This window comes from Halomonas sp. MCCC 1A11062 (assembly GCF_021404355.1).
In the GTDB taxonomy this organism is placed as follows: domain Bacteria; phylum Pseudomonadota; class Gammaproteobacteria; order Pseudomonadales; family Halomonadaceae; genus Halomonas; species Halomonas aerodenitrificans.
Map to the genome: position 1 here is coordinate 1 of NZ_JABFTW010000024.1, position 54,097 is coordinate 54,097.

A 54,097-nucleotide genomic window follows, 5' to 3' on the forward strand; every position below is an offset into this window, starting at 1 on the left:
GCACTTCCAGAAGCTGGAACTGGTCGTCAGCAACGTCAAGTTCCAGGACGGGGAGCAAGTGGTTGATCAATCAGACAGGAATGCGGCCTGATCGCCATCCACCAGATTTGACGATAACTCAATGCGCACCTCTTCCGTATGCAGCAGCATTACCGGCAGTTCTGCAGGCACTGCAGCATTGAAGCGCAGCTGATAGCTTTCAGCAATCGGGTCGGGGCGGGGTTGATTGCGAGCAGTACCCCAAAATGATGGAGATGGGTAGCGCTTGGTGCTCCAGCCTCGATGAGCCGGAAGCTCGGCAGCAGCAAACTGCCAGTGCTGTTGACCCGAGTTGGCTATCTCGATCCACCATTCCCCAGGCAGGGCGCCGGGTTTGGCGGTCATTGAACTGCTACCAGCTTGCAGTTTTCTCGGTGCGGCGGTGAGCTCCAACTGGTGCGGCTCCGTTGATGTCGTCTGCCGCTGTACGACGTCAGCCAGAACCGACGCCGGCTGCTCGTAGGGACAGCCCCGGAAGCGCCGATCCCATCGCACCTCCAGCCGATACCCTGCAACAGAGGGCATCCAGTATCTGGTGCTCTGCTGTGACAGGTCGAGGTCGGCCTTGACGCCTACGCTGCTGGGATCAGCGGATAGCTTCAACTGTACTTCGGGAGCGCACAGCAGGCTGCCATCCTGCGCCAACAGGCGAATGTTTTCCAAGCCGACAGGTGCATCCACGGTCAGTCCGGGCACATTGTTGGCGGGCAATAAAAGGTTGAACCAATAGCGCCCATCACTGCGCGTGTATGGGTAGCCTTCAAAGCCGGCGGCAGACTCCAGCGTACCGCCAAGCTCGGTGGGCAGAATCACCTGAGCGTCTAGCGCTGTGGGTAGTTGAAAGGGCTCAAAATTCTGTTCGGATAGAGTATTTTGGCGCCCGTCAGAGATGGATAGACCGAAACCAAACAAGACACTCAGCCAAACCAGTGCACCTGCCGTGGCACCAATGAAGCGCAGTGTGCGAATCTCGGCGCACAGCCTTGTTACGGTTTGCCTGAACGCGTTCGCCACGCAGGTGCGAATGTTCGCCAAACGGGTGCGAGTGGTTGTGCGAGGCTCTTTTGCGGTGTTGCGCGCACCCTGCATGCTGGAACTTTCCTTGGCTGACTTGCCGCGCCGGTAGAATACAAGGTCGGCTTTGTTGCCACAAGCCAACGCGGCACCTTGGAGCCTCTAAGCCGCTGCTGGATGGGGCAGAAGCAGACTCTGAGTGCAACACACTCATTGGAGTGTTGGTGGGTTTCATGGTGCTTATCCATCAGTTCGCTCAACACTTCTATCGGTCATTTAAGTCGAAGCGTTTTCTAGACCGCACACTCAGCCCCATGACAATCTCGCCTAGTTTTTCTTGGCTGTGCACGAAGAGATTCGTGCCCTTTCGGTAAATATTGACGAATAAGGCCATTGATATTCTCGTCGTCTCCCAGTTGTCAGGGGCTAGCTTCCAACAATCCCGTGATCCAATTACGCACGGCATCGATAGCCGGCTCTTCGAGTCGCTAGAGAGCATCAACTACGAAGGAGGAGCAGGCCGCCTCCTAGCGCAGCACGGCTTCCTCTCTCAGCCGCCCGGCCAGCAGATCGATGAAGGCTCGCACCTTGGCCGCCGGGCGGCGCCCCTCTCGATGCACGATATGCACGGGTAGCGGCGGCGCCTCGAACTCCTCGAGTACCGTGACCAGTTCGCCGCGCTCGAGCTGCGGCGCGATCTGATACGACAGCAGACGCGTCACGCCCCAGCCAGCGGTCGCTGCCTGCGCGGCACCGTCATTGACGTTGATCACCAGGCGCGGCTTGACCCGGTACGACACCCCCTTCTCTCCAGCCTTGGGAAAAAACGTCCACTCCGGCTGCAGTGAAATACCGCTGGCCATGACGATGCGATGCTGGCCGAGGTCATCCGGATGCTGCGGCCAACCATGACGCTCGAAGTAACCGGGAGCACCGCAAACCACGCGCCTCACCTGCCCGACACGCACGGCACGCAGCGATGAGTCGGGCAGCTCGCCGATCCGCACCGCCACGTCGAAACCCTCGTCGACCAGATTCACTACCCGGTCCAGGAACACCGCATTCGCGTTGACCTCGGGATACTCCGCCAGGTAATCGAGCAGGGTCGGCAGCACGAAAAGCCTGCCGAACAGCACCGGTGCGGTCACGTTGAGCTGTCCGCGCGGCATAGCGGCAAGCCCCGCCGCCGATTCGTCGGCCTCCTTGACGTCTTGCAAAATGCGGCGGCAGTCGTCGAGATAGCTCGCCCCCGCTTCGGTCACCCTCACTACTCGAGTCGTGCGCGTCAGCAGACGCACGCCCAGACGCTCCTCCAGCTCGGCAACGGCGCGCGTCACGGCGGGCGGCGAGAGCCCCAGACGGCGGGCTGCCCCGGCAAAGCTCTCCTCCTCCGCCACGGCGAGGAATACCGTCATCAGGTGAAAGCGATCCATTTATTGTTCCGAAAAAAGAAATAGCCAATTGCATTCTATAGCGATTCTTCAAGGTTTCGAAATTCGTCAAGCTTGCCGTGTCCCCCTTGAGGAACTTCGCCATGACACCTGCCTTCAAGATACTCACCTACACCCCTTCGGTTCGCGCCGCCCAGGCTCGCTACGGCAGTCGGGAAGCCACCAAGCCCGTCGACCCGGCCGAAGTCGAACGTGACGTTCTCAGCGCGCCGATTCGCGAATTCATTGCCGCCCAGGACCACTTCTTCATGGTCAGCGTCGGCGAAAATGGCTGGCCCTATGTGCAGCACCGTGGTGGGCCGCCCGGCTTCCTGCAGTGCCTTGACGATCACACCCTCGGTTTCGCCGATTTCATCGGCAACCGGCAGTACATCAGTGCGGGCAACATTGCCCATGACGACAGGACGATGCTGTTCCTGATCGACTACGCCAACCGGCGGCGGCTGAAGATCTGGGGCCGGGCACGCATCGTCCACGAAGAGGACGACGCTGCCCTGCTGGCTCGGCTGGAGTTGCCCACCTACCGCGCCCGGGTAGAGAGAGGCTTGGCGATCGACATCGAGGCGTTCGATTTCAACTGCCCGCAGCACATCACGCCGCGTTTCACCGTGGCGGAAATCAGCGAACGCTTCCCCGCTAACAGCCCCGGTTCGGCCTTTTGAAGGCAATGAACGGAGTGATTCCCATGATGGGAATCGGCAAGTTGCAGGGATATACCGCCTAGGGAGGCAACATGAAACTGCCCAAGCTCAAGTCTTGGTTCAAACAAGGCCGCTACCGCTCTGCCAACCATCGTCATCATGTCGCATTGAAAGAGTGCGATGCCCGTATGCTGCGCGACATCGGGCTCTATCGTGAACGTGGCCGACTGATGCCGCTCCATCCGGAGCGAGAGTAGTGCCTGTCTGGCTCACCTGATAATTCGAACGAAAGGCGGGCAGGCGCATGTCACATTACGCCCACCTGAATCGTCATGACAGTGACGGCCACTCGGCCTTCATCTCTCCACCTCAGCGATTCAGGAGCGACACATGAGCCAGAGCACTCTGTTCATCACCCACAAGGCACTGCCCGGCAAGCGCGACGAGGTACGCCGCGCCTGGGAGACCCACCTGATGCCGAGCATCCAGGCGCGCCAGGCCCACGATGCGTACTTCTATTGCTACGATGACAGCGATCCCGACGCCATTCGCGTCTTCCAGCGCTACACCGCTGGCACGGATCCCCAGACCTTCATGCAGGGGGCAGCCTACGATGCCTACATCGCCGCGGTGTCGCCCCTGCTTGCCCACCCGCCCGTGATCCATGCTGCCACGGTGGCCTGGGCCAAGGACAGCTCAGCGACGATAGCCGAGACAGCCTGATGCCTTCTGCCGATTTTCTGCGCTTCGAAGAGGCCCGCCCCATGCTGCTGGGGCTGGCCTATCGCATCCTCGGCTCGCGCGCCGACGCCGAGGACGCGGTGCAGGACACCTTTCTCAAGTGGCAGGCAGCGGATCGTGAGGCTATCGATACGCCTCACGCCTGGCTGACTACGGCCTGCACGCGACGCTGCCTCGATCTGTTGGGCAATGCCCACCGGGCCAGGGTCGACTACGTCGGCGCCTGGCTGCCCGAGCCCATCCCGACTGCTGTCATATCCGATGCGGAACGCAGCATGCAGCTGGCCGACTCGCTCTCCACCGCCTTCCTGCTGCTGCTGGAACGCCTGTCGCCCAAGGAGCGAGCGGCCTATCTGCTGCACGAGATCTTCGACACGCCCTACACCGAGATCGCCGCCATGCTCGAGATCAAGGAGCCGGCCTGCCGCAAGCTGGTGTCGCGGGCGCGGGCCAGCCTGCAGTCGAGCGAGCAGAGGTTCGTTCCACCGCGGGAACGCCAGCAGGCGCTGCTGGAAGCGTTCAGACTCGCCACCACCGAAGGCACCACGGCGCGGCTTGCTAACCTGCTCTCCGCCGAGGTGCGCCTCAGCGCCGATGGTGGCGGCAAGGTGCCCACTCTGCTCGAACCATTGCATGGCATAGAGGGGGTGCTGGACTTCCTGGTGAGCCGGTTGCGCGGCTACTGGTTCGACTACCAGTGGCGCGAGGCCGACATCAACGGGGGCTGCGGCTTCGTGATGCACAGAGAGGGAAGCGTCGTCGCGACGGTGACCTTCGGCTACGACCGCTCAGGCCAGGCCACGGATATCTTCATCGTGCGCAATCCCGACAAGCTGGCACGGCTGATGTCATGACTGGCGCTCGACTATCGCACGACAGCCGCTCTCTCTGGCTTGGGGATCCAGCAACCCCATGATCCACTCGCGCACGGCAGCAATGGCCGGCTCATCGAGCCGCTCAGGCGGGTAGACGAGCTGGAAGGGAGCGGCCTTAACCTCGGGGCCGAATGGCTGTACCAGGCGCCCTTGGCGCAGCTCCTCCTCGATCAGATACCGGCTCATCAGGGCTATGCCCTGGCCATCTAACGCGGCGGCGATGCCATGGGTTTCGTCGGAGAACATCAGTCCGGCGCTGACGTCGAGCCCCGGTACCTGGACCTGGCGCTGCCAGGCCGCCCAGTCCAACGGCGCGGGCGAAGAGAAGTGCAGCAGCGTATGGCGCACCAGTTCGGCCGGTTCACGCAGCTTCAGCATGGGGCTGCAAACGGGGACGAAAACATTGTCGAACAGCTTCTCCGCGACCAGCCCGGGCCAGGGGCCCTCGCCATAGCGAATCGCCATATCAGCGACGACACCATCCAGGGCAACCGCTTGGTGGGAAACCTGAATGCTCAGGTCGATCTGCGGGTGGGCATCGCGCAGCAGGCAGACCCAGGGCAGTAGCCAGCGTGCTGCCACGGCCGGAGTGGTGGAGAGCGTTACCGCCTGCCGCGTCGGCGGACGGCGCAGCTTGGTCACCGTCTCGTCGATGGCGTCGAAGGAGTCGCTCAGCACGGTGAGCAGCGCCTGGCCCTGAGTCGTCAGCACCAGTTGCCGCGGCCGCCGCACGAACAGGGCAACGCCCAGACTCTCTTCGAGCTGGCGGATCTGATGGCTGATCGCCGTCGGCGTGACCGACAGCTCCTCGGCAGCGCGCTTGGCGCTGAGGTGGCGCGCCGCCGCCTCGAAGGCGCGCAGGGCGGAGAGCGAAGGGAGTCGTCGCGGCATCATGGATGAGTTTAATTTTCCGATATCAAAAAAGAATCGTCGTTTGTTGCCAATCAATGCTTGGCACAAGCTATCAAACACGCCTGAAACAGATTCACCCAAAAGGACCTATGTCCAATTAAAGGAGAAATCCCATGACACGTCTACTCCATCTCGATGCCAGCCCACGCCCCGGCCGTGCCGGCACCCACGATCACGGCTCACATACCCGCCGGCTGAGCCACCACTTCGTTTCCCGCTGGCGGGCTCTGGAGCCGGATGCCGAGGTCGTCTATCGGGATATCGGCGCCAACCCGCCTCCATTGACCAGCGTCGAGTGGATCGAGGCGGAATTCACGCCGGCTGAGCAAAAGACAGAGGCAATGAAAGCCGTGCTTGCCGAGAGCGATGCCTTGGTGGATGAGGTTATACGGGCCGACATCCTGGTGCTTGGAGCTCCCCTGTACAACTTCGGCCCCCCGGCAGCGTTCAAGGCCTGGATCGACAACATCGTCCGCATCGGTCGTACGGTCGATTTCGACATGCAGTACGGTGCTCACCCCTACGTTCCGCTGGAGCACTACGTGCCACTGCTGTCCGACCGCCCCCGCCATGCGGTGCTGCTCTCGTCGCGGGGTGGGTTCGGCTTCGATCCGCAAGGCCCCTTGGCAGCTTTCAATCATTTTGAGCCGGGCGCACGCACCGCCCTGCAGTTCATCGGCATCGGCGGCTTTCACAGCATCGCCATCGAGCATCAGGAGGAAGGCGGCGAGGCGCTGGCCGCCTCGACCCAAAGCGCCCTGGAGCGCATCGACCGGCTGGTCGAGCAACTACACAGCGAAGTTACGGCCAAGCGCCAACTGCAGCCGGCCTGAGAAAAGACAATGGCCGAACACCGGGGCGCTTGGCGCCCCGTTCTGCGTTTCACCGCTATGAGGCCTGGCTGATCACCGCCTTGTCGGTCACAGGATCGGCTTTGGCACCGGCCGCTTCGCGGCGCTCCGAGTAGCGGTCCACCAGCGTCTCATTGTGGGGTCGCAGCAGCAGGGTGAAGCGCACCAGCTCCTCCATCACGTCGGCGATGCGGTCGTAGAGCGGCGAGGGTCGCATGCGCCCGGCCTCGTCGAACTCCTGGTACGCCTTGGGCACGCTGGACTGGTTGGGGATGGTGAACATGCGCATCCAGCGCCCCAGCAGCCGCAGCGTGTTCACCGCATTGAACGACTGCGAGCCGCCGCTGACCTGCATCACCGCCAGGGTGCGCCCCTGGGTGGGCCGCACCGCCCCCATGCTCAGCGGCAGATGGTCAATCTGGGTCTTCATCACGCCAGTGATCTGGCCGTGGCGCTCGGGGCTGCACCACACCTGGCCCTCGGACCACAGCGCCAGCTCGCGCAGCTCCCGCACCGCCGGGTGATCGTCGCCCGGCACCTGGTCCGGCAGCGGCAGATCGGACGGATCGAAGATCCGCGTCTCGGCGCCGAAATAGCGCAGCAGCCGCGCGGCCTCCTCTACCGCCAGGCGCGAATAGGAGCGTTCGCGCAGCGAGCCGTAGAGCAGCAGGATGCGCGGCGGATGGCCCAGCGGATCGGGCAGGCCCTGGCCGGGTTGGCAGAGAGCGAAGCGCTCGTCGAGGGCTGGAAGATAGTCGGGGTCGTTGAGCGTGCGAAGCCTCATGTCGCCTCCTTCATGGCGTGGGTTTGCAGGACGAGCAGCGCCACCAGGGCGGCAAGCCCCAGGGCTGAGGAGAACAGCAGCGCCTGGGTGCCGAAGCGCTCGATCAACAGGGCGAAGGCCAGCGGTGCCAGCGCCTGGCCGAAGCGTGCCGGTACCATCAGCACGCCCTGGCGCAGGCCATAGCCGTGGGGGCCGAAAATGGCCAGCGGCAACGTGCCCTTGGCGATGGTGAGAATGCCGTTGCCGGCGCCGTGCAGCAGCACGAACAGCGTGGCCAGCGGTGCCCCCAGCGTCATCACGCCAAGCGCGCCAATGGGATGCGCCACCACCGCCAACTTGGCCGAGAGCAAGGGATGAAAGCGCTGCAGCAGCGAGAACTCGAGCATTCGCGCCGCCACCTGGGCCGGCCCCACCAGCGCCGCGGCGGCAATGGCAGCGGCGGGCGAGAGGCCGGCGATCTGCAGCAGCCACGGCAGGTGCGCTGCCATGGCCGTGCTGACGAACCAGGTCACGGCAAAGACGAAAGCCAGCAGCGCCATGGGCAGCCAGGTCGAATTCACCTCGGCGACATCCGTCTCGGCATGAGGCGCGGGTGGCTGGATACCGAACGGAATCAGCAGCCGGTTAAGCGGCAGACCCAGCAGCAGGTGTACCGCCGCCCAGGTAAAGCAGGCGTTCTGCCAGCCGAATTCGGCGTTGAGCCAGCCGGTGATCGGCCAGCACACCGTGCTGGCAAAGCCCGCCAGTAGCGTAATACCGGTAATGGCGCCGCGCGCCTCGCGGCCATAGAGCCCGGCCAGGGTCGAGAAGGCCGATTCGTACAGTCCCATGCCCATGCCGACACCGATCACCAGCCAACCTGCCCATAGCAGCACGGGCCCATCCGCCAGACCCAGCAGTACCAGACCCAGGGCGAATACCAGGCTGGAAACCGCCAGTACGTCGCGCCCGCCAAAGCGGTCGATTCGCCGCCCCACCGCCGGGCCCAGCACCGCCGAGACCACCAGCGCCGAGGAGAACGCCGCGAATACCGTACCCGTGGTAAGGCCGAGGTCTTGCGCCATGGGCACGGCCAGGATGGCCGGCAAATAGTAGGTCGAGCCCCAGGCAAGCGTCTGGGAAACGCCCAGGGCGACGATCACCCCGGTGCGCGAGCTCATCGACTACCTCGATCATCGAGGTATCTAGACCTGAAAAAACGCGCCGCGCTCATCCTTCCCGCTCCTCCCGTTTCACTGCCCCAGCGGCCATACGGCGGCTCTCGACGATGCAGTCCGTGGCCTCGAGCCAGGCGTCCACCGCCACCTGAAAGGCATCTCGCCCCTTTTCCGTCAGTGCGTAGACCTTACGCGAGCGCCCCTGCACCACCTCGTTCGTCGAGCAGAGATACCCCCCCGCTTCGAACTCGTTGAGCACCGGATAGACCGTACCCTCCGAAGGACTGCAGCAGCCGTTGGTGCTCTTCTCCACCGCCTGCACAACCTCGTAGCCATGCATCGGCTTGCGGTGCAGCACGCTGAGCACGAAGAACTTCGACAGCGACATCTTGATCGTGCCGCGCCAGTAGGAAGGGTCGCTGTAGTCGGGGATCCGGCGGCCGGCGGCCGCTTCGGATTTCGCTTTGGTCATGGGGGAAACCTATACCTCGATGGTCGAGGCGTCAAGTGCGATCGGTTCTCTCACGCCCCGTGCCGGCGGCCTGCTCACGCACTCCTGCCAGCATCAGGGATAGGCCGAATTCGAAGCGACCGTCGAAATCGAAGAAGCGTCGCCCCATCAGTTCCGTATCGAGATGGCGAAAGTCAGGACTTGCCAGCACCTCGCCGAGGGAAGCGGTAATGGTCGCCGTGGCCTCGCCGGGTTCGTCGGGCAGCCCCTGCTGCTCCAGCGTTTCGCCGAGAATGAAAGAGAGCAGCGTGGTCATCGCCCAGAGCGCTCGATCGCGGTCGAGGCCGGCTTTCACCAGCAATTCCATCAGCGTTTCGGCGCCGCGCAAGGTGCTGTGCTTGGCGGAGTAGCTGCCACCCACGATACGCGCACCGTCACGATACCTCAGCAAGGTACGCCGCAGGCGCCGGACGAACTCGGCGAGATTGACATAGGCATCCTCGTCATCGAGCCCGCCCAGCGGAACGGCAGCCACGATGGCATCGGCCATTTCATCGAGCAATTGCCGCTTGTCGGCCACGTGGCGGTAGATCACCGGCGCCTGCACGTCCATGGCATCGGCCAAGGCTCGCATCGTCAGTCCATCCAGGCCATCCCGGTTCACCAGCAACAGCGCCGCCTCGGCGATCTGCCGTACGTTCAGCTTCTCCTTCTTTCGCCGCCTACGCTTCGGCGTACTGTCGTTTTCCGTCACGCGGATTCTCGCTTCGTGTCATTTGTCGCTTGACATATTAACAGCGTTAACAATACATTCAAACCAGATCTATTAACGGCGTTAACAAAATGCTCCCGATGGCGTTTCCACTCGCACGCACACTGTCCAGATGGCCGCGTATTCTGCTCTTCCTGTCGGTCGCGCTGGGGCTTACCGCCTGCGCCGAAGGCGGCGCCAGCACCGATAGCGAGGAGGTGATACGCCCGGTGCGGGTGGAAAACGCCATGTCGCTCCCGGCCCCGAGCCACCGCTTCGTTGCTCGCCTGGAAGCCGCCAGCACTGTCGATCTGGCCTTCCAGGTGGGCGGCCAACTCCTCGCGCAGGGCCCACGTGAAGGCGCCTTCGTACCACGCGGCGAAACCTTGGCGATGCTTGATACCACCGACTTCGAACTGGCGCTGCGCCAGGTGGAGACGCGGCATGAGCAGGCCCGGCGGGAGTACGAGCGCCTGCGCCGGCTGCATACCCAGAACGCCGCCTCGACGGCGAGTTTCGAGCAGGCAGAGGCCGAATTTCATACCCAGACCGTGGCGCTCGAGCAGGCTCGCCGACAGCTCGCCTACGCCCGTCTCGAAGCCCCCTTCGACACTCTGGTGACCCACAGGCTGGCCGAACCCTTCGCCACCGTAGCCGCGAACACGCCGATATTGCGGGTGCAGGACATGAGCGAGCTTCGCCTGCGCTTTCATGTGCCCGAGCGGCTCAGCGCCCTCCTCGAGCATCCCGATACGTACCGAATGGAGGCCATCTTCGAGGCTGCTCCAGAACGGCGCTTCCCGGTCCGCTATCGGGAGCACCGCCCCCAGGCCGACCCGGTAGGACAAAGCTATCCGGTCAGCGTAGCCCTGCCTCGTCCAGACTCGCTCGAGCTGTTGCCCGGCATGACCGCGAGCCTCGTCGTCACTCGGCTCGACTCCGAGCCATCCGGTGTCACGGTGCCGATTTCAGCGCTGGACCCCGGCAACGACGGCGAGATGCGCATCTGGAGGTTCGATCCCGAGTCGCAAACGGTAACGCCGCGCCCCGTCACCCTCGGCGCTGCACTACCTGACCGTGTGACGGTGCTCGACGGCCTGGCGGAAGGCGAGCCGATCGTCACTTCCGCTACCCACCTGCTGCGCGACGGCATGCGGGTCAGGCCCCAAGCGCGCCTCGACTAGGACACGTTCATGGACATCGCCCGCACCGCCATCGACCGCCCCGTCCAGACCTGGCTGATCATTCTGGCCTGCCTGTTGGGCGGCCTGTGGGCAATGCTGACCCTGGGACGGCTGGAAGATCCCTCGTTCACCCTCAAGACCGCCATCATCACCACGCCCTACCCCGGCGCGAATGCCGAACAGGTCGAGCAGGAAGTCACCGAGAGGCTGGAATCGGCCGTCCAGCAACTGCCGGCCGTCGACTACGTGCGCTCGCGCTCACGCCCCGGCATCTCCGAGGTCGAGGTCGAAATCAAGCGCGCCTATCCCAGCCGCAACATGCCGCAACTCTGGGACGAGCTGCGCCGCAAGATCGGCGATGCCCAGGCCAGCCTGCCCCCGGGCGCCGGCCCTTCCCTGGTCAACGACGACTTCGGCGACGTCTACGGTATCTACTACGCAATCACCGCGCCGGAACTGAGCGATGCGGAAATTCGCGACCTGGCGAGGTTCCTGCGCCGGGAGCTGCTGACGGTGAGCGGCGTCGCCAAGGTCACTACCGCCGGCGAGCGCAGCGAGGCCTTGTACGTGGATCTCGACAGCGAGCGCCTGGCCAGCCTCGGCGTACCGCTGGAGCAGGTGATCGAAACCCTGCGTGCCGCCAGCGCCATTGCCGAGAGCGGTGCCATCACCCTGGATGAGCGCCGCCTGCGCATCGCCTTCTCCCAACAGTTGGCGAGCCCCGCTCACCTGGAGGAGCTGCGCATCGGTCGCCCCGGCACTACTGAGCAGATCCGCCTGGGCGATATCGCCACGATCCGGCGCAGCGCAACGGAGATGCCCGATCATCTGATTCGCTTCAATGGGATGCCCGCCTTCACGCTTGCCGTGGCCGGAGTGGCCGACGTCAACATCGTCGAGGTTGGGCAGGCAGTGGAGGCCCGGCTGCACGAGCTACAGGAGCGAATACCGCTAGGCGTCGAGCTCCATCCGCTCTACGAGCAGCACCGGGTGGTCGACGATGCCATCGGCAGCTTTCTCATCAGCCTGGCGTTGGCCGTGGCGATCGTCATCGGTGTGCTGTGTCTGTTCATGGGCTGGCGGGCCGGCCTGGTGGTCGGTGCCACTCTGCTGCTGACGGTGCTCGGTACGCTGCTGTTCATGCGCGTGCTCGGCCTCGAGATGGAGCGCATCTCGCTGGGCGCACTGATCATCGCCATGGGCATGCTGGTCGACAACGCCATCGTGGTGACCGAAGGCATGCTGATCGGCATGCAGCGAGGAGCCAATGCCCGCGACGCCGCCAGCACCGCCGCCAAACGCACCCAGATACCACTGCTCGGCGCCACGGTCATCGGCATCATGGCCTTCGCCGGCATCGGCCTCTCGCCCGACACCACCGGCGACCTGCTCTTCTCCCTGTTCGCGGTGATCGCCGTTTCGCTGCTGCTGAGCTGGGTACTGGCCATCACCGTCACGCCTCTACTGGGGCACTATCTGCTGAGAACGGCACACGAGGCCAAGACGCCTTATACGGGCAGGCTCTATCGAGGCTATCGTCGGCTGCTCGAGGGCGTGCTGCGCTGGCGCCTGCTTACGCTGCTGAGCCTCATTCTGTTCACCGCCGGCTGCATCTTCGCCTTCGGTTTCGTCAAGCAGGCCTTCTTCCCTGCCTCGAATACGCCCATCTTCTTCCTGCACTACCAGCTGCCCCAAGGTACCGACATTCGCGCGACGGACCGTCACATGCAGGGTCTCGACGAATTTCTTCGCGCGCAGCCGGAAGTGCTCTCGGTAACGCAGTTCGTGGGGCGCGGCGCCAGTCGCTTCGTGCTCACCTATACACCGGAACGGCCCAGCTCCAGCTACGGTCTGTTCATGATCCGCACGGCCGAACGCGACCAGATAGAACCGCTGGCAGCTCGGCTGCGGCAGCGGCTAGACGCACATCACCCCGATGCGCAGGCCAGGATCGAGCGCCTCATGTTCGGGCCCAACGTCGTCAGTATCGAAGCACGCTTCTCAGGGCCCGATCCGGTCATGCTGCGCTACCTGGGCGACCAGGCCAAGGCGATCATGGAACGCGACGCTCTGTTGACCGACATCATCGACGACTGGCGCCAGCGCGAACTGGTGCTCGAGCCGGTATTCGACGAGGAGCGCGCTCGCATGGCGGGCGTTCAGCGCGACGCGGCCATGCGCGCGCTGCAGTTCGCCACCACCGGTATTCAGGCCGCCCTCTATCGAGAAAACGATCGCCTGCTTCCCATCGTGCTGCGCCCACCCCAGCACGAGCGCCTGGACGTGACACGCCTGCACGAGAGGCAGCTGGAAAGCAACAATGGCAACGTACCTATCCCGCTACGGCAGATCATCGAGCGTTTCGACACCACCAGTGAGGAGAGTGTCATCCGCCGCCGCGACCGGATGCGCACCTTGACGGTTCAGGCCGGTACGGTGAGTGGCGTTACCGCCAGCGAGGGACTTTCAAGCATTCGCGGACCCATCGAAGCGCTTCCCCTGCCCCTCGGTTATCGCCTGGAGTGGGGCGGCGAGTACGAGGCCTCCGGCCGCTCGCGGGCCTCACTGCGCGCCCAGCTACCGTTGGGTTTTCTCGCCATGTTGGTGATCAGCGTGCTGTTGTTCGGCAAATGGCGCCAGCCGCTGATCCTGTGGCTGGTGGTACCCATGTCGATCTGCGGCGTAGTGATCGGGCTTCTGGCCAGCGGCATGCCGTTCACCTTCACGGCGCTGCTCGGGCTGCTCAGCCTCTCCGGCATGCTGATGAAGAACGGTATCGTGCTGCTCGACGAGATCGACGCCCAGATCCGCGAGGGCAAGCCCGGCGGCCCGGCCGTGGTGGAAGCCAGCGTCAGCCGCCTGCGGCCGGTGGTACTGGCTGCCGGCACCACCATCCTCGGCATGCTGCCCCTGCTCGGCGACGCCTTCTTCGCCAGCATGGCGGCGACGATCATGGGCGGGCTAGCCTTCGCCACGCTGCTTACCCTGGTCGCGGTGCCGGTGCTCTACGCCCTGCTGTTCGGCATTCGGCCATCGCCAAAGCGCGTCCGTGCCGGGCCAAAGCATTCCCGCGCCGGGCAGCCAAGCTAGATGCCCAGCGACCGGGCTATGAGCATTTTCTGAACCTCGATGGTGCCTCCCGCGTAGAGGCAGAACGGGGCTTCGCGATAAAGTCGCGATACGGGCTCGAAGTCGAAATAGGCGCGCCCGCCCATGACCCGCGCCGCCATCTCGACGACTTTTTGCAGCTGATCGGAGCAAAAATACTTGGCCATGGAGATGGCCTGCGTTGCGTCCTGACACTCTGCGTGCTGACGAATGGCATCCTCAAGAAAGAGCCGCATGCCGCTGGCGAGGGTGCACATTTCGACGACGGTATGTTGAATGGCCTGAAAATCGCGCAACGGTCGGCCGAACTGATGACGCTCCTGAACGAATTGCAGGGCACGATTCGACGCCGCATCGGCAAACCCGCATGCCATGGCAGCGACGATCAAGCGCTCGAGGGTTCCCGTCTTGCGCAGCTGAGGCCATGCCGAGGTTACCCCAGCCTCCCCGCCGAGCACTCCGCTTTCCGCCACGAGGACTTCCTCAAACACGACACGACACGAGGGATAGGAATTACCCGAGAGCTTGCTCAACGGCTCTACGCTCAGTCCCTCCGCGCTCCCAGGCACAAGCAGGATACCGTAGGATTTGGCGCCACCCTCGGTGGTTCGGGCAACCGTCAGAATCAGGTCGGCGGTCGCCGCCCCGGTGATATAGATTTTCTCTCCGCGCACCACATAGTGATCGTCCCATCGTGTGGCCTGAGTCTTGATGCCGGCCGCATCCGATCCTGCTCCCGGCTCGGTCAGCGCAAAAGCGAGCTGCAACTCGCCTGCGGCAACACGCGGCAGCAAAGCTTTTTTTTGCGCAACCGTTCCGGCATAGGAAAGACATAGCGGCCCGAGCAAGCCAGCCACCATGTAGATGGTGGCCAGCGTTCCTGAGCGCTCGGCGAGCAGACGAATGACCGTGCAGGCCTTTTCCATGTCACCTGGCTGCGGCCCGGTCTGCAGCGGATCTGAAAACCCGAAAGTCATTAACTCATTGGCTGCCAGAGTTTCGAGTACACCGGCTACGAAACCGGATCCAGTCTTCTCGCCATCCACTCCATATTTCTGCAAGATCGCTTCGGCAGCCGTAATGGCACGTTGGGAAAGCACACGGGTGTCGCTCATATCTACCTCGCGTTCGTCGTTGTTATTCTGACTAGAGTTCACGACTCCAAACCTGGCCTACCAGATCCTTGCCGAAGCTGTAATGGGGCTCCTCCTCCACCAGTTCGAATCCTGCTTTTTCATAGAGCCGGCGCGCATCGGTCAGTACGCTGTTGGTCCACAGCATCATCTTCCGGTAGCCGACCTGGCGGGCGAACCTGAGGCACTCATCCACCAAGCGGCTGCCGATGCCATGCCCACGGGCAGAGGGGTCGACGTAGAGCAGCCGCAGCTTTGCGGTCGCGTCGTCTTCCCGGACGACGAACACCGACCCAACGACGACCCCATCCTTTTCGGCGATCCAGCACCGCTCCCAGCGCGGATCGAAATTGCGCAGGTACTTGGCAACGATCTCCGCGATCAACGCTTCGTACTCCTCGTTCCAGCCGTACTCCTGCGCGTAGAGCACCGCCTGCCGGTGTACGATCCAGCCCATGTCGCCAGGCTGTGGGTCGCGCAGCAGATAACTCGAGCCGGCTTCTCCGAGCAGCCGCCTGATCCGGTTCATCGCTTCGATCAACTGATGCTGCTCCGGCTCCGTGAGCTGCTTCAGCATGCCGACGACCTCGCGTTGCGAAGCCTCGTCCAGCGGCCGGAATGTCGCCAGCCCCTGATCCGTCAGCTGCAGTTGCGCCGCCCGTCTGTCGGTGGGCGAGGGAGTCTTGGTAATGAGCCCCTGCTTTTCGAAGCCCTTCAGCACCCGGCTCACATAGCCTGCGTTGAGGCCAAGCTCGCGGCAGATATCGGCGCTGGTGAGCATCGGCCGATGCGCCAGCTCGTACAGGATGCGGACTTCCGTCAGCGAGAACTGACTCTCCAGAAGGTGTTCGTGCAAGACTCCAATCTGCCGCGTGTAGAAACGGTTGAAGCTGCGTACGGTCCCGGCCCGCTCGTTTAGGTCTTGTTCTGCGCTCATGGGAGACTCTCTCTTTGCTTGTCTAAAGCAAATAATTAGTTGCTTTAGGCAAGCAAGTCAACTGCGAGATTCAGTCAAGAGCCACAGCGGAATGGCACCTAAACGGCGCTGGATTGCACCGGCCCATAGCGCCGCCGCACATGGTCGCGATAGCCTCCCGGCGTAAAGCCGGTCACGGCCTTGAAGTCATGGATGAAGTGGGCCTGGTCGAAGTAGCCGGCGGCGAAGGCGGTATCGGTCAGTGAGATCGTCGCCCCGCCCTGCTTGATCAGCTCGCGGCTACGGGCGACGCGCAGCAGCCGGGCATAGCGCTTGGGCGAGAGCCCCACATGGCGCTGAAACAGACGCTCCAGGCGGCGCTGACCGAACGGCAGCTCAGCGACCAGCGTGGCGATGTTGGCCTGGCCTTGGTGGCGCTCGAGCCAGTCGAGGGATGCCATCAGCGGCGACACCTGCGGTGTGGCGTGCCGCCGCAGCCGCTCGAGCAAGTAGCTTTCCAGCAGCGCAAGGCGCCCCGCCAGCTCGGGTGTCTCAAGCAGTCGCTCGTGCAGCGCTTCGAGCTCGAGCCGGTACAGGGCCTCGCCGGGTGTCAGCTCACTGCTGGCCAAGGCCGCCAGGGGTTCGCCAAGGAACGGAAACGCCATGCCCGGCAGAAAGCGCACGCCCAGCAGATCGAGCTGGCTCCCCACCGTCAGGCGCGCCGTGCGCCGCTTGGGCCCGTCTATCCAGCAGGTACCGCGCAGCCGCTCGCCGTCGCGCTCCAGCGCGCCGCCGAAGTTGAACAGCAGCCCCGCGGCGCCATCCGGATGTAGCAGCTCCTTGCCTTCCGGTTCTCTGCCTGCCGGCTCGCTACCCCCTTGCCCCTGTGACTGCCCCTGAGCCTGCCAATAGCACTGCACGTAGGGACGCAGCGCGGCACTGGGCGTGAAGCGCCGCAGCACGAGGCCGGTGGCACCTGGCGGGTGCAGCTGGAAAGCATCGCTCATGTTGGGGGCCCTTCAGTGCATAGAAAAAAGTACAACGATTCTCAAAATCCGGCGGTACAGTAGAAGCACCCATTTCTCAATTACACATTCATCTTAACGGAGCCTCACATGGAAGGAAGACGAATCCTGGTGGTCGGCGGTGGCGCCGGCGGGCTGGAGCTGGTCACCCGTCTCGGCCGCCGCCTGGGACGGCGCGGCAAGGCGGAGATCACGCTGATCGACCGCAACCCCACCCATATCTGGAAGCCGCTGCTGCACGAGGTCGCCACCGGTGCGCTCGATTCCAGCATCGACGAAATCTCCTATCAGAGCCATGCCCAGCTCAACGGCTATCGCTTCCAGCGCGGCATCCTCGAAGGGCTCGACCGCGACGCCCGCCAGCTCCGCCTGGCCCCGGTGCTCGACGAACACGGCGAGGAAGTGTTGCCGGCACGCAGCCTCGACTACGACCTGCTGGTGCTGGCGCTGGGCAGCGTGAGCAACGACTTCGGCACCCCCGGCGTCGCCGATCATTGCCACTTTCTCGACAGCCCGGCTCAGGCCGAGGCCTTCCGCCGGGACATGCTCAACACCTTCCTGCGTTACAGCGACCCCGAGCGGCGAGAGCATCCGCACCTCACGGTGGGCATCGTCGGCGCCGGCGCCACCGGCGTGGAGCTGGCAGCGGAGCTCTACGACGCCTCGCGCATGCTGCACAGCTACGGCTTCACCGAGATGGACAGCCGCCATCTGGAAGTCCACCTGATCGAAGCGGCACCCGACGTGCTGCCGGCCCTGCCAGAACGCATTCGCAGCGCCGTGCGCACCGAGCTGGAGCGCCTCGGCGTAAAGGTACATACCGGCACCCGGGTCGTCTGCGTGGAAGGGAACGCCATCGTCACCGCCGACGAAGAGCGCATCGAAACGGACCTCAACGTGTGGGCCGCCGGCATCAAGGCACCCAACGTACTGTGTGAACTGGACCTGACCCTGGACCGCAACCAGCGTATTCAGGTGGAGCCGACCCTGCAGAGCGTCGACGACTCGAACATCTTCGTGCTCGGCGACTGCGCCAGCTGCCCCCAGCCGGACGGCAGCGTGGTACCGCCCCGGGCCCAGGCCGCCCACCAGCAGGCCCAGCGACTCTACAAGAACCTGCTCGCCCGGCTCGAGAACGGCACGCTGAAGCCGTTCCGCTACCGCGACCGCGGCTCGCTGATCTCGCTGGCCCACTTCGAGGCCATCGGCAGCCTGATGCGCGGTGCCTCGGCACGCAGCCTGTTCATCGAGGGGCGCCTGGCCAAGTTCTTCTACGCCTCGCTCTATCGCATGCACCAACGCGCCATCCACGGCACGGTCAAGACGGCGCTGATCCTGCTCTCGGACGGGCTCAACCGCTTCATCCGACCGCGCATGAAGCTGCACTGAGGTCGAAAATCTACAATCGAGGCGATAACCGCCGCGCTAGGGTGGGGCTTCCAACTCTCTCGGAGCCCCACTCATGCGCATGAACTACTTCTCTGCCAGCCCCGCCGGCCTCAAGGCCATGCTCGACCTGCAGAACCAGGTTCACCAGGCAGCGAAAGTGGGTGAGCTTGGCGAAGGTCTGCTGACGCTCGTCTACACCCGCGTCTCGCAGATCAACGGCTGCGCCTACTGCATCGACATGCACACCAAGGACGCGCGCAAGGCCGGTGAAACCGAGCAGCGGCTGTATGCTCTGAGCGCCTGGCGCGAAACGCCCTTCTACACGCCGCGCGAGCGCGCCGCCCTGGCCTGGGCCGAGGCCAATACCCTGATCGCCGGAAACGGCATCGACACGGCCCTGTACGAGGCCACCCGCGAGCACTTCTCGGAGAAGGGAATGGCCGACCTCACTCTGGCGGTCTGTACCATCAACGCCTGGAACCGGCTGGCGATCAGCTTTGCCGCCGATGTGGGAAGTTATCAGCCCAGCTGAGCGGCCCAGTTGAGCGACTTACCGTTCCCCATCACCCCGACAGCGCCTTGCGCAGCCCGCCAAAGCGACGCCGGTACTGGGCCGGCGTCAGCCCCACCTTGCGCCGAAACAGCCGACCGAAGAAGGCGCCATCCTCGTAGCCCACCGCCTCGGCGATGGCATCCACGGGCGTGGTCTCGGTCTCCAGCATCTGCTTGGCCTCTTCCAGGCGCAGGGTGTGCACGTATTCCATCGGCGTCAGGCCGGTGGCCTTCCTGAAACGGCGGTGAAAGCTGCGCTCGCTCAGCCCGGAAACCTCGATCAACGAGGCCACCGGCGAGGGCTCGTCGTAGTGTTCGGCCACCCAGGTCTGACAGCGGGCGATAACGGCATCCTCGGCCTGGCGGGTGCGGGCGAGCATGGCAAAGGGAAGCTGGCCAGCGGCATGCCAATCGATCAGGAACAGCTTGGCGAGGTGCATCGCCTCATCGACGCTCGCCAGGCGGGCGACGAGATAGAGCGCCAGGTCGCTCCAGGAGGTACCGCCCCCTGCCATGACCAGGCGGCTGCCGGTGCCGCCGATCACCAGGGCGCGATGTGGATGCACCCGCACGCCCGGATAGCTACCCAGCACGTCGCAGTAGGCCCAGTGCGTGGTGGCGTCCTCGCCCCGCAGCAGCCCCGACTCCGCCAGCAGCAGGGCGCCCGAGCAAGCGGTCGCCAGGATGGTGCCATTTGCGTGGCAGCGCTTGAGCCACGCGACCTCCTCGACATAGCGACCTTCGAGCACCGCTTCAGGCGGCAGCATGATCTCGGGGATACACACCACGTCGGGTACCCAGTCCAGGCCGGCGTCGGGAACGATGCGCACGCCATTGGCGATGGTCAATTCACGCTTGCCGGTGCGTGCGACCACCTGCGGCACGAACAGCGACTCACCGGCCTTGCCCTCGATCAGAGCGGGCCAGTCACGTCCCGCCGAAGCAAAGACATCGAAAACGCCGTAGAGGGTGGAAGCCGCCACTTCGGGGATCGCCAGCAGCGCGATGGTGGGTTTGTGCGTCGACATGGCGGAAACCGCCGGTTTTTGTCCGTAGGGACTTCAGTGTAACCCAACCGTGAACGCCACAATGGAATCTCCGCAGCACCAACGAAGCCCTAACGAATCACTAACAACAACTCAGGAGACACCCCATGACAGCCCAAGCCCAAGCCCAAGCTTCCGCCGCTATCGACGCCTCCCGCGTCGCCGGCTTCGAGAGCCGCTTCGTCACCGCGCTCAACGAAGCCGCCATGCTACAGCTGATCTCGCTGGCCCATCGCAGCGGCCTGCTCGCCCATCTGGCCGACGGCGAGCCGGTCACCAGTCGCGAGCTTGCCGCCAAGACCAAGCTCAATGAGCGCTACGTACGCGAGTGGCTGGGCGGCGCCACGGTCGCTGCCCTGGTCGAGCACGACCCGCAGACCATGGCCTATCGCCTGCCGCCCGAGCACGCCGCGCTGCTGACCGACAGTGGCGAAGCCAATCTCGCCGTATTCGCCCAGTACCTGCCCTTGATGGGCCAGGTGGAGGACGACGTGCTGGAATGCTTCCATCACGGCGGCGGCGTGCCCTACACCCGCTATGCCCGCTTCCACGAAGTCATGGCCGAGGACAGCGGCCAGACCGTGCTGACCGTGCTGTTCGACGCCATTCTTCCCCTGGCGCCGGAACTCCCGGCTAGGCTGGAGCAAGGCATCGACGTGCTCGATCTCGGCTGCGGTCGCGGCCTGGCGCTGATGAAACTCGCCGAACGCTTCCCCGCCAGCCGTTTTACCGGCTATGACCTCTCCCGGGAGGCCATCGGCTGGGCGACAGAGCGTGCCGCACGGCGGGGGCTCGGCAACCTGCGCTTTGAGGAGCGCGACCTCAGCGATTTCGATCTCACGGCGCCGGCCCAGCGTTACGACCTGGTCACGACCTTCGATGCCATTCACGACCAGGCTCACCCGCTGAACCTGCTCAAGGGTGTTCGTCGCACCCTGCGCCAGGGTGGCGTCTACCTGGCCCAGGACATCCACTCATCGAGCCACCACCACGGCGACCGCGACCACCCAATGGGCACGCTGCTCTATACCCTGTCGATCATGCACTGCATGAGTGTCTCCCTCGCCCAGGGCGGCGAGGGGCTGGGAACCATGTGGGGCCGCGAAAAGGCGCGGGAGTATTTCGGCAAAGCCGGCTTCGGCGGCATCGAGGTCTATCAACTGCCCCACGACATCCAGAACGACTACTGGGTACTCAGGCCGTAAGCGACCGTTAATGATCGGGCCCGGCTCAGCCTTCCAGGCTCACCGCCTGCCCGGTCACCACGATGCCGCCTGACAGGGGAATGTCCACCTGCAGGCGGCTGGGGCGGCCCATCGTCACGCCCTGGATGATGATCAGCTGAGCGGGCACCTGAAGCAGACCGGCATCGCGCAGGTAGCCGCCCAGCGCCGCGGCCGCCGCTCCGGTGGCGGGGTCTTCCACCACGCCGCCCACCGGGAACGGGTCGCGAGCGTGGAAACGCTCCTCGCTCTCGCGCCACACCAGTTGCAGCGTGGTCAGGCCCTCACGCAGCATCAGCGCCTTGAGCCGTTCGAAGTCGTACTCGAGCCGCTCGAGGCGTGCCCGCTCCTTGCATGCCAGCACCAGGTGCCAGGCGCCGGCGTAGGCTCGCGCGGGGGGTATCTCGAGATCGAGCTCCTCGGCCTGCCAACCGAGCAGCTCGCGCACCTCCTCGACCAGCTCGGGCTCGGCAGGGCGGAACTCCGGCGTCACCGACACTAGCGAGGCCTGCCACTCTCCTTCCACCCGGTTGACGGTGACCATCACCTCACCCACTGCTGTATCCAGCATGTAGCTACCCGCCCCGCTCAGCCGGCCCATCTGCACGCCGCCGGCCACCGTGGCATGGCCGCAGAAGCTCACCTCCGCCTCGGGACTGTAGTAGCGCACCGTGCGCCGCTCCCCTTCGGCCGGGGCAATGAAGGCGGTTTCGGAATAGCCCACCTCAGCGGCGATACGCTGCATCTCCGCCGGCTCGGGGAGTGCATCGCCCAGCCACACCCCGGCGGGGTTGCCGCCGCTCGGGTCATCGGTAAAGGCCGCAAGGCGATAGAGGGTGCCGCTCATGGAAAGCTCCTCATCAAGAAAGCTCCTCGGGGGTGGAAAGGTGCCCGAACAGTACGGGCCGAAGAAAAGGATAGAACAGGCAGCACGATGGCGAAGCGACTATGTTTAATCCTTTCGCAGCCGGATGCATAGCACTCACAACACACAACAAACCACCCCGAGGCGATCATGAAAGTGAAACGCATCATGGCCAACACGGCGACAGAGGAGCTCGACAAGGCAGCGGCATTTTACGGCGACATCCTGGGCCTCGACCTGCTCATGGACCACGGCTGGTTCCGCACCTACGGCGCGGACGCCAAGATGACGGTGCAGGTGAGCTTCGGCATCGAAGGCGGCTCCGGCACTCACGTGCCCGATCTCTCCATCGAAGTCGACGATATCGAAGCGGCGCTGGCCCGCTTCGAGAAAGCGAGCGTGCCCATCGAGTACGGCCCTGTCAGCGAGCCCTGGGGCGTGCGACGGTTCTACGTTCGCGACCCCTTCGGCAAGCTCATCAACGTCTTGCAGCATGAGTAAGTGAACCGCCCCAGCCAGGCATCGACCTGTCTGGCTCGTCTTATGGCCTCACCCCTCGGTTTGCAGCAAACCCGTTGCGAGCTGCCGGAACGCCTCCACGGCTTTCGGCAGCACGGCGCGCGGCTCCTCGGCGGCGGCGATCCACAGGGCAGCGTTGAGTGCCGCGCCATTGATCAGGCGCGCGGCGGCTTCCGCATCCACCGGCTTGACCGTGCCTTCATCGATCAACGCCTGAATGGTCTGCGTGGTACGTAGCAGGCAGGCGTTCTGATTGGGCCATTGCGATGGATCGCCAAGCACGGCCGGGCCATCCAGCAGCATGATGCGCTGGACTTCCGGCTCCAGCGCCATCTCGATATAGGCCACGCCCTCTTCGAGCAACCCTTCCCAGCGGCTTGCCGCGCGAGCCTGAGCGACCAGCATGCGCTCTACCATCTCCTGGTCGATCTGATCGACCACCGCCTGCATCAGGCCCTGCTTGCCGCCGAAGTTGTGATAGAGCGCCCCGCGGGTCAGCCCGGCTTCGGCGGTAAGTTCATCCATCGAGGCCGCAGCATAGCCCTTGCTCGCGAAGGCCTCTCGGGCGGCCCGAATGAGCTTGGCCCGGGTTTCCTCCATCTTCTGCGCACGTTTCGTCGCCACGCCTGCTCCTCACGCTCACTCTTAAAATTTCGCATACGCAGCGTATGTGTATTGACATACGCCGCGTATGCGCCCAGCATAATTCACATACGGCCCGTATATCAATGCCGACCGGGTTAAGGAAAGCCCGGCTTGGCAGCACCAACCACCGATTTCAGAACCGGAGTAGAACGATGGCCAAACGTGATGCAGTCTTCCCTGCCGGAAGGCAGGCACTTTATGAGATCAACCGCTACTCGGCGGCAATCCGCTCTGGCGACTTCCTGTTCGTCTCAGGCCAGGTCGGCAGCCGCGAGGACGGCTCCCCCGAGCCGGATTTCGAAAGCCAGGTCCAGCTCGCCTTCGACAACCTCTCGGCCGTTCTCGCAGCCGCCGGCTGCACCTTCGATGATGTCGTCGACGTCACCACCTTCCATACCGATCCCGCTGCCCAGTGGGAAGCGATCGACAGGGTTCGCACCAAGGCAATCGGCGAGCCGCCCTACCCCAACTGGACCGCCGTCGGCGTCAACTGGCTGGCGGGCTTCGACTTCGAAATCAAGGTGATCGCCCAGCTTCCACAGCCGGCCGCATAACCACGGCACCATCCGGCAGCCCATCGCCCTGGCAAGGCGGTGGGCTGCCAACGAGTGAGCCGCAAAATTGCGCACCCCAGCCCGCTCAACAATACTGCAGCGTGCACCCAACCGATGCCACCAGGCCGTCACGTGAGGAGCCGGATATCATGCCCTCCCCAAAGTTCAGCTCGGTAGAAGACTACCTGGCCTCTCTTGACGCCACGAAAGCCAGTACGCTTAAAGCTGTCGTCGACTTCATACTCGACCAGTTCCCCGAACTGGAAGCGAAGATTGCCTGGAACGTGCCGACCATTCACCACGATGGCCAGTACGTCGCCGGCATCGACGCCCACAAGAACCATCTCACTTTCTCGGCGTGGAGCCCGCATATCATCGAAGCGTTCAAGCCACGACTGGATGGCTACGTCGTCTTCAAGAACTGCTTTCAGATACCTGTCGATTGGGAGGTCGACGAAGCGCTGCTGAAGGATCTGGTAAGGGCCAGGCTCGCCGAGCTGGAGTGACAACCACCGGCAACTATACGGAGTCTCCCATGGATGAAGATCTCGAACGAATGACCCGCGAGGAGCTGATCGACGAAGCCAAACGGCTCCGCCAGGGCATCCGCGAGCACCGAGACTGCAGCGGACACGACCTGTGCTGGCACCATCCGGCACTGTGGGCCTTACTGCCCGATAAGACCGACCCGGTTCCCGTGGTACCCGAGTGGCCAGAGTTCATCAAAGGCTGCATCAAGTACCGGCAATCGCTGGATGAACAGGCGCCCAACGCACCTCGCTCGAATGTCTCATATGATGAGTGAGACGCCCGGCAATCAAGGCCACACCATGCTTCCCTCACGTATCGAAACGGAGCGGCTTGTCCTGCGGGAACCCCGCCCCACCGATGCGCCGCTCCTGAATCAGGCGTACACGACCGATGCGGAAGTTACCCGCTACCTGGTCTGGCGCCCACACCAGGCACTCGCCGAAACGCAGCAATTCGTCGATGCCTGCATAAAGGGCTGGCAAGCGCGCACCCACTTTCCCTACGTCATGACCTTGCAGCATGCAGAGCACGAACCTATCGGCATGCTGGATGCCCGGCCAAGGGGACATATTGTCGATGTGGGCTATGTGCTGGCACGCCGCTATTGGCAGCGCGGCCTCATGCCAGAGGCACTCACGACACTGACCGAGCTCTGCCTGGCTCTACCTGAGACATATCGCGTTCAGGCCACCTGCGATGTGGATAATCTGGCTTCTGCCCGCCTGCTGGAAAAGTGCGGCTTTCATCGTGAAGGCCGCCTCGAGCGCTACGTGGTACATCCCAACCTCGGCGCTGAACCTCGTGCCTGCTTCATGTATGCACGGTGCCGATGAAAGAAAGGATCCTCACCTTCGTCGTAAGCCTTCTGCTACACCTGCGTAAGCCATGACGTCAATTCCTAAGACTCAGGTCAGTTTTCGGTCAATTCGCGTAGCGGGACTGAAACATCGTGATTACGTTTGTAAGAGGCACGCAGGGAGGGAGCAGGATGAAACGCATCGTCATCTGCGCTGATGGCACCTGGCAATGCGCCGAGAGCGAGAACCCCACGCACGTATTGCGCCTGGCACGCGGCATTGCCCCCTGCTGCCAGGCCGACACCAAGCAAGTCGTCTACTACGACCAAGGCGTGGGCACCGAAGGCGACCGCATTCGCGGTGGCGCCACCGGCGCCGGCATCGACAAGAACATCATGGATTGCTATCGCTTCGCCGTGCACAACTACGAGCCCGGCGATCAGCTCTTCCTGTTCGGCTTCAGTCGCGGCGCCTACACCGTTCGCTCCCTGGCGGGGTTGATCCGCAACTGCGGCCTGCTCCGGCGCGAGTGCGCCGAGAGAGTCAACGAGGCCTACGAGCTCTATCGTCAACGCCCCAAGAGCTCCGCCCCCGCCGAGCGCAAGGCCACGGACTTTCGCCGCAAGCATGCCGTAGCGGACAAGACAGAGATCGAATTCATCGGCGTGTGGGACACCGTTGGCTCGCTGGGCATACCCGCCCCGTTTCTCGGCACCTTGGGCACCTCCCGCTACCTGTTCCACGACACCGCCCCCAGCAGCATCATTCGCCACGCCCGCCACGCCGTTTCCATCGACGAGAACCGCCAGGACTTCGAGCCCACCCTGTGGACGCCCAAGCCCGGTATCGACCTGAAACAGGTGTGGTTCGCCGGCGTGCACACCGATATCGGCGGCGGCTACGAGAAGCGCGAACTCGGCGACTTCGCCGGTAAGTGGATGGCCAGCGAAGCCGAAAGCTGCGGGCTCGCCCTCGAACCGCACTTCCACAGCGCCCTCAACCCGCGCCATACCGGCATTCAGCACAACGAATACAAAGGGTTCTACCGCGTGATGCGCCGCTCACAGCAACGCACGCTGGAACCCTGCGTGCACCGAAGCGTGCGCCAGCGCTGGGACGACCCGCACTTCACCTACAAGAGCCCAGCGTTGAAGAAGTTGCTCGATTCGTTGGGAGGGGATTGGGGTAAGGTAGAGTTGGTGGGGTGAGGGGTGGCGGCTTTTGGCCCTAAGCGGACGTGTCAGAAGAAGCTGGTATAGTCGATGTTTTGCTGTTTACAAAATTGCGGAGCTGACAAGCCGTTGACGTGCTGTTGATCCACCAGGCGCTGCCATTGTTCTGGTTAGTGGGGTGGGGTGGTTAAGGCACTTAACTCTGTGATACAACAACATCAAAAGGTTTGCCTCTTGTTGGCAAACTATAAAAAATCAAGAGGCAAAAGGTATGTCTACTCAACGAAATTTTAGAAAGTTCCACGATGCAATAAAATTAAGCCGTGAGGATAGCAAATACAGAGATGCTAGAGAAAAAGATGACAGCATCTGCGCTGCTCTAAAAGAAAAATTTAAAGAAGCTGGCCACCCAGTCGTAGAAACCTTTATACAAGGTTCACTAAAGACTTCTACAACGATCAAACACCCAAAAAACGATTTTGACATTGACCGAGCGCTAGTAATTGATGCGTCTACTGCACCGGCAGACCCTGTCGAAGTAAAGAAATTGGTGTGCAGTGTTTTGGAAAAACGTGGCTTCAAGAACGCAAAAATAAAGATGCCGTGCGTAACCGCAGACTATGCTAACCTGAACCTTCATGTTGATATCGTTGTGTATAGGAGAAATGGCGACAGCTATGAGCTGGCGGTAGGTAAGCGTAACTCAGGCGATGCTGTAAAAGTGTGGTCGCCATCTGACCCGAAAGGACTTATCGACAACATCAATGATAAATCTGCTTACATTGGCTCAAGTGAAGATAAGCTGAGTCAGTATAAGCGCCTGGTTCGCTACATGAAGCGTTGGCGCGATGAAAAATTTGAAGATGCTGCGAGGAAGAAAGTCTATTCAATTGGAATCACTGTTATGTTGAAGGAACAGTTTAAACCGGCAATGGACAAGGAAGGGAAGCCAAACGATCTTCAAGCACTGCGTGACACAGTAGCGGCTATCCTTAATGGGGGGTATTTTAAAGAGCTGCCTGATGGCAATTATCGGGTCAAAGTTAACCTGCCTGTTACACCTTACAGGGATATATTTGACAACAGTGGTGTAAAGACTGGGACGCAGTTCTGGAATAAGCTGAATGTAATGTTGCGGAAGCTAGATAATGCACTAACAGAAGAGTCGTTGAAAAAGCAATGCGACATACTGAGAGAACTGTTGGGTGACGATTTTGAGACCGCTGAGGAGTCTAATAGAAACGAAGCTGCCAAGGTGGCATATAGCTGTGCGGGCTCGGTTGGGACGTCACAGGGAGCGTGATGTTGGAAAACCAAGTCTATCAGTTTCTCACGGAGCAGGGATTCCAGTGTGATCCTTATGAGTTCTGTGGGAAAGCAACGGTAATTGTTTCACTCAGAATATCAGACCATGTTGTAAAGTTGTTGCTTGTCATGGAAGATCGGTTTTTATCATTGCCTAAATTTTTATTATTAGAGCCATCTAAGTTTGGCAAGCTAGCCCACGTAAATATTGCAAGCATCGAAGATACAGAATGCGGCGTAGTATGTGTTAATGCGCCCGAGTCAATCTCTGTGAACTTTGATCAGCCCTTATTGTTGCTTAAAGACTCACTTGAGCGCCATACAGAACTACTGGAGTTGGTGATAACAGATCCTGCGTGGAATGAAAGAGAGCTTTTAAGAGAATTTTATAGCAATTGGCTTTTTCTTTGCGATAAAGAAAAAAAACCTCTGCTGATCAATTTTAGTCAGCCAATTTTGCAAAGAGTAGATGTTTATGAGCCACTGGAGAAAGTGCCATATGGTCTACATAGCTATAACGTTGCACATCCATCAGACTCAGAAATTTCTGAGCTTAGTGAGATGCATTTCGCAACAAAGGGACTACAAAGGAAGCTGGCTGGCAAAGCCATTGTCATACCTATTGATAATTTGACACCAGCTCCGAACTCAAATGAACCAATTGAAGAGTGGTATCTCAATACAATTAATAGCTTGCCAGATGCAACATTGCGCCAGCTGTGTGGGAAATTTGGTCAGTGGAGAGATAAGCACTACTGGCTTGTCTTTACCGCAATTACTGTCGATGAGAACCGAACATGGTTCGCAATAAGACTCGACTGTGAAAAAAGGAGAACATTGCCTTTATCAACCGGCAATCTCAATAAGTGGAGGCTAACCCCTATCAGTGTAAGAGTGTTTAATCAGGAAAATGTCGTACAAAGAGGCGGTGGATCTACGTCGTTGGCTGATAAAAAAGTTGCTGTCGTAGGGATTGGATCGGTTGGTAGTGAAATTGTGCATAAGCTAGCTGCTGCGGGTATTAGGCATTTACACTTGGTTGATCCTGATTGCTATCAGATTGATAACCTTTATCGCCACGTACTTCCTCAAGCGTATATAGATATGCCAAAGGCAATAGGAATGGTACATCAATGTCATGCGCAGTTCCCTTGGTCTGACGCTCGCCACTCTTACAAATCTTTAATTGAGTTTTCTCAAAAGTACCCCCTCGATTTTTATGACCTAATTGTTATAGCTATTGGCAACCCTACTCATGAACGCTTTTTTAAACAGTATCTGTTAGACAACAATATTAATGTTACGACACTTAATTGCTGGCTTGAAGGGTATGGGGTAGGCGGCCATGCAGTGCTTGATGCCTGTGGAAAGGAAGGATGTTTATTGTGTGCCTATGTCGATCTTAATGATGGATCGCGGGGCTTGCAGTCAAATTTGAACTTCATAGAAGCGAATCAAGATGTGATGAAGAGTATTGCTGGATGTGGGAGCCAGTTTATTAATTATGGTGCAGTTAGTTCAGCGCAAACCGCCACTATGGCAGCTAGCCTAGCGATTCGCTATTTAGAAGGTAGGCAAGCAGATTCTTGCAAAGTGAGTTGGAAGGGAGATGATAATGATGTCCAGTCTGAAAATATAAAACTTACACATCGATATTACCATTTCAAAGAATCACTGAAAAGGCTTCCTTTGTTCAATGAGGACTGTGATGTCTGCAACCATTGAATATTTAAGCAAAGACAACGATATTATAGTATGGGTAACTAATGCGGTATTAGATAGCTGGCAAGCCTTGAAGCAAGATTCGAGAGGAAAACCTGAGGCATTTGGTGTGCTAATAGGGGGTCAAAATCATGATGCCTCACAATTTTGGATTGAGGCGTGTACGACACCATTAGCCGAGGACGGAGCAACACGAACGTCCTTTGCACTGAGAGATGCTCGTCATCAAGAGGTGGTCGACGATCATTTCAAAAAGTCCCAAGGGACATCGGGTTACCTTGGGACATGGCATTCTCACCCGGAGCCAAGACCTTGTCCGTCACATGTTGACCTAGAGGACTGGCGTGCTTGCTGCGCACGCAATCCAGATAGGAAACTCATCTTCGTTATAGTGGGCATAAGCCACTTCTGTATATATAACCGCGCAGGAAAAGATTTTGAGCGCATATGTGAGGAACCGTTATGAGCGAAGAAGTTGTAAATATTCATCAGGCGCAGCACGACCCATTAGAATCACATGAAAAAATGGACGAGTTTATTAATGCCATTGGCAAACTACCAAAATGGAGAGAGTGCGGCGTATTAACTGACGAATTAGCACATAACCAGCTCATTATCCTATCGAGTGATAGGCTGCGTGTCAGTCTGCGCCTCAACTTAGTTCTGAATGAGATTGAAGTAGCTTTAAACAAGCTAGGCATAGTCTGTAATGTTCACGTACGCCACATGCAAGGAAAACGTTTAGAAAGGGAAGATTTGGCTTCAATGGAGGCTGTACTCGCCGTTTGGAATGAGCATCAGGCTCAGTCAATGGATGTTTCAATAAAGGAGTTCCTAGTTTTTTTACGGGCATTATGGGGAAACCGAAAACTGAAGGGGAGAGGGAAGGTTTTTAGCAAAGGAACGCTGGAAAGGCTAGCGCGGGATAGCCACGGTTACTGCATGTTTGAGGGGTGTGGAGAACATCTCAACGTTGATGATCTTACTGGGTACTCAGGTAACTTTTCTTACAATGCTCACATCATTGCATCTTCAGAGTCCGGGCCTCGCGGGGTCCCGTATTTGTCAGATTATCAATCTGATAATCCAGAGAATGTGCTTGTTCTCTGTGACAAGCATCACCGACTAATCGATAAAGTTGCAGCTGTAGATTTTGATGCAGCTCGATTGTCTCAGATACGCTCAGGCTTCATGCATACCGTACAGTCTCTTTTAGAAGGACTTCGTTTTAAGCCAATGCCAGCTTTTTCTGTTTTGTGGCCAGTCGGCGGGCATATTGTCTCTGAACCTGATGACCGTGATATTGCTAATAGTATGTCTCGAATCAGAGCACGGTCTACTGGGAGACTGAATCGATTGAGTCACAATGAGCGCCATTACAGGAAACGCGCTGAAGTTTTCGAAAGAGACATGGCAGACATCATCAATGGTGAAGCAGAAGATATTATACAGCAAACTCAGAACGAATCTCACAAGGCTGCTTTGTTTGCATTCGGCCCCATGCCTGCTTTAGTTGGTTTAGGCGCTCGCTTGGGCAATAAGTGTGAGATCACTCCCATGCTACGATTTCGAGACGGTGGCTGCTGGATGTGGCCACAAGAATCCGGAGTGCCTAAACCCTACAGCATTACACTTGATGAGGGTGAACTTAATGGTAAAAGTGAAGTAACAATTTGTATTGCGATGACTCAGTATCCTGAGGCCATGAAGAAGACCGCAAAAAAAATAAGAATGCCTGTAATTGAAATAAAAGCATTAGAGTATGGAAATGCTGCTATTCCTCACCCTGAAAATGGTAAACAACTACGGGCTGACTTGCACGCATTGTTTCTAAGGCTGTACGATAAATTTTCTATCAGAAAAGTAAACTTACTCATCTGTGCATCCAACGCTGTGAGTGTGTTTGTTGGTCAAGCTGTCGATCTCTACCAACCTTCACTTTTAATCTATGATTTTGACGACGGGATCATGAAACCGCGTCTGTATATCACCTATCAAGAGAGCAGGCTGTGCCTAACATTACCAGCATAAAACAAAATATTGTAACGAATACTATTTAATCTATGGCAAATACTAGTGAACCTCCTGAAAAAGCACTAGGATTTGAGACAACAACAACAGAGCCACCAATCGGAAAGAGAGTCACGCCATTAGTCAGATCAGCTTTTCCGACGCCGAGTTTCAGAACAAAAATCGCAAGATCCGCCGCGAGAAGTTCCTGGAACGCATGGATCAGCTGATCCCTTGGACGAAGTTGGAGAAGAAGGTAGCTCGCTACTATCCCAAGGGCGAGAACGGTCGCCGGCCGTACCCGCCGCAGGTAATGCTGAGTGTTCGCCACATGCAATTGTTCAGTATATCGGCCACCGGAGTTGCCACCTAGTATTCCAAGTTAGGAAGACACTTAGAGCGCATGGCGTCTCCACATTAGCTGGCCGGTACTACGCCGCGTATAACAAATATACCACCGGACCTGTGCGAAAGGCTGCGCCTGCCGGTGAATTCAAACGTTATCAGCATTTCCTATATGTCCGCTTCTGGCAAAAAGAAAACACAAGCTAGGAAACCATCAACACCCTACTCCTTCACCAAAGATACTTCTCCCCCACCGCGACCCATCCTCAGGGCCGCAAAACACGCCGCCCATCTACAACACCTCTCCAAACAACATCGCCAACCGCTTGTGATGCAGTGCATCGGCGGTTGCGTCGTAGCTCGGAGCGTCCTTGGCGGTGAAGCCGTGGGCGGCGCCTTTGTAGAGTTCGGTGGTAAAGTGCACGCCGGCCTTGGCCAGGGCTTCGTCCAGGCGGGCGATCTGGTCGGGGGGTAGCAGTTCGTCCTTGTCGGCGTGACCGAGATAGACGCGTCCTTCGATGGTGCCGACCACGTGTACGAGGCTGTTCGGGTCATCGGCCGTGGCCAGGTTGGCCGAGTGGAAGCCGGCTGCAGCAGCAACACGGTCAGGGTGTTCGGCTGCCATGCGCAGCGCGAAGGCGCCGGTCATGCAGTAGCCCACCACGCCTATCTTGCCATCCGCGAACTCGGGCTCGTCATCGATGCATTTCAGCAGCGCGGCGAAGTCGCGGGACTGTGCTTCGGGTGTGAGCTGGCCGGCATAGCCGAACAGCGTCGGGCGCACGTCCGGGTCGCGGAAGGACTTGCCCTCCGGCACGACGGTGCCACGCGCACTGCGGTAGTAGACGTTGGGCATCAATACGGCGTAGCCGTGGTCCGCCACCTGCTGGGCCTTCTCGTGATAGCAGGGGCGCAGACCGCCGATATCGGTGAACAGTACCACGGCCGGCAGCGGGCCTTCGGTACGCTCGGGCGTGAACACATAAGCATCGATGGTGCCGTCGGCAGCGGGGATTTCGATGGCGCGAGACATGAGCGAGCTCCGGTTGTCGATGGCGAATGGATGACGTCAGGGCGAATGTGGCAAAGGAACCGATTTTGGCCAGCTTGAGTACCTTAGCCTATTTTGATTGAGGTGTTGGATACACGGCTGCCGTGCCGCCACAACAAGCATGCCGCCATAACAAGCATAGGGAGAGGGTCATGAAGGCTGAAGAGTTGCGCTCCGTCCAGACGCCTCTGAAAGAGCGTTATCGCGAGGCACCGGATGCCGCTCTGATCACTCTGCGTGCGCAAGGGCGTCTTGGTGAAGGTGTCAGCTGCCGAATCGAGACCGGCAAAGCGCTCGTCGAGGCCGGGCTGCATCCCGCCACGGGCGGGAGCGGTCAGAGCGCGTGCTCCGGTGACATGCTGCTGGAAGCTTTGGTGGCCTGCGCTGGGGTAACGCTTAACGCCGTCGCCACGTCACTCGGCATCGAATTACGGGATGCCTCGCTCCAGGCGGAAGGCGATCTCGATTTTCGCGGAACCCTCGGGGTGTCAAAGGAAGTTCCCGTCGGCTTCCAGGCTATTCGGCTGCAAATCACCCTCGACACCGATGCCACGGAAGAGCAGCTCGATACTCTCTTGCGTTTGACGGAGCGGTACTGCGTTGTCTACCAAACGCTGGCACATCCCCCTGCTCTGTCGGTCGCTCGCAAGCCCGCAACGAGCTGAGCCCTGTACCTGACACCCAGCCACCCGTCGCCGCCGTTCATCGCCAGTCTGTCGATTCCCGAGCAGCTCGTTCGAATACTGGCTGAACAAACAAACCACGAGGAATCAGCACATGCGTAAAGTGATCGTTGGCGCGATGGTTTCCCTGGACGGTGTCATGCAGGCTCCCGGTGGGCCACAGGAAGATCCGACCGGCGGTTTCCGCTACGGCGGCTGGGTGGCACCACTGGTGGATGAAGTATTCGGCGAGGAGATCGACAAGCTGTTCGGTCAGCCCTTCGATCTGCTGCTCGGGCGCAAGACCTACGACATCTTCGCCGCCCACTGGCCCTATGCCGAGGAAGGACCGGACGACTCTATTGCCAAGACCTTCAACTCGATTACCAAGTACGTGGCGACCCGAAAAGGCCTGGAGCTGACCTGGAAAGACTCGGTGGCGCTGCGCGATGCAGCCACCGATGTTGCCAGACTGAGGCAGGAGGACGGACCGGCGCTGATCACCCAGGGCAGCACCGAATTGGTACACACCCTGCTTGCCAACGATCTCGTCGATGAACTCAAGTTGTTCATCTGCCCCGTGGTGCTGGGGAAAGGCAAGAAGCTGTTCGACGATGGCACAGCCCCGGCGGCATTCAAGCTCGCCGCCCAGCGGGTGTCACCCAACGGCTTGGTGATTGCCCATTATGAGCGCGAAGGTGCGGTGCAGACCGGCGACTTCGCCATGGATCCACCCACGGAGGCCGAAGTGGCACGGCGTGAGAAGATGCAACGGGAAGGCTAAGGCTGACCTCAACGCCGCGAGGCTCCACCGCGCTGAGCGCGCAAAAACTCCAGGAAGCGGTAGTCGTTGGCGTAGGCGACGTTGATGCGCATGGCGGTGCCGTCTATGCCATCCGGGCGCAGCGAGAAGATGGCGCCGGGAGCGATGAAGATGCCTTCCTCCGTGGCGCGTTTGGCCAGCTCCAGGGTGTTGATGCCGGCAGGCAGCCGTGCCCAGAGGTAGTAGCCACCGCCGGGCCCGCTGACATCGTCGATGCCCACCTCACGCAGGGCGCGGCGAGCGCTGGCGCTGGCCTTGGCTACCCGCTCGCGAAGCTGCACCAGATGGCGACGGTAACGGCCCCTCACGATCAGCTCGTGGATCACCGACTCGATGAAGGTCGAGGAGTTGACCACGGTGAGCATCTTGATGTCGGTGAGGGAGCGGATCAGCGCGCGGCTGCCGGCGATGTAACCCGAGCGCAACCCAGTGGAGAGCGTCTTGGAGAAGGTGCCCACGTAGATGACGTTCTCCAGCCCATCCAGCGCCGCCAGGTGGGCGCTCCCCTGGGGCAACAGGTCGGCGAACACGTCGTCTTCCACCAGCACAACACCGTACTGCTCGGCGATCTTCAGCACCTGGTGCATGTTGCTCAGCGACATGCTGGTGCCGGTGGGGTTGTGGGCGTTGGGTTGCAGGAAGAACAGCCGCGGCCGGTACTGACGCACCTTGCGCTCGAACTCCTCCAGGTCCAGCCCTTCCGAGGTGCGCGACACTCCCACCAGCTTGGCCCGCGCCAGGCGTAGCTTGCCGAAAAGCGGGTAGTAGCCCGGCGTTTCCACCATCACGCTGTCGCCGGCGTCGACGAAGTGGCGGATGATCAGATCGAAGGCGTGATTGGCGCCGAAGGTGAGTAGCACCTGCTCTGGAGCGGCATGAATGGAGCGACCCGCCAGCACCCGGGCGATGGCATCGCGTAGCGGCTCGAAGCCTTGCGGCATGCCATATTCGAAGTGCGTTTCGTCCTGCTCCGGTCCGCGCCGCTTGAGCGCCCGGGTGAGATCGAGGCCACCCATCCATGCTGCCGGGGCGCGACCGTCGCCGGCGCGCACGGCAAAGCTTCCCACCAGTTGCTCGCGCAGCAGCGAGACGCTGTCGATGGCTTCACTCAGGCTCTCGCGCTCCTCCCCAGTGGCCAGGGGGCGTGCCTGGGAGACGAAGAAGCCAGAGCCGTGGCGGGCTTGCAGGCGCCCCATGGCAACGAGCTGGTCGTAGGCGTCGATGATGGTGTTCTTGGCCACGCCGAACTGCCGCGCCGCCTCACGAATGGAGGCAACCTTGGCGCCCGGCGCCAGCCGCCCTTCGTCCATGGCCTTGAGCAGGGTTTCGGCGACCTGGCCGGATTTGGTCATGCCTACCTCATACGCAGCAAAACTGTACCCCTCATACTGAGGACACAGTACTTGGAACAATTTCCACTACTGTACCTTATTCTGTCTCCTCGTATTGCTGAAGCTGGCACAGCCGGCAACGGCTCATAACACCAATAACGACTCATCTGGAGTTTCGCATGCCAGCCAAAGACAGGGCTTTCCTGAATGTCTGGGACGATACGGTTTCGGGCAGGGATCTGCTCATCTCGCTTTCCATCGCTACGCTGCTCAGCCTGGGTGGCTTTCTGCTCGCACCGTGGCCGGCCCCCGGGCCGCTGGTGCTGGGCATTACCGGTGCCATCGTCGGTTTCTTCATCAGCGCGCTGCTGTTCCGTCCCAAGCGCCGCCTCGACATCGAAGGGGAGGCGTGAGCATGGACCCGATGATGCTGTTGCAGATGCTGATCGCCGCGCTCATCGCGGTGGTGGTCTATACCGCCATCGGCGTAGCGCCCGGTACCGATGAAACCGCCGTGCTGGCGCCCGTCACGCTGGCGCTGGTGGTGGCCGGCATTCCGCTACCGGTGGTGCTCTCCTTCTTCATGGCGGCCATCGTGGCCAAGAAGCTGACCGACTCGATTCCGGTATCGGTGGCGGGCATTCCCGGCGGCGTGATGTCAGCACCCATGGTAGAGCACGCCATGACGCTGAAGCGCGAAGGTCAGGCTACCCTGGCGATCCGCAAGATGGCCTCCGGCTCGGTGATCGGGACACTGGTCGCGGTGCCGATCAGCCTGTTCCTCGCCTTCCTGCTGACGCCGCTGGCCGACGTGCTGGGCCAGTATGCCAGCCAGATCTTCTTCTTCGGCGCTGTGTTCCTGGCACTGATGAGCCGCGAGAAGGTCATCAGCCTGGTCAGCATCGTGGTGCTGGCGGCGCTGATCCAGGCGCTGCGCCATTTCTACTGGGGCATGGGTGTGATTCCCGAGGGGCGAGTGGTGTTCATCTCGTTCTTCCTCGGCATCACCATCGGCCCGATGATGTTCAACCTGGCGCAGCTGCTGGTGAACCGCGAGCGCCAGGCGATGGCGGTGGCCGAGCCCAAGACCATCCAGATCTACAAGACAGAGGAGGAGCACCGGATACCCAACCCCTTCCGCATCCTGACGCGGCAGGAAACCACATCCGCCGCCGCCAGCTCGGTGCTGGGTTCGGTCACCTTCTTCATGAGCCCGGTGGGCATCACCATCTTCCTCGGCGAAGTGATGTCGAGCTGGGTGAAGGGCACCGTGGAGAAGGCCAGCCGTGCACTCTCCTCCATGGACGCCGTGACCAACGCCGCCTATATCGCCGGCATCCTGATCCCGCTGGCGGCGCTGGGCATTCCCATGAGTCCCATGGCCATCGGCCCGGGCAACGCCTTCTTCAATGCCCCGCCGGTGCTGACGCTGGAGCAGAACGCCCATCACCTGATGAGCTTCTCGGAGATTGCCATCGCCAGCATTCTCGGCGCCGCCGTCGCGCTGCTGATCACCTACCCCATCGCGGTGCGCTACGCGCGCCAGATCTGCGTCTTCGTGTTCCGCCACATTCCCCACGAGGCCTTCCTCGCCATGTTCTTCGCCCTGGTGATGCTGCTGGCGTACATGGATGCCGGGGTGATGGGCATTCTCGGCGTGATGGTGCTGGCCCTGGTGGCGGGTCTGCTGAACCGCTGGGGGGTGAACTACGGCGTGCAGTTCATGACGCTTTACGCCGCTCCGTGGCTGATGGGGCTGTTGGCCTGAGGTTCGGGCCCTTTTCTTCACATCGTCTCTTTCATCGCTTTTGACAGGTATCGACATGGCTCATAGCACTTCCCGAATCGCCGGCTTCTATCAGCTTTCGCCCAGTGAGCGACTTGCCAAGGTGGCCGAGATCGCCGGCCTCGACGACGCGGGCGTGGCGCATCTCGGCAACATGGGCAACCTCGAGCCGGAAACCGCCGATTCGATGATCGAAAACGTGATCGGCACCCTGAACATTCCGCTGGGTATCGCCACCAACCTGATCATCGACGGCGAGGAGCAACTGGTGCCGATGGCCACGGAGGAGTCCTCGGTAGTGGCGGCGGTGTGCAACGCGGCGCGCCAGTGTCGCGACTCCGGCGGCTTCGTCACCGATGCCGCTGAACCGGTGATGATCGCCCAGGTACAGCTCGTCGAGGTGCCTAACCCGGAGTTTGCGCGCCTCAAGCTGCTGGCGGCACGCGAAGAGATTCGCCGGATTTGCGATGCCACCGATCCGGTGCTGGTCAAGCATGGCGGCGGCTTTCGCGATCTCGAGGTGCGCGTGCTGGAGGACATGCTGATCGTGCACCTGCTGGTGGACGTGCGCGATGCCATGGGCGCCAACGCGGTGAACTCCATGGCCGAGGCGGTGGCGCCCTCGCTGGCGGAGTGGAGCGGCGGCAAAAGTCGGCTGCGCATTCTCTCCAACCTGGCGGATCGGCGGCTTATGCGAGCGCGAGCCACCTGGCGGCTGGACCAGATCGGTGGCGCGGAGGTGCGCGACGGCATGCTCTCGGCCTATCGCTTCGCCGATATGGATCCGTACCGGGCGGCCACCCACAACAAGGGCATCATGAACGGGGTGAGCGCCGTGGTGTTGGCCACTGGCAACGATACCCGCGCCGTGGAGGCCGGCGCTCATGCCTACGCCGCACGCACGGGGCGCTACCGCTCGCTGAGCCATTGGGAGATGGACGGCGAAGGTAATCTCACCGGCACGCTGGAGATACCGATGCCGGTCGGTCTGATCGGTGGTGCCACGCGGGCGCATCCCACCGCCCGCTACTGTCTGGAGATTCTCGGCGTGAACCAGGCCGAACGCCTGGGACGGATCATCGTGGCGGTGGGCCTGGCGCAGAACTTCGCCGCCATGAAAGCGCTGGCCACCACCGGTATTCAGAAGGGCCATATGGCGTTGCATGCCAAGAATATCGCCCTGATGGCCGGTGCCCAGGGCGATGAAGTGGCAATCATCGCCGAGCTGCTGGTGAAGCAAGGCAGCGTGCGGGTCGACGTTGCCGAAAGCGAACTGGCCAAGCTGCGCCAGCGCTGAGCCGTTCCTGATAGCAGCCTCTTGGACGCCCGGTGAGTTCAGCTCGCCGGGCGCTTTTCTTGAGTTGCGACATCCACTTCTCGCCCGTGCGACTTCCAGCGCAAGAAGCGGAGTTCCCTCGTCGCCTTGCTGCCCTAGGTTGGCTTCATTACCAACCGGAGTGCAGCGATGAAGACGATCAAACGAAGCATGGGGCTCACGCAGTGGGTGTTGTTGCTGGCCTTGTCGGTGCTGTGGGGCGGCTCCTTCTTTTTCGTCGGGGTGGCGGTCGCGGAGCTGGGGCCGCTCACCATCGTGGCGCTGCGCGTGGGGCTGGCGGCGCTGGCGCTGCATGTACTGATTCTGCTGCTGGGCCAGCGCATGCCGCGCGACCCGGGGCTGTGGATGGCCTTCTTCGGCATGGGCCTGCTCAACAACATGATTCCCTTCAGCCTGATTGCCTGGGGTCAGGGGCATATCGCCAGCGGCCTGGCGTCGATACTCAACGCCACCACACCCTTCTTCACCATCGTCGTGGCACACTTCCTGACCCGCGACGAGCCTCTCACCCCGGCGCGCCTTGCGGGCGTGGCAATCGGTTTTGCCGGCGTGGTGTATATGTTGGGTGCCGAGGTTCACGAAGGTGCCACCCGCCACTCGTGGGCGCAGCTTGCGGTGCTGGCCGGTGCGCTCTCCTATGCCTTTGCCGGGGTGTTCGGGCGGCGCTTTGGTGCACTGGGCTGCTCGCCCCTGGTGGCCGCCTGCGGGCAGGTCACGGCTTCAGCGCTGGTGCTCTTGCCTTTGGCGCTGCTGGTTGAGCGCTTCTGGCAGCAGCCCTGGCCGGGGCTGGATACCTGGGCGGCGGTGTTCGGCCTGGCGCTATTCTCCACCACGCTGGCCTACCTGATCTATTTCCGCCTGCTGGCAAGCGCAGGGGCGACCAACCTGCTGCTGGTCACGTTCCTGATTCCGGCCAGCGCCATCTTGCTGGGCATCTTGGTGCTGGGCGAGCGGCTGGAGTGGCGCCATCTGGCCGGCATGGGGCTGATCGGGCTTGGGCTTGCGGCCATCGACGGCAGGCCGTTATGGTGGTTTCGAAAAATGGCTTACGCTTACCGGAAAGCCAGGCGAGAGGGAGCGGGCCGATGAAGCTGTGTGCCGTGCAGTACGCCTCGACAACGGGCGATATCGAAGGGAACGTGGCACGCCACACCGAGTTCATCGAACTGGCGGCAGCGCACGAAGCCGAGCTGATCTTCTTCCCCGAGCTCTCGCTGACCGGCTATGAGCCGACGCTGGCCAAGGAACTTGCCACCCACCCGGAAGACCCGCGGCTGGAGGTATTCCAGCGCCTGAGCGACACCCATGAGATCGTGATCGGCGTGGGGCTGCCGCTGGTCACCTCGGCGAAACCACAGATCGGTATGGTGGTGTTTCAGCCCCACTCGGGGCGCCAGGCCTATGCCAAGCAACGACTGCATGACGATGAACTGCCCTACTTCTCCTCCGGCGAGAAGCCGATGCTGATCGAAACCCGCGAGCACCGACTGGCCGTGGCAATTTGCTACGAGTCGCTGCAGCCCGACCATGTCGCCACGGCGGCCAGCCTGGGGGCGGACGTCTACCTGGCCAGCGTGGCCAAGCTCGCACCGGGCATGGACGAAGCGCATGCCTACTACGCCACCTTCACCCGCTCTCACGCCATGACGATTCTGATGGCCAACTGCGTGGGGCCTTGCGACGGCGATGCCGGCGGGGGCCGCTCGGCGGCCTGGATCGACCGCGGCAAGCGTGTCGCCAGCCTGGACGGCGAACAGGAAGCCATGCTGATGCTCGACACGGCCACACTCAACGCCCGGGTGATGAGCCTGGCGGCACCGGCGGCCTGAACGCTTCCGCCTCTCCCTGCGGCTCGTTCGTCTCTCACCCTTTCAAGGCAAGGAACTCCCGAATGGTGACGCTGCTGCTGTTGGCCCTCGGCCTGGGGCTGTTGATCGTGGGTGCGGAGGGCCTGGTGCAAGGTGCGTCGCGCCTGGCGGCGCGATTGGGCATCCCTCCGCTGGTGATCGGCCTCACGGTGGTGGCGTTCGGCACCAGCGCTCCGGAGCTCGTGGTCAGCCTCAAGGCTGCTCTGGACGGTCAGGCGGGCATCGCCATGGGCAACGTGGTGGGCAGCAATATCTTCAACGTGCTGTTCATTCTCGGCGTCTCGGCGCTGATCGTGCCTCTGGCGGTGGCCCAGCAGCTGATCCGCCTGGATATTCCGCTGATGATCGTGCTTTCCCTGGTGGTGCTGGTGATGACACTGGACGGCAGCGTCGGCCGGCTCGACGGCGGGCTGCTGGTCCTTGGCCTGGTGGTCTACACCGTCTTCCTGCTTTGGCAGGGGAAACGCCAGGCGGCCAGCGACGAGCCGGCAGCCGACCGCGAGGCTCTGGCCCGCCCCGGATGGCATGATGCACTCTACGTCATCGGTGGGCTTGCCATGCTGGTGGCCGGCTCACGCCTGTTCGTCGACTCGGCCGTGATCATGGCCGGCTGGTTCGGGGTCAGCGATCAGGTGATCGGGCTGACCCTGGTGGCGGCAGGCACCTCGCTGCCCGAGGTCGTGACGTCGATCATTGCTGCCCTGCGGGGCCAGCGGGACATCGCCGTGGGCAACGTGGTGGGCAGCAACATCTTCAACCTGCTCGGCGTGCTGGGCATCACCGCCCTGATTGCCCCTGCCGGCATCGCCGTGACCCAAGCCATGCTCAGCCTCGACCTGCCGGTGATGGTCGCGGTAGCCATCGCCTGTTTGCCGATCTGCTTCACCGCCAGCGCCATCAATCGCTGGGAAGGGGCCGTGCTGCTGGGTTACTACGTGACCTATACCGCCTACCTGGTACTGGCTGCCACCCACCACGATGCGCTAGCCGGTTTCAGTACCCTGATGCTCTATTTCGTGCTGCCGATCACCGCCCTGACTCTGGCCGTGCTGGTCGTACCCGAGCTGCGCCGAAGAGCGAACGAGTAGCGCCTTACACTCAGCCCAGCATGTCCATGGCCGGCTTGGGGGAAACGCCCTGGGCCATGGCTGCCTCCCGCTCGACGGCCTTGGCCCGCTGAAAGGCCTCACGCTCCTGCAAGCGCTGCCAATAGGCTGCTACGGCAGGCTTGAAGCGCTCGTTCAGGCCGATGTAGCTGGCCAGCAGCAACGCATATCCCACCGAGACGTCGGCCGCGGTGAAGCGCCCGGCGCAGACGAACGCCTCTCGCTCCAGGCGCGACTCCAGAGTACGCAGGCGTGAGAGAAACCAGCGTGAGTAGTCCTCCACCACCTGGGGCGAACGGCGCTCCTCGGGCTCGAAGCGGCCATAGCGCAGCACCAGGGTCTGGGGGAAGGTCAGCGTCGCTTCGCCGAAGTGCAGGAAGTTGAGGTAGTCGCCGTAGGCGGGGTCGTCCGGCGTTACCTCGAGACCCGCCTGAGGATGGCGACCGGCGAGATACTGGCAGATGGCCGCCGATTCGGTCATCTCCACCCTGTCGTCGAACAGCGCCGGCACCGTTCCCAGCGGATTGATTTCGAGAAAGGCTTCATCGCGTACCCGGGGCGGGAAATCGTGCATCACCAGTTCATAGGGCACTCCGATCTCCTCGAGCAACCAAAGGGGACGAAACGAACGAGCGCTGACGCAGTGATGGAGTGTGATCATGGCGGCCTCCGGTCTGTCCTTGAACGTATTGGCTTTACAGGCACGAAGCGGCTGCGCGATGCTGAGCCGCCACTGCCAGGGAGCCCTTCAGATTGACACGCCAGACGCTCGAGAAGTATCAGGTCTTGGTCTATCTGGCGTTCATCGCCATGGGCCTGGCGCTGGGTAGCGCTTTGCCGCAGCGGGTCGGCGTGCTGGAAGCGTTGCTGTGGCCGTTGCTGGGGGCGCTGCTCTACGTGACCTTCACCCAGGTGCCGCTCACGCAGCTGCGCGCCGCCTGGCGCGATACGCGCTTTCTGGCCGCGGCGGTGGTCGGCAATTTCGTCCTGCTGCCGCTCATCGCCTGGGGGTTGGCGAACCTGTTCGTCACCGAGCCGGCGGTACGCCTGGGCCTGCTGCTGGTGCTGTTGGTGCCATGTACCGACTGGTTCATCACTTTCTCTCACTTGGGTGGCGGCAAGGCGCAGTACGCCATCGCCTTCGCCCCGGTGAGCCTGCTGTTGCAGCTTGCCCTGCTGCCTCTCTACCTCTGGCTGTTCCTCGACGAAAGCCTACGCCTCGCCCTGGTTCAGCGTGAGCTGCTGCTGGCCTTTGCCGGGCTGATTCTGCTGCCCTTGCTGCTGGCCTTCATTACCGAGAAGTGGGCTCAGGGAAACCTCACACGCGCAGCCATCATCGAGCGACTGGGCTGGCTACCGGTACCGCTGCTGGCACTGGTGGTATTCAGCATTGCCGCCACCCAGGTGAATGTCGTTGTCGGCTCCTTGCCGTTGCTCGGCGGGCTGTTACTGGCCTTCGTCGGCTTTCTGTTGCTGGCGGCCGCCTTGGCTCGGCTGTTGGCATCCATCTGGAAACTCCCCAACGCCCAGGGGCGGGTACTCGCCTTCAGCCTGGGTACACGCAACTCCTTCGTGGTGCTTCCCTTGGCCCTTTCCTTGCCCGCCGCCTACGAGCTGGCCGTGGTCGTCATCGTGTTCCAGTCGCTGGTGGAGCTGATCGGCATGGCATTCTTCCTGTGGTGGGTGCCACGCCGCCTATTCCCTACCGTAGGATGAAAACCATACGGCCTTGCTACGGAGCAGAACATCCGGACCGCTATACTCGTTACGCAATGACTCCCCTTTGCGAACCATAACGACAAACATAGGTTCCCCCATGCGCCTTCCCCTGTTGGCCGGCTGGCTTTCCCTGGTGTTGCCCATTGCAACCGTGCTGGCCGACACTGAGGTGCAGGCAGAAGAAGCCGTACGCAAAGCCGAGGTACTGGAGCAGGTCGTGGCGCCTGATGTTGAGGTCCGCGAGCCGGTGGAACCGCTCGAGGAGCAAGAGGCTCAAGTCATCGATCCAGAGGGCAGCGACCCGCTGGAAGAGCCGCTTACCTGCCTGGCGCGCAGCATCTATTGGGAAGCCAAGGGAGTACAGGGCCGCGACATGGAATCGGTTGCCAACGTGGTGATCAACCGCCTGGCCAGCGAGGAGTTTCCCAATACCGTCTGCGAGGTGGTGAAGCAGGGCTCGGAGCAGAGCCCGTGCCAGTTCTCGTGGTGGTGCGATGGGCGCCCCGATGAGGTGGTGGAAGGCGATGCCTATGAGGTGGCCAGGGAGGTGGCACGCCAAGCGCTGAACCGGGAGCTGCCCGACCACACCGATGGCGCGCTCTATTTTCACGACCGCACGGTCCAGCCCAACTGGGCCAATGAGTTTCTACTGACCATCGAAACCGAGGCGTTTCTCTTTTACCGTCCCAACGATACGGCGCAGTGATCGGAGAGGGTCGAACTCACCGGAACCGAGCCCGACCAATGGCCGCTGCCTGCGATTTTTTGGAAGAATGCGTGAATCGGCACGGTTTCGGTGCGCCTGGATTTGACCGGCCACGCTTCAGGAACTCACCATACAGTTACAAAAAGAATAAAAAAGCCCCTGACATTTCAAGCCATCCCAGGGGCAACTTGCAGGAGGTAACGCCTATGATCGTCTCACTGATCCCCAGTATCGCTGCCGTTCCCCAAACCCGACATGAAGCGGATATCGAAGCCTTGCTCGATGGCCTGATGAGCGATGAAGGGCTGAACCGACATGAGCGGGACGAACTGCTCGACCTGCTGATACTCGAGCGGGCCGAAATCAAGCGCCAACTCAACCGTATTCGGGAAGAGCGCGGCTGACCTGCCGGCCACCAGTAAATCGCGCTGGCAGAGAGGCTCAGAGCTTTTGAAAAGCCGCCATGACCTGCCCTGCCAGCGTTTCGCATGCCTGATCGGCACCGGGCCGCCTTACCATCGCCAGCTGATATTCACCCAGCGGCGGCAGCAGACCGGGATCGATGCGCTTCAGCGGCGGTCGTACCAGGCTCAGCGGAAAAGGCGCCACCGCCAGGTCGGCGAGCATGGCCGCCTCCTGGCCGGCACAGTGCTCGCAGGAGTAGGCGATGCGGTAGCTCAAGCCGGCCCGGTCCAGGGCTTCGAGGGCCATGCCCCGCCAGGCGCAGCCGGAGTGCGCCAGCGCCACCGGTAGCGGCGAGCGCTGCGCGGCAAGCCCGCCTTCCCGCCCCGCCCACACCAGCGGTTCGCTGTGCACGATATCGCCGCGTATCTCCTGCCCCGGGTTGCCGGCGGTCACCAGGATCAGATCGAGCTCTCCGGCTTCCAGTCGGGCCAGCATCTCACGGCTGCTGCCCACCACCACGTCGACCTGCACCGCCGGATGCGAGCGGGCGAATTGCGCCAGCACACCAGGCAGGATGCGCGTGCCCACGTCATCGGTGGTACCGAATCCCAGTCGCCCCGACACGCTGGGGGCGAGGAACTGCGTCACCGCCTCCTCGTTGAGCTTGAGCAGGCGCCGGCCATAGCCGAGCAGCGTTTCTCCCTCGGGCGTGAGGCGTACCTGGCGGGCCTCACGGACGAACAGGGCATGGCCAAGCGTCTCCTCGAGACGCTTGATCTGCATGCTGAGCGCCGAGGGCGTGCGAAACACCTGGCGCGCGGCCCGGGTGAAGCTGCCGCATTCGGCAATTGCCACGAAGGTACGCAGCACGTCGGTGTCGAGCAGCGGCAGCGGCGAGTGCAGAGTGGTGGGGGGCAGTTGGGTCATGGTTCCACCTTTCAATTTCTCTTAAAGGAGACTCTAGTCTTTTTCGTTGGATTGATCCAATCGCAAGCGCGACACTGTCCTGCAAGAGGTCGCGACCCTCCACTCACTTTCAAGCGAGATCACGGCAGCCAGCCTGTGGCGGCCCGTGAGGAGGTGCGACATGAGTCAGTACGAACCGCTGCATCATCAGCCCAAGCCGACGCAAGCCAAGCATTCCACGCCGCCGCCCGAGCCGGACTTCTACATGCCGGCCATGCCGCCTCTGGGGCTGATCCATGCCATCGAGACCCGGATTCACCGCTACCTGCGTCGACGGCGGTTTCGCCAGCGCTATCTGCCGCTGCTGGCCCACGACGACCACATGCTCGACGACATGAACCATCGGCGCGACGACATCCTGTGGGCCTCGCGCCTGCCGCTGAAGGAGGATGCCGAGCAAGCCCTGGCCGAGCGTCGCGTGCAGCGTAGGAAAAGCCTTGCTGAGCCCAGCGCTTGACCTCAGCTGCGCTTGAGGTCGTAGGGTGCGGGCAACGTCAGCACAGCGAGGAGCAACACCATGAACGTGATGATCGTGGGCGCAAGCCAGGGCCTGGGCCGGGCCTTCATCGAAGGACTTGGCGATAACGGCGACCGCTTGATCGGCGTATCGCGCCGCATGCCGCAGCCATTGCCGGTGCGAACCGGCATCGAGATCGACTGGATCGAGGCCGATCTGGCCTCACCCGAGCGGGCGGCCGCCACGCTGGCCGAAGCCGCGCAAGCGCGGGGGCTCGACGTGCTGGTCTACAACCTGGGGCTATGGGAAAGCCGGGCTTTCGAGCCGGACTACCGCTTCCTGGACGACAGCCCGGCGGAGATCCAGCGCATCGTCACGGTCAACGTCAGCGGCGCCATTCTGCTGATACAGGCGCTGCTCCCCGTGCTGCTGCGCTCTCGTGCCCCGCGTATCGTACTCACCGGCTCGACCTCCGCCCTGCCCGGCCACGGCCGGCCGGAGGTCGCCTTCGGTGCCACCAAGCATGCTTTGCGCGGCATCGCCGAGGCGCTGCGCGAGGGCTTTCGCGAACAGCGCCTGGCGGTGACCTGTCTGCAGCTAGGCTATCTCAACACCGAGGACGACCTGAGCGTGCCGCTCGAACGCGCAGCCCGCCGCGGCGACGGCGAGTTCATTCCCATGCATGACGTAGTGCAACTGGTGCGCACCCTGCTGGCGCTGTCGCCCAGCGCCTACGTCAAGGAGGTGGTGATGCCGGCCATAGGTGATGCGCGCTTCTAGCGATTCCTCTCTAGCCACTTCCTCAGGTTCCAAGCTGCTCCCCCTCGGTGGAGGTCTCGACGAGCGTCTCGGCTCGTTGCAGCAGCGCGCGCTCCTGCTCAGGCGTCAGCTCGAGACCGAACCGCTGGCGCAGCACGTCGGGCAGCGCATCGGCTTCAATCCGCTGCAGCTCCGGCGCCTGGCCCGGGCGGAAGATCTTCAGCTCGAGATCGGTGAGCGCAAGCCGAACCTCGGCGCCGTTGTGCTGCGCCACGATGCGCCGCACGAAGGGCGATCCGGGGTGGCGAGAGGCCAGATAGTTGTATTCGCCAGAGTCGGCGCGATAGCAGGTTTCGTCACTGAACTGGTAGATGTTGAACCATTCACCGAGGCGCTTATGACGCAGCAGCCAATATCCCAGCGGCGAGCGCTCCAGGCGATACTCCCAGGGGCCATGACTCACCTCGCGGTCCGCCTCGAGCAGGATCGGCTCACGCGGCCCGACATTGCCGACGCCGACATCGACCATCCAGTCGTGGCCCGCCACTTTCACCACCAGCATGGTATGGCCGAGAGGAGTGACGATGCTCGCATCCTCGCCCATCAGCATTCTCGCGTTGCGCCCGGCGACCTCGAAGCCGAGCCGGTCCAGCACCGTGGCGAACAGCGTGTTGTGCTCGTGGCAATAGCCGCCGCGCCGACGTCGTACCAGCTTGTCCTGAAGACTTTCCAGGTCGATGCGGATCTCACCACCGGTGACGATCTCGAGATTCTCGAACGGCACCGCGGCGAGGTGCGCCTGCTGCAACGCCGTCAATGTTTCCAAGTCGGGGGCCAGCGATCCCCGGTAGTCGATACGTGCCAGGTAGGCGTCGAGATCGAGCGCCGACGTCTCCCACTGGGTCGATTCATGAAGGGGTTGGGCGTTCCGTACAGCCTGCATGGCGTTCTCCTGTTCCTTCAACTTAGCTCGTAGAGCAACCTTGTAGCGCAGGCTAATACCTCAAGTTAGCTTCAGGTAAAGCGGAGAAGTTTCAATCGCTCTGATAGCTTCAGGACATTCAACCAAACGGTTGACAAACCCGCCTACTAAGCCTATATCAACCATATGGTTGAATATGACGAAGCACACTTGGATCAGGTCTTCCATGCCCTGGCCGACCCAACCCGCCGCCTGCTGCTCGAGCGGCTGGCGGCGGGTGAGCGCAAGGTCGGCGAGCTGGCCGAACCGTTCCCCATCTCGCTGGCGGCCGTTTCCAAACATGTTCGCGTACTGGAGCAGGCGGGGCTGGTGGAACGCCGTATCGAAGGGCGCTCCCACTACTGCCGGCTGCAACCGGAGCCACTGGCAGCGGCAGAGCAGTGGCTGAGCTTCTACGAAGGCTTCTGGAGCCAGCGGCTGAACGCGCTGGAAACGGCGCTGCAGGCCGCCCCGGATGGTAAATCGACGAAGGAGAAGAGGCAGGATGGATGACACCGACTACGGCGAGCGGATTGCCGAAGAGAGCGTCCGCTTCGAGCGCCTGCTGCCGGGGCCCATCGAACGGGTCTGGGCCTTCCTCACCGAATCGGACAAACGTGCCCAGTGGCTCGCCCCCGGCGCCATGGAGCCGCGGGCCGGCAGTTCCTTTGCTCTACACTTCCACAATACCGAGCTGACACCCGACAGAACGCTGCCCAGCGAGCGCTTTCGTCAGTACGACGGCAGCTTCACGACACAACACCAGGTGCTGCGCTGCGAACCGCCCCATCTGCTTGTCTGGACCTGGGGCGGCGGCAACGAGGCCCCATCGGAGGTGACCTTCGAACTCAGCGAGGCAGGCGAGCAGGTGCGTCTGGTCGTCACCCACCGTCGCCTCGCCGATGACGGCACCATGGTCAACGTGGCCGGTGGCTGGCACACCCACCTGGGTATCCTGGCCGACGTGCTGCACGGTCAACCGCCTGCCCCGTTCTGGCCCACCTTCGAACGCCTGGAGGAGGAGTATCGATGCCGCATCACATCACCCAGCAATTGATGTTCGAAGGCAATGCCGAACAGGCCATGCGCTTCTACGTCTCGCTGTTCGACGATGCCGAGATCGTCCGGCTCGAGCACTACGGCCCCGAGGAACCGGGCAGAGAAGGCAGCATCAAGCAGGCCGAGTTCACCCTGGCCGGCCGACGCTATACCTGCATCGACAGCCACATTGCCCATCCCTTCACCTTTACGCCCTCGATCTCGCTGTTCGTCGACTGCGAGAGTGCCGAGGAGTTCGAGCGCCTCCATCGAGCCCTGGCGGATGGCGGCGAGACGCTGATGCCGCCCGGCGACTACGGCTTCAGCGCCCGCTTCGCCTGGCTCAACGACCGCTTCGGCGTCTCCTGGCAACTCAATATGACTTGAGGAGCAAGACTCCATGACGACCTCACCCTTGCCTCCCATCGTCTCCGAAGAGGAGTGGCGCAGCGCGCTGAACGAACAGATCGCTCATGAAAAGGCCCATACGCGTGAGCGCGACAGGCTCAATGCTGCGCGGCGCCGTTTGCCGATGACCGAGGTGCGCACCGATTATGTCTTCGAAGGGCCACAGGGAGAGGCCACCCTGCTCGACCTGTTCGAGGGGCGCCGCCAGCTGATCGTCTACCATTTCATGTTCGGCCCCGACTGGGAGGCCGGCTGCGACGGCTGCTCCTGGGTGGTGGACGCCATGACCCACCCCGCCCATCTCAACGCCCGCGACACCACCCTGGTGCTGGTCTCCCGGGCGCCGCTGGAGAAGCTCCAGCGTTACCAGGCGCGCATGGGCTGGCAGCATCCGACGTGGTTCTCGTCGCTGAACGGCAGCTTCAATCAGGACATGGGCGTGACCAGCTGCAACTGCCATGCGCCGGATACCGACCGCGGCGAGCGGCACGGCATCAGCGTCTTCCTGCGCGACGGCGAGCGGGTCTTTCGCACCTACTTCAGCGGCAAGCGCGGCGTGGAGTACCTGGGCAGCCTGTGGACCTACCTGGACCTGACGCCCTACGGCCGTCAGGAAACCTGGGAAGAGTCACCGCCCGGCTGGCCGCAGACGCCACCCTACGTATGGAATCGGCGTCACGACGAATACGAGACGTGACTGCTCTCACGGCTCGCTTGGAAACAACGACAACCAGAGGGAACGCAACACATGAAGACCATCGGCCTGCTCGGCGGCATGAGCTGGGAATCCACCGTCAGCTACTACCGTGCGCTCAACGAAGGGGTGAAGGCCGCCCTGGGCGGATTTCACTCGGCCAAGCTGTGTCTCTACAGCGTCGACTTCGCCGAGATCGAACGGCTGCAGCATGCCGGCGACTGGGACGCCACCGCCGAGATCCTGAGCCGGGCCGCGCGCAGCGTGGAAGCCGCCGGGGCGGATTTTCTGCTGATCGGCACCAACACCATGCACAAGGTCGCGCCGCAGGTGGCTGAAGCGGTCTCGATCCCGCTGCTGCATATCGCCGATGCCACGGCACAGCGGCTGGCCGATGACGGCATTCGTCGCGTCGGCCTGCTTGGCACCCGCTTCACCATGGAGCAGGACTTCTACAAGGGGCGGATCGCCGAAGGCTTCGGCATCGAGGTACTGGTGCCCGACTCCGCGCAGCGCGACCTCGTGCATGAGGTGATCTACCACGAGCTGTGTCTGGGGCAGGTGAAGGAGACCTCGCGTCAGCGCTACCTGGAGATCATCGAATCGCTACGCGAGCAGGGGGCCGAAGCGGTGATCCTCGGCTGCACCGAAATCGCCCTGCTGGTGCAGCAGAGCCATACCACGGTGCCGCTCTATGACACCACGGCCATTCACGCCGAAGAGGCAGTGAAGTGGGCGCTACAGAAATAGGCTTGAGCTGAAAAATCTTCGAGCGAAGGCCAGACAAGGCAAAAATCAGCGAAAAGACGGAGTTTACCGGTTGTAAATGAGTACTTTGAGCTGATTTTTAACGCTGTATGGCCAAGCGCAGAAATTTTTCGGCCAAGACTAGGCGTAGGTATTGATCTGCGTACCCACCATGCCATCGTTAGCAAGCTGGGGCTCTACCGAAGCCGAAGCCATCAGCGCCTGAACCTGATCCTTCTGCATGTCCAGCGCTTCCTTGTAGACCTCGAGCTGCACCTGCTGGGCGGCTTGCACCTGCTGCATGACCAGCGACTGGCCTACGCTGGAGTTGACGGCGTAATCCATGGCATTTGCTCCGTTGTTGGTTCTTCTGTCACCCCACGCTAACAGCTGACGGAAGCGAAGGCAAAAACGCAGCCCGCCGAAGCGGGCTGCGCACTTCAACCAGGCAGCGTTCAGGTCGAGGCGCTTGCCAGAGGTCGTGTCCTCACCCCCATCAGGATCATCAGTGCGGCCAACAGCAGCACTGCGGCGCTGGCGGCGAATACGTTCAGCGCTCCGCCCAGATCGAAGATCAGCCCACCCGCCGCAGCACCGGTGGCGATCGCCAGGTTGATGGCAGCCACCAGCAGGCCGCTGGCGCTTTCGGCCTCGTCCGGCACCGTGCGGGTGAGCCAGGTCGACCACGCCACCGGGATGGCGCCGAAGGCCAGCCCCCACACTGCCACCAGCGCGGCATCGGTGACCGGCGTGCTTTCCAGCAGCACCAGGGATAGGCCGAGCGTACCCATCAGCAGCGGCATCAATATCATGGTCAGCCGCAGGCTGCGTTCGACCATCCAGCCACCCAGGTAGTTGCCGAGGAAGTTGGCCACGCCGAAGCCGAGCAGGATGGTGGCCACACCGCTCACGCCGACGCCGGTCACCGTTTCGAGGAACGGACGAATGTAGGTGAAGAAGGCGAAGTGGCCGGTAAAGACCAGAGCCGCAGCCAGCATGCCCAGGCCGACTCGTGGCCGCATCAGCACGTCGAACAGGGTACGCAGGCGGGTCATGCCGCTGGGTGCCATCCGCGGCAGGGTAAGGAATTGCACGATCAGCGCCAGCACGCCCAACAGCGCCGCCATGCGGAACACGTCGCGCCAGCCGAACAGATCGCCGAAGTAGCTACCCAGCGGCGCCGCGGCGATGGTCGCGGCGGAAACGCCGCTGAACATGATCGACAGCCCCCGCGGCACCAGATCCTCAGGCACCAGGCGCATCATGGTGGCGATCGACATGGTCCAGAAGCCGCCCAGCGCCATCCCCAGCAGCACGCGCCCGATCAGCAGTACAGTCAGGTTGGGGGCAAACGCCACCAGCAGGTTCGAGGCCACCAGCAGCATGGAGAACCCCAGCAGCACATGGCGCCGGTCGATGCGGCGGGTCGCGGTGGAGATCAGCAGGCTGGTCAGCAGCGCCACCGCCGCGGTAACCGTCACCGCCTGACCCGCCATGCCTTCGGTAATGCCCAGGTCCGCCGCCATGGGCGTCAGCAGGCTGGCGGGCAGAAATTCCGCCGTCACCAGCCCGAACACACCGAGGGCCATCGAGATGACCGCCCCCCAGGCGGGTCGTGCCCGCGGTTCCAACTCGTTCATGCTCGTTCTCCTTTCCTAGAGAAGCTTTCGTCAGGAACGAGAAGACTAGAGCGACCGAGTCGGACGATCTATGCTAGAAGCTCTCGAATAATTGATCGTTCATCCGAATCGACATGAGCGGTACGCTTGGCGGTTGCGCAAACACGGTGAGGGGGTGCGAGATGCCGAAACCTGAGTTACCCAACGACCTGGTCAGCGAATTGCTGCTCGGCATGCGCCTGCGCGGCATCGCCTATCGCCGCATTCAGCTTTCTCCCCCCATGGGGGTAGAGTTCGGGCAGGTAGAAGGCTGGGCGCAGTTCCACTTCGTGGCCCGCGGCCCCGTCTACCTGCGCAGCCCCAGCGGCAGCGTTCACACCCTGGCCACCGGCGATGCGCTATTGCTGCCACGCGGCGGCCTGCATGCCCTGCTCTCCTCCCCCGACCAGCCGGCCCAGGACGTCACTGCCTTCGAAAGCGCCAGGCTGTGCGAGGCGGTCAGTGCGATTCGCGCCTGCCCGAAGAATTGCACCCAGGATGGCGCCCTGACCTTCAGCGGCTGCATGGAGTTCGACCTGGGCAGCATGCACGCCCTGGTCTCGCTGATGCCCGAAGTGATGCACGTCGGCACCCTGCTCGAGCGTCAGCCCGAGATCCTGCCCATGCTCGAGGCGATGGAGCGTGAGGCGAAGATCGAGCGTGCGGGTTATGCCGCCATTCTGGCACGGCTCGCCGACGTGATGGCGGCCTTCATCGTGCGCGGCTGGGTGGAGTGCGGCTGCGGCGATGCCACCGGCTGGATCGAAGCGCTGCGCGACCCGCGCCTGGGCCGCGTCATTGCCGCCCTGCATCGCGAGCCGGGGCGCAATTGGACGGTGGCGGAGCTCGCCGCCGAGATGGGCAGCTCGCGCTCGGTATTCGCCGAGCGCTTCCTGGCGGTAACGGGCATGACGCCGCATCGTTACGTGACCGAGCTGCGCATGCGCCTGGCGGCCCAGTGGATCGGCCGCGAGCACCAACCCATCGAAACCGTCGCCTTCCGCCTGGGCTACGGCAGTACCGCGGCCTTCAGCCGCGCCTTCAAGCGCATTCACGGCCACCCTCCCGGCGCCCTGCGTCATCAGCGCGAGCCCGCTACCATCACACAAACCTCCGCTTCCGGGAGCTCTCATGAACGAAGCCCAATCGCTGCAGCAGGCCATTGACGAGCCGGTATACCTGGTGGAGTACGACCCCGCCTGGCCGGCACGTTTCGACGCCGAGCGCAGCCGCCTGCTGGAGCGTTTCCCCACCGAGCTTATCGAGGTGCAGCATATCGGCAGCACCGCCATCCCCGGCATGCCGGCCAAGCCCATCATCGACGTCATGGCCGGGGTCGCCTCCATGGCCGTGGCCGATGCCCTATTCGAGTCCATTCTCGAGCACGGCTACGTCACCTCGGTGGAGTTCAACGCCAGCCTGACCGACCGCCGCTGGTTCATGCGCCACGCCAACGGCCGCCGTACCCACCATCTGCATGTGGTGGTGCACGACGGCGAACTATGGCGCCAGAGGCTCGCCTTCCGCGATGCGCTGCGCGCCGACCCAGCGCAGGCCGAGCGTTACGCCGCCCTCAAGCGCGAACTGGCTTCGCGTCACGGCACGGATCGCGAAGCCTACACCCGGGCCAAGGGCGAGTTCGTGCGCTCGATCATTGCCTCCTGACTTCTTGACATGCAACCAAATGGTTGCCTTAATGATTCCATGCCCAACGACATGAACGACGTTTTCAAGGCCCTTGCCGACCCCTGCCGTCGCGAGCTACTCGACCGTCTGTACGAGGACAATGGGCAAACTCTCGGCGAGCTGTGCGAGCGCATGTCGATGACCCGGCAAGGCGTCACCAAGCACCTTGCACTGCTGGAGACGGCGAACCTGGTCGTGGTCGTGTGGCGCGGCAGGGAGAAG

The 54,097-nt window shown here is 62.0% G+C and carries 60 protein-coding genes and 1 pseudogene (1 of these 61 cut by a window edge); 40 read left to right on the forward strand and 21 right to left on the reverse strand.

Features of this window, described 5'->3' with window-relative positions; genetic code table 11:
* Positions 1-66 precede the first annotated feature (66 nt).
* The 3 genes and pseudogenes from HOP58_RS19040 to HOP58_RS19050 form a co-directional block, all read right to left on the reverse strand.
* A complete protein-coding gene (locus HOP58_RS19040) occupies positions 67-1,128 on the reverse strand; it encodes a hypothetical protein (RefSeq protein ID WP_234261210.1) in 1,062 nt (353 codons plus the stop codon).
* A gap of 200 nt (positions 1,129-1,328) precedes the next feature.
* Positions 1,329-1,481, reverse strand: a pseudogene (locus HOP58_RS19045) (IS30 family transposase); the annotation flags it as partial.
* A 99-nt stretch (positions 1,482-1,580) separates the two neighbouring features.
* Complete coding sequence (locus HOP58_RS19050) at positions 1,581-2,486, reverse strand: LysR family transcriptional regulator (RefSeq protein ID WP_234261211.1); 906 nt, start codon at positions 2,484-2,486, stop codon at positions 1,581-1,583.
* 101 nt (positions 2,487-2,587) lie between these two features.
* Here HOP58_RS19050 and HOP58_RS19055 point away from each other — a divergent pair, with 101 nt between their 5' ends.
* From HOP58_RS19055 to sigJ, 4 genes are all read left to right on the forward strand, one after another.
* Positions 2,588-3,166 (forward strand): pyridoxamine 5'-phosphate oxidase family protein, encoded by a 579-nt coding sequence (locus HOP58_RS19055; RefSeq protein WP_234261212.1) that lies wholly within the window; start codon positions 2,588-2,590, stop codon positions 3,164-3,166.
* A gap of 71 nt (positions 3,167-3,237) precedes the next feature.
* Positions 3,238-3,402 carry a hypothetical protein gene (locus HOP58_RS19060; RefSeq protein WP_234252619.1) on the forward strand — a complete coding sequence of 55 codons (165 nt, stop codon included), beginning with the start codon at positions 3,238-3,240 and terminating at the stop codon, positions 3,400-3,402.
* A gap of 133 nt (positions 3,403-3,535) precedes the next feature.
* Entirely contained in the window at positions 3,536-3,868 is a 333-nt protein-coding gene (locus HOP58_RS19065) for an antibiotic biosynthesis monooxygenase (protein WP_234261213.1), read from the forward strand.
* Positions 3,868-4,740: an RNA polymerase sigma factor SigJ gene (gene sigJ, locus HOP58_RS19070; protein WP_234261214.1), complete on the forward strand. Its 873-nt coding sequence runs from the start codon at positions 3,868-3,870 to the stop codon at positions 4,738-4,740. Before HOP58_RS19065 ends, sigJ begins: the two co-directional genes overlap by 1 nt.
* Here sigJ and gcvA read toward each other — a convergent pair.
* Positions 4,735-5,655, reverse strand: coding sequence for a transcriptional regulator GcvA (gcvA, locus tag HOP58_RS19075; RefSeq protein ID WP_234261215.1), 921 nt, complete (start codon positions 5,653-5,655; stop codon positions 4,735-4,737). The two genes, sigJ and gcvA, sit on opposite strands and share 6 nt — an antisense overlap.
* 131 nt (positions 5,656-5,786) lie before the next feature.
* On the opposite strand from gcvA, the gene HOP58_RS19080 reads away from it, so the two are divergent.
* Positions 5,787-6,506, forward strand: a complete 720-nt coding sequence (locus HOP58_RS19080) for an NAD(P)H-dependent oxidoreductase (protein ID WP_234261216.1) — start codon at positions 5,787-5,789, stop codon at positions 6,504-6,506.
* 55 nt (positions 6,507-6,561) lie between these two features.
* On the opposite strand, the gene arsH is transcribed toward HOP58_RS19080, so the two are convergent.
* The 4 genes from arsH to HOP58_RS19100 are packed head-to-tail and all read right to left on the reverse strand — an operon-like array spanning position 6,562 to position 9,670.
* Positions 6,562-7,308, reverse strand: coding sequence for an arsenical resistance protein ArsH (gene arsH / locus HOP58_RS19085; protein ID WP_234261217.1), 747 nt, complete (start codon positions 7,306-7,308; stop codon positions 6,562-6,564).
* On the reverse strand, positions 7,305-8,468 hold the full coding sequence (locus HOP58_RS19090; RefSeq protein ID WP_234261218.1) for an MFS transporter: 1,164 nt from the start codon (positions 8,466-8,468) through the stop codon (positions 7,305-7,307). The genes arsH and HOP58_RS19090 overlap by 4 nt, the downstream gene beginning before the upstream one ends.
* Positions 8,469-8,517: 49 nt before the next feature.
* A complete protein-coding gene (locus HOP58_RS19095) occupies positions 8,518-8,937 on the reverse strand; it encodes a PadR family transcriptional regulator (protein ID WP_010629830.1) in 420 nt (139 codons plus the stop codon).
* A 31-nt stretch (positions 8,938-8,968) separates the two neighbouring features.
* The gene (locus HOP58_RS19100) at positions 8,969-9,670 is read right to left on the reverse strand and encodes a TetR/AcrR family transcriptional regulator C-terminal domain-containing protein (RefSeq protein WP_234261219.1); all 702 of its coding nucleotides are present in this window, start codon (positions 9,668-9,670) and stop codon (positions 8,969-8,971) included.
* A 98-nt stretch (positions 9,671-9,768) separates the two neighbouring features.
* On the opposite strand from HOP58_RS19100, the gene HOP58_RS19105 reads away from it, so the two are divergent.
* Both HOP58_RS19105 and HOP58_RS19110 read left to right on the forward strand, forming a co-directional pair.
* Positions 9,769-10,851, forward strand: coding sequence for an efflux RND transporter periplasmic adaptor subunit (locus HOP58_RS19105; RefSeq protein ID WP_234261220.1), 1,083 nt, complete (start codon positions 9,769-9,771; stop codon positions 10,849-10,851).
* Between the two features lie 9 nt (positions 10,852-10,860).
* Complete coding sequence (locus HOP58_RS19110) at positions 10,861-13,941, forward strand: efflux RND transporter permease subunit (RefSeq protein ID WP_234261221.1); 3,081 nt, start codon at positions 10,861-10,863, stop codon at positions 13,939-13,941.
* On the opposite strand, the gene HOP58_RS19115 is transcribed toward HOP58_RS19110, so the two are convergent.
* From HOP58_RS19115 to HOP58_RS19125, 3 genes are all read right to left on the reverse strand, one after another.
* Positions 13,938-15,074 carry an acyl-CoA dehydrogenase gene (locus tag HOP58_RS19115; protein WP_234261222.1) on the reverse strand — a complete coding sequence of 379 codons (1,137 nt, stop codon included), beginning with the start codon at positions 15,072-15,074 and terminating at the stop codon, positions 13,938-13,940. The two genes, HOP58_RS19110 and HOP58_RS19115, sit on opposite strands and share 4 nt — an antisense overlap.
* 31 nt (positions 15,075-15,105) lie before the next feature.
* Positions 15,106-16,029, reverse strand: a complete 924-nt coding sequence (locus HOP58_RS19120) for a GNAT family N-acetyltransferase (protein WP_234261223.1) — start codon at positions 16,027-16,029, stop codon at positions 15,106-15,108.
* 98 nt (positions 16,030-16,127) lie between these two features.
* A complete protein-coding gene (locus HOP58_RS19125) occupies positions 16,128-17,015 on the reverse strand; it encodes a helix-turn-helix domain-containing protein (RefSeq protein WP_234261224.1) in 888 nt (295 codons plus the stop codon).
* Between the two features lie 108 nt (positions 17,016-17,123).
* On the opposite strand from HOP58_RS19125, the gene HOP58_RS19130 reads away from it, so the two are divergent.
* Together HOP58_RS19130 and HOP58_RS19135 are read left to right on the forward strand one after the other, a co-directional pair.
* Positions 17,124-18,422 (forward strand): NAD(P)/FAD-dependent oxidoreductase, encoded by a 1,299-nt coding sequence (locus HOP58_RS19130; protein WP_234261225.1) that lies wholly within the window; start codon positions 17,124-17,126, stop codon positions 18,420-18,422.
* 73 nt (positions 18,423-18,495) lie between these two features.
* Positions 18,496-18,954: a carboxymuconolactone decarboxylase family protein gene (locus HOP58_RS19135; RefSeq protein ID WP_234261226.1), complete on the forward strand. Its 459-nt coding sequence runs from the start codon at positions 18,496-18,498 to the stop codon at positions 18,952-18,954.
* Between the two features lie 31 nt (positions 18,955-18,985).
* Here the strand turns inward: HOP58_RS19135 and HOP58_RS19140 are convergent, their stop codons facing one another.
* Positions 18,986-20,002 (reverse strand): helix-turn-helix domain-containing protein, encoded by a 1,017-nt coding sequence (locus tag HOP58_RS19140; protein ID WP_234261227.1) that lies wholly within the window; start codon positions 20,000-20,002, stop codon positions 18,986-18,988.
* Between the two features lie 125 nt (positions 20,003-20,127).
* On the opposite strand from HOP58_RS19140, the gene HOP58_RS19145 reads away from it, so the two are divergent.
* A complete protein-coding gene (locus tag HOP58_RS19145) occupies positions 20,128-21,225 on the forward strand; it encodes a class I SAM-dependent methyltransferase (protein WP_234261228.1) in 1,098 nt (365 codons plus the stop codon).
* 25 nt (positions 21,226-21,250) lie between these two features.
* On the opposite strand, the gene HOP58_RS19150 is transcribed toward HOP58_RS19145, so the two are convergent.
* The gene (locus tag HOP58_RS19150) at positions 21,251-22,090 is read right to left on the reverse strand and encodes a PhzF family phenazine biosynthesis isomerase (protein WP_234261229.1); all 840 of its coding nucleotides are present in this window, start codon (positions 22,088-22,090) and stop codon (positions 21,251-21,253) included.
* 168 nt (positions 22,091-22,258) lie between these two features.
* On the opposite strand from HOP58_RS19150, the gene HOP58_RS19155 reads away from it, so the two are divergent.
* On the forward strand, positions 22,259-22,609 hold the full coding sequence (locus tag HOP58_RS19155) for a VOC family protein (protein WP_234261230.1): 351 nt from the start codon (positions 22,259-22,261) through the stop codon (positions 22,607-22,609).
* Positions 22,610-22,657: 48 nt separating this feature from the next.
* Here the strand turns inward: HOP58_RS19155 and HOP58_RS19160 are convergent, their stop codons facing one another.
* Positions 22,658-23,251, reverse strand: a complete 594-nt coding sequence (locus tag HOP58_RS19160) for a TetR/AcrR family transcriptional regulator (protein WP_234261231.1) — start codon at positions 23,249-23,251, stop codon at positions 22,658-22,660.
* A 173-nt stretch (positions 23,252-23,424) separates the two neighbouring features.
* Between HOP58_RS19160 and HOP58_RS19165 the strand changes: the two genes are divergently transcribed.
* The 8 genes from HOP58_RS19165 to HOP58_RS19200 all read left to right on the forward strand — a co-directional run bounded on the left by HOP58_RS19165 (position 23,425) and on the right by HOP58_RS19200 (position 31,384).
* Positions 23,425-23,826, forward strand: a complete 402-nt coding sequence (locus tag HOP58_RS19165; protein ID WP_234261232.1) for a RidA family protein — start codon at positions 23,425-23,427, stop codon at positions 23,824-23,826.
* A 149-nt stretch (positions 23,827-23,975) separates the two neighbouring features.
* Positions 23,976-24,332, forward strand: a complete 357-nt coding sequence (locus tag HOP58_RS19170) for a DUF1801 domain-containing protein (RefSeq protein WP_234261233.1) — start codon at positions 23,976-23,978, stop codon at positions 24,330-24,332.
* A 29-nt stretch (positions 24,333-24,361) separates the two neighbouring features.
* On the forward strand, positions 24,362-24,631 hold the full coding sequence (locus HOP58_RS19175; protein ID WP_234261234.1) for a hypothetical protein: 270 nt from the start codon (positions 24,362-24,364) through the stop codon (positions 24,629-24,631).
* The gene (locus HOP58_RS19180) at positions 24,621-25,190 is read left to right on the forward strand and encodes a GNAT family protein (protein WP_234261235.1); all 570 of its coding nucleotides are present in this window, start codon (positions 24,621-24,623) and stop codon (positions 25,188-25,190) included. Before HOP58_RS19175 ends, HOP58_RS19180 begins: the two co-directional genes overlap by 11 nt.
* A gap of 155 nt (positions 25,191-25,345) precedes the next feature.
* Positions 25,346-26,362 (forward strand): DUF2235 domain-containing protein, encoded by a 1,017-nt coding sequence (locus HOP58_RS19185; RefSeq protein ID WP_234261236.1) that lies wholly within the window; start codon positions 25,346-25,348, stop codon positions 26,360-26,362.
* A 235-nt stretch (positions 26,363-26,597) separates the two neighbouring features.
* Positions 26,598-27,629, forward strand: a complete 1,032-nt coding sequence (locus HOP58_RS19190; protein ID WP_234261237.1) for a nucleotidyltransferase — start codon at positions 26,598-26,600, stop codon at positions 27,627-27,629.
* A 2-nt stretch (positions 27,630-27,631) separates the two neighbouring features.
* The gene (locus HOP58_RS19195; protein WP_234261238.1) at positions 27,632-29,356 is read left to right on the forward strand and encodes a ThiF family adenylyltransferase; all 1,725 of its coding nucleotides are present in this window, start codon (positions 27,632-27,634) and stop codon (positions 29,354-29,356) included.
* Between the two features lie 459 nt (positions 29,357-29,815).
* A complete protein-coding gene (locus HOP58_RS19200) occupies positions 29,816-31,384 on the forward strand; it encodes an SAVED domain-containing protein (protein WP_234261239.1) in 1,569 nt (522 codons plus the stop codon).
* 616 nt (positions 31,385-32,000) lie between these two features.
* On the opposite strand, the gene HOP58_RS19205 is transcribed toward HOP58_RS19200, so the two are convergent.
* Positions 32,001-32,741 (reverse strand): dienelactone hydrolase family protein, encoded by a 741-nt coding sequence (locus tag HOP58_RS19205; protein WP_234261240.1) that lies wholly within the window; start codon positions 32,739-32,741, stop codon positions 32,001-32,003.
* A 170-nt stretch (positions 32,742-32,911) separates the two neighbouring features.
* Here HOP58_RS19205 and HOP58_RS19210 point away from each other — a divergent pair, with 170 nt between their 5' ends.
* Both HOP58_RS19210 and HOP58_RS19215 read left to right on the forward strand, forming a co-directional pair.
* Positions 32,912-33,424 (forward strand): OsmC family protein, encoded by a 513-nt coding sequence (locus HOP58_RS19210; protein WP_234252590.1) that lies wholly within the window; start codon positions 32,912-32,914, stop codon positions 33,422-33,424.
* Positions 33,425-33,536: 112 nt separating this feature from the next.
* The gene (locus tag HOP58_RS19215; RefSeq protein ID WP_234261241.1) at positions 33,537-34,205 is read left to right on the forward strand and encodes a dihydrofolate reductase family protein; all 669 of its coding nucleotides are present in this window, start codon (positions 33,537-33,539) and stop codon (positions 34,203-34,205) included.
* A gap of 8 nt (positions 34,206-34,213) precedes the next feature.
* On the opposite strand, the gene HOP58_RS19220 is transcribed toward HOP58_RS19215, so the two are convergent.
* Complete coding sequence (locus HOP58_RS19220; protein WP_234261242.1) at positions 34,214-35,596, reverse strand: PLP-dependent aminotransferase family protein; 1,383 nt, start codon at positions 35,594-35,596, stop codon at positions 34,214-34,216.
* A gap of 158 nt (positions 35,597-35,754) precedes the next feature.
* Between HOP58_RS19220 and HOP58_RS19225 the strand changes: the two genes are divergently transcribed.
* The 6 genes from HOP58_RS19225 to HOP58_RS19250 all read left to right on the forward strand — a co-directional run bounded on the left by HOP58_RS19225 (position 35,755) and on the right by HOP58_RS19250 (position 41,653).
* Positions 35,755-35,988, forward strand: a complete 234-nt coding sequence (locus tag HOP58_RS19225) for a hypothetical protein (RefSeq protein ID WP_234261243.1) — start codon at positions 35,755-35,757, stop codon at positions 35,986-35,988.
* 2 nt (positions 35,989-35,990) lie between these two features.
* A complete protein-coding gene (locus HOP58_RS19230; RefSeq protein WP_234261244.1) occupies positions 35,991-37,343 on the forward strand; it encodes a tripartite tricarboxylate transporter permease in 1,353 nt (450 codons plus the stop codon).
* A 55-nt stretch (positions 37,344-37,398) separates the two neighbouring features.
* Complete coding sequence (locus HOP58_RS19235) at positions 37,399-38,658, forward strand: hydroxymethylglutaryl-CoA reductase, degradative (RefSeq protein WP_234261245.1); 1,260 nt, start codon at positions 37,399-37,401, stop codon at positions 38,656-38,658.
* A gap of 168 nt (positions 38,659-38,826) precedes the next feature.
* Positions 38,827-39,786 carry a DMT family transporter gene (locus HOP58_RS19240; protein WP_234261246.1) on the forward strand — a complete coding sequence of 320 codons (960 nt, stop codon included), beginning with the start codon at positions 38,827-38,829 and terminating at the stop codon, positions 39,784-39,786.
* A complete protein-coding gene (locus HOP58_RS19245) occupies positions 39,783-40,526 on the forward strand; it encodes a carbon-nitrogen hydrolase family protein (RefSeq protein ID WP_234261247.1) in 744 nt (247 codons plus the stop codon). The genes HOP58_RS19240 and HOP58_RS19245 overlap by 4 nt, the downstream gene beginning before the upstream one ends.
* Before the next feature lie 62 nt (positions 40,527-40,588).
* Positions 40,589-41,653, forward strand: a complete 1,065-nt coding sequence (locus HOP58_RS19250; RefSeq protein WP_086511062.1) for a calcium/sodium antiporter — start codon at positions 40,589-40,591, stop codon at positions 41,651-41,653.
* A gap of 10 nt (positions 41,654-41,663) precedes the next feature.
* Here HOP58_RS19250 and HOP58_RS19255 read toward each other — a convergent pair whose 3' ends face one another.
* Positions 41,664-42,332, reverse strand: coding sequence for a glutathione S-transferase family protein (locus HOP58_RS19255; protein WP_234261248.1), 669 nt, complete (start codon positions 42,330-42,332; stop codon positions 41,664-41,666).
* Between the two features lie 92 nt (positions 42,333-42,424).
* On the opposite strand from HOP58_RS19255, the gene HOP58_RS19260 reads away from it, so the two are divergent.
* From HOP58_RS19260 to HOP58_RS19270, 3 genes are all read left to right on the forward strand, one after another.
* Positions 42,425-43,387, forward strand: a complete 963-nt coding sequence (locus HOP58_RS19260) for an arsenic resistance protein (protein WP_234261249.1) — start codon at positions 42,425-42,427, stop codon at positions 43,385-43,387.
* A 100-nt stretch (positions 43,388-43,487) separates the two neighbouring features.
* A complete protein-coding gene (locus HOP58_RS19265) occupies positions 43,488-44,096 on the forward strand; it encodes a cell wall hydrolase (RefSeq protein WP_234252579.1) in 609 nt (202 codons plus the stop codon).
* 206 nt (positions 44,097-44,302) lie between these two features.
* Positions 44,303-44,500 carry a hypothetical protein gene (locus HOP58_RS19270; protein WP_234252578.1) on the forward strand — a complete coding sequence of 66 codons (198 nt, stop codon included), beginning with the start codon at positions 44,303-44,305 and terminating at the stop codon, positions 44,498-44,500.
* A 37-nt stretch (positions 44,501-44,537) separates the two neighbouring features.
* Here HOP58_RS19270 and HOP58_RS19275 read toward each other — a convergent pair whose 3' ends face one another.
* Positions 44,538-45,428, reverse strand: a complete 891-nt coding sequence (locus HOP58_RS19275) for a LysR substrate-binding domain-containing protein (protein WP_234252577.1) — start codon at positions 45,426-45,428, stop codon at positions 44,538-44,540.
* A gap of 160 nt (positions 45,429-45,588) precedes the next feature.
* Here HOP58_RS19275 and HOP58_RS19280 point away from each other — a divergent pair, with 160 nt between their 5' ends.
* Both HOP58_RS19280 and HOP58_RS19285 read left to right on the forward strand, forming a co-directional pair.
* Positions 45,589-45,924 carry a hypothetical protein gene (locus HOP58_RS19280; protein ID WP_234261250.1) on the forward strand — a complete coding sequence of 112 codons (336 nt, stop codon included), beginning with the start codon at positions 45,589-45,591 and terminating at the stop codon, positions 45,922-45,924.
* Positions 45,925-45,984: 60 nt separating this feature from the next.
* Entirely contained in the window at positions 45,985-46,704 is a 720-nt protein-coding gene (locus HOP58_RS19285) for an SDR family oxidoreductase (RefSeq protein ID WP_234252575.1), read from the forward strand.
* A gap of 22 nt (positions 46,705-46,726) precedes the next feature.
* Here HOP58_RS19285 and HOP58_RS19290 read toward each other — a convergent pair whose 3' ends face one another.
* On the reverse strand, positions 46,727-47,626 hold the full coding sequence (locus tag HOP58_RS19290) for an arylamine N-acetyltransferase (protein WP_234252574.1): 900 nt from the start codon (positions 47,624-47,626) through the stop codon (positions 46,727-46,729).
* Between the two features lie 189 nt (positions 47,627-47,815).
* Between HOP58_RS19290 and HOP58_RS19295 the strand changes: the two genes are divergently transcribed.
* From HOP58_RS19295 to HOP58_RS19315, 5 genes are read left to right on the forward strand one after another with little or no spacing between them, the layout of a single operon-like run.
* On the forward strand, positions 47,816-48,157 hold the full coding sequence (locus HOP58_RS19295; RefSeq protein ID WP_234252573.1) for a metalloregulator ArsR/SmtB family transcription factor: 342 nt from the start codon (positions 47,816-47,818) through the stop codon (positions 48,155-48,157).
* Positions 48,150-48,701 carry an SRPBCC family protein gene (locus HOP58_RS19300; protein ID WP_234261251.1) on the forward strand — a complete coding sequence of 184 codons (552 nt, stop codon included), beginning with the start codon at positions 48,150-48,152 and terminating at the stop codon, positions 48,699-48,701. Before HOP58_RS19295 ends, HOP58_RS19300 begins: the two co-directional genes overlap by 8 nt.
* A complete protein-coding gene (locus HOP58_RS19305; protein WP_234261252.1) occupies positions 48,674-49,069 on the forward strand; it encodes a VOC family protein in 396 nt (131 codons plus the stop codon). Before HOP58_RS19300 ends, HOP58_RS19305 begins: the two co-directional genes overlap by 28 nt.
* 13 nt (positions 49,070-49,082) lie before the next feature.
* Positions 49,083-49,787 (forward strand): DUF899 domain-containing protein, encoded by a 705-nt coding sequence (locus HOP58_RS19310; protein ID WP_234261253.1) that lies wholly within the window; start codon positions 49,083-49,085, stop codon positions 49,785-49,787.
* Positions 49,788-49,838: 51 nt separating this feature from the next.
* Entirely contained in the window at positions 49,839-50,534 is a 696-nt protein-coding gene (locus HOP58_RS19315; RefSeq protein ID WP_234261254.1) for an aspartate/glutamate racemase family protein, read from the forward strand.
* 138 nt (positions 50,535-50,672) lie between these two features.
* Here the strand turns inward: HOP58_RS19315 and HOP58_RS19320 are convergent, their stop codons facing one another.
* Together HOP58_RS19320 and HOP58_RS19325 are read right to left on the reverse strand one after the other, a co-directional pair.
* Complete coding sequence (locus HOP58_RS19320; protein WP_234261255.1) at positions 50,673-50,876, reverse strand: putative motility protein; 204 nt, start codon at positions 50,874-50,876, stop codon at positions 50,673-50,675.
* Positions 50,877-50,986: 110 nt separating this feature from the next.
* Positions 50,987-52,171 carry an MFS transporter gene (locus HOP58_RS19325; protein ID WP_234261256.1) on the reverse strand — a complete coding sequence of 395 codons (1,185 nt, stop codon included), beginning with the start codon at positions 52,169-52,171 and terminating at the stop codon, positions 50,987-50,989.
* Between the two features lie 161 nt (positions 52,172-52,332).
* Between HOP58_RS19325 and HOP58_RS19330 the strand changes: the two genes are divergently transcribed.
* The 3 genes in view from HOP58_RS19330 to HOP58_RS19340 are tightly spaced (at most 51 nt apart) and all read left to right on the forward strand, a layout consistent with a single transcriptional unit that may run on beyond the window.
* Positions 52,333-53,355 (forward strand): AraC family transcriptional regulator, encoded by a 1,023-nt coding sequence (locus tag HOP58_RS19330; RefSeq protein WP_234261257.1) that lies wholly within the window; start codon positions 52,333-52,335, stop codon positions 53,353-53,355.
* Complete coding sequence (locus HOP58_RS19335; protein WP_234261258.1) at positions 53,321-53,854, forward strand: GrpB family protein; 534 nt, start codon at positions 53,321-53,323, stop codon at positions 53,852-53,854. The genes HOP58_RS19330 and HOP58_RS19335 overlap by 35 nt, the downstream gene beginning before the upstream one ends.
* A 51-nt stretch (positions 53,855-53,905) precedes the next feature.
* A protein-coding gene (locus HOP58_RS19340) for a helix-turn-helix domain-containing protein (RefSeq protein WP_234261259.1) crosses the window boundary here: on the forward strand, positions 53,906-54,097 show its 5' portion. Its footprint extends 126 nt past the window's final position; 192 of the gene's 318 nt are visible here — the first part of the coding sequence; the start codon lies at positions 53,906-53,908; the stop codon falls past the right edge of the window.

Coding starts and splice junctions, on each gene's coding strand:
- HOP58_RS19125 (WP_234261224.1), bottom strand. CDS start 17,015: ATGAGCGATGCTTTCCAGCTGCACCCGCCAGGTGCCACCGGCCTCGTG.
- HOP58_RS19155 (WP_234261230.1), top strand. CDS start 22,259: ATGAAAGTGAAACGCATCATGGCCAACACGGCGACAGAGGAGCTCGAC.
- HOP58_RS19115 (WP_234261222.1), bottom strand. CDS start 15,074: ATGAGCGACACCCGTGTGCTTTCCCAACGTGCCATTACGGCTGCCGAA.
- HOP58_RS19315 (WP_234261254.1), top strand. CDS start 49,839: ATGAAGACCATCGGCCTGCTCGGCGGCATGAGCTGGGAATCCACCGTC.
- HOP58_RS19205 (WP_234261240.1), bottom strand. CDS start 32,741: ATGTCTCGCGCCATCGAAATCCCCGCTGCCGACGGCACCATCGATGCT.
- HOP58_RS19300 (WP_234261251.1), top strand. CDS start 48,150: ATGGATGACACCGACTACGGCGAGCGGATTGCCGAAGAGAGCGTCCGC.
- HOP58_RS19185 (WP_234261236.1), top strand. CDS start 25,346: ATGAAACGCATCGTCATCTGCGCTGATGGCACCTGGCAATGCGCCGAG.
- HOP58_RS19110 (WP_234261221.1), top strand. CDS start 10,861: ATGGACATCGCCCGCACCGCCATCGACCGCCCCGTCCAGACCTGGCTG.
- HOP58_RS19250 (WP_086511062.1), top strand. CDS start 40,589: ATGGTGACGCTGCTGCTGTTGGCCCTCGGCCTGGGGCTGTTGATCGTG.
- HOP58_RS19335 (WP_234261258.1), top strand. CDS start 53,321: ATGAACGAAGCCCAATCGCTGCAGCAGGCCATTGACGAGCCGGTATAC.
- arsH (WP_234261217.1), bottom strand. CDS start 7,308: ATGAGGCTTCGCACGCTCAACGACCCCGACTATCTTCCAGCCCTCGAC.
- HOP58_RS19330 (WP_234261257.1), top strand. CDS start 52,333: ATGCCGAAACCTGAGTTACCCAACGACCTGGTCAGCGAATTGCTGCTC.
- HOP58_RS19060 (WP_234252619.1), top strand. CDS start 3,238: ATGAAACTGCCCAAGCTCAAGTCTTGGTTCAAACAAGGCCGCTACCGC.
- HOP58_RS19105 (WP_234261220.1), top strand. CDS start 9,769: ATGGCGTTTCCACTCGCACGCACACTGTCCAGATGGCCGCGTATTCTG.
- HOP58_RS19210 (WP_234252590.1), top strand. CDS start 32,912: ATGAAGGCTGAAGAGTTGCGCTCCGTCCAGACGCCTCTGAAAGAGCGT.
- HOP58_RS19170 (WP_234261233.1), top strand. CDS start 23,976: ATGCCCTCCCCAAAGTTCAGCTCGGTAGAAGACTACCTGGCCTCTCTT.
- HOP58_RS19040 (WP_234261210.1), bottom strand. CDS start 1,128: ATGCAGGGTGCGCGCAACACCGCAAAAGAGCCTCGCACAACCACTCGC.
- HOP58_RS19245 (WP_234261247.1), top strand. CDS start 39,783: ATGAAGCTGTGTGCCGTGCAGTACGCCTCGACAACGGGCGATATCGAA.
- sigJ (WP_234261214.1), top strand. CDS start 3,868: ATGCCTTCTGCCGATTTTCTGCGCTTCGAAGAGGCCCGCCCCATGCTG.
- HOP58_RS19120 (WP_234261223.1), bottom strand. CDS start 16,029: ATGAGCGCAGAACAAGACCTAAACGAGCGGGCCGGGACCGTACGCAGC.
- HOP58_RS19325 (WP_234261256.1), bottom strand. CDS start 52,171: ATGAACGAGTTGGAACCGCGGGCACGACCCGCCTGGGGGGCGGTCATC.
- HOP58_RS19220 (WP_234261242.1), bottom strand. CDS start 35,596: ATGACCAAATCCGGCCAGGTCGCCGAAACCCTGCTCAAGGCCATGGAC.
- HOP58_RS19200 (WP_234261239.1), top strand. CDS start 29,816: ATGAGCGAAGAAGTTGTAAATATTCATCAGGCGCAGCACGACCCATTA.
- HOP58_RS19225 (WP_234261243.1), top strand. CDS start 35,755: ATGCCAGCCAAAGACAGGGCTTTCCTGAATGTCTGGGACGATACGGTT.
- HOP58_RS19065 (WP_234261213.1), top strand. CDS start 3,536: ATGAGCCAGAGCACTCTGTTCATCACCCACAAGGCACTGCCCGGCAAG.
- HOP58_RS19090 (WP_234261218.1), bottom strand. CDS start 8,468: ATGAGCTCGCGCACCGGGGTGATCGTCGCCCTGGGCGTTTCCCAGACG.
- HOP58_RS19290 (WP_234252574.1), bottom strand. CDS start 47,626: ATGCAGGCTGTACGGAACGCCCAACCCCTTCATGAATCGACCCAGTGG.
- HOP58_RS19135 (WP_234261226.1), top strand. CDS start 18,496: ATGCGCATGAACTACTTCTCTGCCAGCCCCGCCGGCCTCAAGGCCATG.
- HOP58_RS19255 (WP_234261248.1), bottom strand. CDS start 42,332: ATGATCACACTCCATCACTGCGTCAGCGCTCGTTCGTTTCGTCCCCTT.
- HOP58_RS19270 (WP_234252578.1), top strand. CDS start 44,303: ATGATCGTCTCACTGATCCCCAGTATCGCTGCCGTTCCCCAAACCCGA.
- HOP58_RS19215 (WP_234261241.1), top strand. CDS start 33,537: ATGCGTAAAGTGATCGTTGGCGCGATGGTTTCCCTGGACGGTGTCATG.
- HOP58_RS19240 (WP_234261246.1), top strand. CDS start 38,827: ATGAAGACGATCAAACGAAGCATGGGGCTCACGCAGTGGGTGTTGTTG.
- HOP58_RS19305 (WP_234261252.1), top strand. CDS start 48,674: ATGCCGCATCACATCACCCAGCAATTGATGTTCGAAGGCAATGCCGAA.
- HOP58_RS19285 (WP_234252575.1), top strand. CDS start 45,985: ATGAACGTGATGATCGTGGGCGCAAGCCAGGGCCTGGGCCGGGCCTTC.
- HOP58_RS19165 (WP_234261232.1), top strand. CDS start 23,425: ATGGCCAAACGTGATGCAGTCTTCCCTGCCGGAAGGCAGGCACTTTAT.
- gcvA (WP_234261215.1), bottom strand. CDS start 5,655: ATGATGCCGCGACGACTCCCTTCGCTCTCCGCCCTGCGCGCCTTCGAG.
- HOP58_RS19145 (WP_234261228.1), top strand. CDS start 20,128: ATGACAGCCCAAGCCCAAGCCCAAGCTTCCGCCGCTATCGACGCCTCC.
- HOP58_RS19055 (WP_234261212.1), top strand. CDS start 2,588: ATGACACCTGCCTTCAAGATACTCACCTACACCCCTTCGGTTCGCGCC.
- HOP58_RS19310 (WP_234261253.1), top strand. CDS start 49,083: ATGACGACCTCACCCTTGCCTCCCATCGTCTCCGAAGAGGAGTGGCGC.
- HOP58_RS19095 (WP_010629830.1), bottom strand. CDS start 8,937: ATGACCAAAGCGAAATCCGAAGCGGCCGCCGGCCGCCGGATCCCCGAC.
- HOP58_RS19140 (WP_234261227.1), bottom strand. CDS start 20,002: ATGTCGACGCACAAACCCACCATCGCGCTGCTGGCGATCCCCGAAGTG.
- HOP58_RS19175 (WP_234261234.1), top strand. CDS start 24,362: ATGGATGAAGATCTCGAACGAATGACCCGCGAGGAGCTGATCGACGAA.
- HOP58_RS19130 (WP_234261225.1), top strand. CDS start 17,124: ATGGAAGGAAGACGAATCCTGGTGGTCGGCGGTGGCGCCGGCGGGCTG.
- HOP58_RS19180 (WP_234261235.1), top strand. CDS start 24,621: ATGATGAGTGAGACGCCCGGCAATCAAGGCCACACCATGCTTCCCTCA.
- HOP58_RS19265 (WP_234252579.1), top strand. CDS start 43,488: ATGCGCCTTCCCCTGTTGGCCGGCTGGCTTTCCCTGGTGTTGCCCATT.
- HOP58_RS19190 (WP_234261237.1), top strand. CDS start 26,598: ATGTCTACTCAACGAAATTTTAGAAAGTTCCACGATGCAATAAAATTA.
- HOP58_RS19235 (WP_234261245.1), top strand. CDS start 37,399: ATGGCTCATAGCACTTCCCGAATCGCCGGCTTCTATCAGCTTTCGCCC.
- HOP58_RS19230 (WP_234261244.1), top strand. CDS start 35,991: ATGGACCCGATGATGCTGTTGCAGATGCTGATCGCCGCGCTCATCGCG.
- HOP58_RS19050 (WP_234261211.1), bottom strand. CDS start 2,486: ATGGATCGCTTTCACCTGATGACGGTATTCCTCGCCGTGGCGGAGGAG.
- HOP58_RS19320 (WP_234261255.1), bottom strand. CDS start 50,876: ATGGATTACGCCGTCAACTCCAGCGTAGGCCAGTCGCTGGTCATGCAG.
- HOP58_RS19280 (WP_234261250.1), top strand. CDS start 45,589: ATGAGTCAGTACGAACCGCTGCATCATCAGCCCAAGCCGACGCAAGCC.
- HOP58_RS19150 (WP_234261229.1), bottom strand. CDS start 22,090: ATGAGCGGCACCCTCTATCGCCTTGCGGCCTTTACCGATGACCCGAGC.
- HOP58_RS19275 (WP_234252577.1), bottom strand. CDS start 45,428: ATGACCCAACTGCCCCCCACCACTCTGCACTCGCCGCTGCCGCTGCTC.
- HOP58_RS19080 (WP_234261216.1), top strand. CDS start 5,787: ATGACACGTCTACTCCATCTCGATGCCAGCCCACGCCCCGGCCGTGCC.